Raw genomic sequence first — 57,671 nt, 5'->3', positions numbered from 1 at the left:
CAGCCAACAATTCTATTGTTTGCGGGAGATAGCCCACAAATCGTCCGAGAACGTCTGGTGCCCACTGGTCTAGCGTAGCACCGTCCAATCTTATTTCTCCAGAATCGGCAGGCCATGCACCAACCAGGAGCCGGGCCAGTGTGCTTTTTCCAGATGCTGAGGGGCCAATGATACCTAGAGCATCCCCGGGTACCAGGTCGAAGCAGATCTCCTGAATGATGGGTGGTCGCTCTGCCCGCTTCGCTTGACCCGGAGCGAATTTTGTCAAGCCACGTACAACAACTTCACCTTCTGGATCAGGCAAGTTGATCCGCTGTTTTGTCTCAGTACTGCCTTCCATGATCACCTTCAGGCGCCTGTGAGCCTCTCGTGCGCGCATTACGTTGCGCCACTGCCCAATTACCTGGTCAACTGGTGCCAAGGCACGTCCAGCTATGATCGAAGTTGCCACGATCATGCCTGGCGAAACCTCCTGTTTTAGTGCAAGGTAACCACCAAGAGCGAGTAGTGCTGACTGTAGTAACAACCTGAAGGCTTTCGAGAACGCTGTGTATGTTTCCGCCCGCTCGCTTGCAGTCTGCCCAGTGGCGAGCCCAGCTGTATGCATATCCTGCCAATAACTGCGGAGCTTGGTAGCCATACCTAGTGGAATTAAGGCAGAGCCGTTTCGATGCACTTGGTCGGTAAAATAACTTTCTGCGCTGTCCATACCCATTGCTTGAGCGAAACGGCGCTGCGTTGCAAATTGGTTTGCCAAGGCCATACTTATCACAACAATGGCTCCACCGAGTGCGAGTAACCCCAGCCAGGGATGGATTAAGAAAATGATCGCCAAGAACAGCGGGATCCAGGGCATATCGAAGAATCCGGTCATTGCCGGACTAGACAAAAAACCTCTGACAGTCGCGAGGTCATTCAGCGGGCGTGGCATTGTACCATGTGCATTCAGACCCGAATGTAACCAGACTTCAAACGCTGCTGGACCTGCAAACTGATCGAGCCGAAATGCAGCTCTTGAGAGCATCCGCGTTCTGAGCAGATCATAAAGTGCTAAGAAAAAATATGCAGCAACGACAATCACAAAAAGCCCTTGTAGTGTTGCAACTGAGCCGCTGGACAAAACCCGGTCGTAAAGTTGGAGCATGAACATCGGACCGGTTAACATCAATAGGTTTACGATCACACTAAAGAGGCCCACCACCGCGAACGCTGGGTACAGCCGCCTCAGCGCCTGTAGGTATGCATTCGAATCGCAGTCTATATTTAACTTCATTGGTTCTAGCCGATCAGCTGCAGTCTAGTAGAAGGTGAACTTGTCGTCATCGAGTGCTGCAAGGCGCGTGCCTGCTAGGAACAGTTCATCCCCATCACCAAAATCGAAAAGAACACCGCCGAGTTTATTGCGCCCATACTGCATAAGATCGGCAAAACTTTCGACGCCATTTACAGATAACGCAACCTCATCACCCGCGATGTAACTTCTTCGGAAGCTGCCAAAGAATACATCCTGACCATCGCCGGTTTCATAATAAAAGGTGTCTTCGCCGTGACCGCCAAACAGAATATCGTCGCCTGCTCCTCCATACAGACGATCACGGCCGCTGTTTCCGAAGAGTACATCATTGCCTTCGCCGCCTTTTAGGATGTCGTTACCGCGTCCACCGGACAGTAGATCATTACCGCCCGCACCATTCAGATAGTCAGCGCCTCTACCTCCAAACTGGGTATTCGTCCCGGCGTCACCGACAACAACATCGTCATAGACATCCGTGACGTCCACAGAGACAGTTGCCCTGGTTGCACTGGTTCCATCCGAGACTGTGTAGGTAAACTGGTCGGTGCCCTCAAAATCAACTCCGGGTGTATAGGTCACAATACCGTTTTCAAAACTTGTCTCGCCATTTTCCGCGCCCGAAACCGCTGTCACGGTCAATGTATCTCCATCCGGGTCACTGTCATTTGCGAGCAGAACCTCAACTGGTAATCCTATCGTTACCCCGGACGCGGCTTCAAATGCGTCGTCGCCGGCAATCGGTGCGTTATCACCCTCTTCAAAGGTCAGTGAGAAGAGATCGCTGATCTCTGTCGAACGGTCTGTTGCCTTCAGCAGAATCTCAAGTGTACCCACCGCTGATCTTGGGGCAGTGCCAGTAAAGATCGTGCCGTTGAAGGAAAGCCAGCTTGGCAACTCAGACCCGTCCGGAAGCGTTGCTGCAAAACCAAGGTCATCTCCGTCGGCGTCCGTGAAATGATTGGTCTGGGCCGTAATGACAAAAGGTGTTCCTGTAGCCAGCACATTTCCATCGTCATCCATCGTCACATCGTCAAGCGGTTCCGTAAGTTCTGGAGCATCATTGACCCCCGTGATCGTCAGCGCGAAGTCATCTGAAATCACCTCTGTCCCATCCGAAATAAACATACGAAGTTCAATCTGCCCACTGAAATTCACCGGCGGCGTTCCTGTGAGAAGCTGGAGGGCACTATTGAAAAACATCCAGTCTGGGAGTTGCGAACCGTCATTCAGGCGCACATCATAGGTAAGCGCATCTCCATCGATATCACTGGCCAGCCTTGTTTGCAAAGCAATCTCGAACGGCTCGTCTTCAACTGCGAAGCGGTCAGAATATGGCGCGGATAAGATCGGCGCGTCATTGACCGGGTCGATCACTAGATCAAAGGTTCGGCTCGCTGACAGATTGCCGTCACTAGCATTTAGCTGCAATGCAATCGTGCCATGGAAATCTTGTGGCGGTGTGCCCCTCAACGTCAGGTTTGTTGCATCGAAGTTGAGCCAAGGCGGCAGTGCGGTGCCGCCTGCACGAGTCAATGTGACCGTTAGATCGTCCCCATCTGGGTCGCTTGCGATACCAGCTGGTAGTGACAAATCCAGCACCATATCTTCATCGATATGCAGCGGGGAGACCTCTCCGATCTCAGGCGCAGCGTTCGTAGCGACCAGATCCACATTGAGATTGCCTATTTCCGTCACTGTGCCGTCACTGACGGTATAATGCAAAGTGATCCGGCCTTCGAGGGTTGCGTCTCTGTCGATGACCAGATTGCCACCATCAATTACAGCAGTGTAACCTTGACCGCTGGTGACACTAACAATGGTCAGGACATCACCGTCTACGTCCGTGTCATTGGCCAGAAGATCGGTAATTGGGATGACGATATGCGTTTCATCCGCACCCTCATAGACTTCACCAGTCACAATTGGGGCATCATTGACCGGAGCAATCATAAGCGTGATCGGACGAACTGTTTCCTGAGCTCCGTCAGAAGCGGTCAGCTCAAGCAGAACCTCGCCATTGAAGTCTTCTGGTGGTGTTCCGCCCAACGTTAGCGTTGTCAGATCAAACGCCAACCAGTCAGGTAAATCCGCCCCACCTGCACCACGCAGACCTGGGAGCACTGCATTTCCGTCCGGATCGCTGAAGAGAGATGGGTCAAAACTCACAGCAAAAGCAGTGTCTTCCGTGCCTGCCAATGTCGGTGGATCCGCAATGACAGGCGCGTCGTTGACATTGTTGAGCATGATTGTCACGCGCGCGACTGATGTCATACCATCGCTGTCGGCTACTTCATAGTCAAAGGTCGCCAGCCCGGTGCGATTGGCATCTGGAGTGATGATCAAACGACCTACACCGTCATTCGTTATAGTCACGCCGTTTGTTGCCTTGATCTGGTTGAAGGTTACGGCCTGTCGGTCGACGTCATAGTCATTTGCCAACAATTCGGAGATAAAGATCGTAAGCGGCGTGTCTTCGGTCATGAACAAGCTGTCGTCTTCGGCGACCGGTGCATCGGGAGTTGGCAGCACATTGACGAGAACCGTCGAGCTCACCTCTACCCCTGACGGATCAGTAATGACGTATGTTAGCCTGAGTTCGCCAAAGAGGTCCTGAACTGGTGAGATACGGAAGAGGCCGTTATCCAGTTCTTCGATAGACGCGAGGCCGCTGCTGAAGCGAATAAATGTGAGAGGATCGCCGTCAGGGTCGTAATCGTTCGCTAACAGCTGTGCCGGGTCAATGTCAAAGGATCCGTCCTCCAAAACCTCAAAACCGCTGTCGGAGACTGCAATCGGCAGGTCATCTGCAGGTATCACAGTCAGCGAGACATACCCCGTGCTGGAAGTTCCGTATACATCCGTTACTTCATAGGTGAAGCCAGCATTTCCGAAGTAATCCGCCCGTGGCGTAAACACGGCAGTGTTGCCTACCATTTCCACCGTGCCATTGTCGCCATCGAAGACAGACGTTACCGTGAAGCTGTCTCCTTCAACATCGACGTCGTTTGCGATTAGATCCGCTAAATCAATGGTTAGAGCGATATCCTCTTCGACCACAAAGATACCGTCATCATTGGCAATTGGCCCATCGTTGACAGCCGTAAAGTCGACCTGAACTTGCCCGGTGCTCGTGAGCCGCCCATCGCTGATCTTATAGGTAAAGGTAACGACCCCATTGAAGTTCTCATCCGGTATGAACTGAATCTCACCTTCAGGAAGCAAGAGCGCGCGGGCTCCAGCAACATCCTCTTGAATAGACACGAAAGTGAAGTCATCTCCGTCGGGATCGCTGTCGTTGGCCAGAAGATCTGCGATTGAGATCGTCAGTGGCGTGTCTTCAGGGGAAGAGAACTGATCAAGTGCTGCCACCGGGAGTTGGTTTGTGGAGATGACATTAACATCCACCTGTCCGGTTGCCGTTCCGTCTGTATTATCAGACACGATGTAGTCGAACCCGGCCAGGCCATCGAAGTCAGCGTCCGGAGTGAACACAACCTGACCGTTCTCAAATGTCACCGTGCCATTGACCGCGTTGAGTACGCCGATGACGCTTAGCGTGTCGCCATCAACATCTGTGTCATTGGATAGCAGTGTAGCAGGGTCGATTACCAGTGGTGTGTCTTCATAGCCTTCAACTTCATCGGTCTCTGCAACTGGCGGATCATTGACTGGTGCTACGTTGATCGTGACATTACCGTTCGCGGCTCCCTGAAGGTCATCAGTGATCGTATAGGTGAAGCCATCTACTCCGGAATAAGCCGGGTCCGGCTCGTAGGTGAGCGTAACACCGTCGTTGCCATCGAAGGTTTGTGCTAGTTCGGCAGAAACCGTTTCTGTCCCATTGGTTGCCGTAATTATGAACGACAACGTAGCTGCTACATTAAGCGGTACTGTGGCTGAAAGATGCCCGGTTGCCGGATTGATAGTAACCCAGTCTGGCAGATCAGAGCTATCCGCAAGTGTTGCGGAGTAAGTTGCACCCTCCAGTGTTGTAATATGTGCTGGTGCGTCGAACTCTACCGTCGACAGATTGACCGTCAGGCTGCCATGGTCCGGTGTTCCGATTTCAATTGCCCGGAAAGGATCGCCGTCGTCATCGCGGTCATTGGCCAGAAGATCAGCCAGTGCGAAGGTCAACGTTTCATCCTCTACAGCTTCAAGTTTGTCTGCTCCCGGGTCTGGAAGCTCCGGCATTGGCAGCACGTTGATGACGATTGTACCTGCCTCTTCAGACACCGCACCTTTTTCGTCAACAGTGTGATAGGAAATTGCAATTGCACCGTTGAAGTCTTCCGGTGTGGTAACTTCAAGCCGTTCCGATCCTTTTATGGCAGTAAGGCCCGACAGTTCTGAAACCTCGAAGGTCTTATCAATCACAAGATCTGTGATGATCGCCATATCCGGTAGGGAACTGATATCACTCCCAACGTCAATGCGAACGGGCAGTGCACCGATATATTCAGTCGGCGGCAACCCGTCGAAGCTGAGGTTGCCCGCTTCGAAGTTGAGCCACTCCGGCAGATCATCAAGGTTTTCCTTGGCAGCGCTCACGGTGGAGGCGTCACTGAGGTCAATCGCAAACAGGTCCTGGGCTGCAAAATAGTTATTATTGGCCAGCAGGGTGTTGATCGCCGGGTTAATTGGGGAGGTTGGGTCGATCAGGAATTCGAGCGCAAAACCGCCTTCGCTGGAGGAATAGGTGCCTTCAGGCAGTGCCTGCTGATCTGGCGTGTAGACGATACGCACACGAGCAGGGTCCTCTCCCTCTTCGGGCGAGATTGCGGTTTTGGTGAGTGTCATTGTCTCAGCATCGAAATCGAGCCAGGCAGGCAGAGCCCGACCGCTGGCTAACTCGGCAGAGAAGCTACCGCCGTTCAAATCAAAGAGGGCTATGCCGCTGTCATAACTGACACCTGAGTCTACTACTTCCTCATTCTCTGGGTCAAAAACAAGGGTGTCTTCGAAAACCGATATGATCCCATCCGCTGGATCGGTGTAGGTAAAGGTTAGCGTCAGATTGACTGGGGTGAGCACGTCAGTCGGTGGTGTGCCAGTGAATGTTAGTGTTGTGGCATCAAAATTGAGCCAGTCTGGCAAGGTGCTACCATCGGTCAGAGCTGCAGTCACATTAGTGTTTGTATCCAAGGAGGCTACAGAGAACTCGTGCCTCTCCGCAAATGGTGCGCGCTCAACGAAGCTACCATAGGTGTCGAACAGTGAGACTCCATCAGACAGCGCATTCGCATCGTCTGCTGTAAAGGTCACATCGCGACTTATTTCGGTCCCGCTCATTTCGTGTGAGAAGGTCAAGACGACCTTAACTGGTTCTGTCTGATCTGCGGGTACCTCGCCGCTGAAGGTCAGCGTTGCTGCGTCAAAGGACAGCCAGTCTGGAAGGGCTGAGTCATTCGCAAGTTTAGCAGTCACATCGGACGGGCCAGTGAGATAGTCGGTCTCAAGTACCCCGAGAACAGAGACGCTTTCGAAGAACAGGACATCCCCATCGGGCTCGACATCATTGCCAAATGCTTGAGCTGCCAGCACATAGATCGGAAGGTCTTCCAGACCGGACAGGACGTCGTCGTTGAGAATTGCCGCATCATTATCTGGCATTACTGTGATGGAAACAAAGGCCTCGTCGAAGCCACCACGACCATCGCTGATGAGATAGCTGAACCCAGCCCCACCGTTATAGTCGGTGCGTGGTGAAAAGGCGATCATGCCATCGTCAGTGAGGGTAACCGACCCGTTCAGCGGGAAACGCTCCAGACCAGTGATGGTAAGGTTATCCCCGTTTGGATCGGTGTCGTTGGCCAGAAGATCGGCTGGATCTATGATCAGAACTGTGTCTTCCAAGGTCTCGAAACCGCTATCATCACGCGCAATTGGCGGGTCATTTAGTGGAATAACATCCAGTTCCACCACAATGGTTGAGGCGGCACCCCGCTCATCGATAAGATCATAGCTGAAGTTGGCTTCACCAAGCGCGTTCGGGGTGAACGAAATCTCACCGGTGGTTTCGTTGAATGAGACCCTACCGTTGGTTGCCGAATGAATGCCCAGCAATGTGAAGGCATCGTCTTCCAAGTCGTAATCATTGGCGAGCAGACTGTCGATGGTGATGACCGTCGTTGTATCCATTCGGATCGTGCGATGATCGGACTCGCTGCGTGGAGCGTCATTCACCGGATTAATGTATAGTTCGACCGATGCCGTTGAGGTTGCACCGTCCGGATCCGCTAAGGTGTAGGTAAACCCTGCAAATCCGAAGTGGTCAGGCAGTGGTTCAAATTCCACATAACCATTGACAAGATCAGCACGGCCATTCGTTGCGAACCAGAGACTTGACGAATACAACGGATCACCGTTTTCATCGTAAAGCGGGCCGATACCCACGATGGTCAACGGGTCACCGTCAATGTCGAAATCATTTTCGAGCAGTACTGAGAACGGGATCCTGAGGATCGTGTCCTCCTGCCCCTGAATGAGATCGTCATCAACGCCTGTTGGTGCGTCATTCACCGGTGATAGGTTGACTTCAACCTGCGCTGTGGTTTCGCGACCGAATTCATCCCGGACCGTATATTCAAAGAAGGCATCTCCGTTGTGGTCTTGATCGCCCAAGAATGCAATTGTGCCATCAGGGCGCAATTCAACAGTGCCATCAATCGCATTCTGGACGGCGATGATTTGAAGCTGATCAAGACCTTCTTCCGCATCGTTGGCGAGCAGACTCGCCGGATCGATCAAGGCGACTTCATCCTCAACGCCAAGCAGAAAGATATCGTCAACGGCATTGAAACGACCGATACGTTGCAGATCATCAATGGCGTTTCTATCCCAAACCGTACCGTCTGCAAATATAATTTCCTCAAGACCAGTTTCCCGACCGAGGAAATGATCGGTGAACAGTATGGTATCTATCAGAAGACCGTCATCATGTTCTAGTTCGATCAGCAGGTTATCACCCTGGCGAACCAAAGAGACGTCCTTGGGTGCAATGGCGGAGCTTAACACCAAGCGGTCGATATCAGCGACGTCACCAGCTTCGTTAACTGTATCGTTTCCGCTGTCAAAGCCGAAGAGGTAGTTATCGGAGCCAAGACCTCCAGCGAGCGTGTCATCAGCAAAGCCGCCGTCAAAGGTATCGGTACCATCAGAACCGATGAATATGTCAACATAATTGGAGCCGACCAGTTTTTCGATACTAATCAGTATGTCCCCTAGTGCCTCCCCAGCCAGTCCCTGACCTAAGTTAAGGTTGATCGAGACACCCTCGTCAGCTTGGCTGTAATCGGCGGTATCGAACCCACCACGTCCATCAATCACATCGGCACCCCGTCCACCACGAATGATGTTGTCAGTCGCATCTCCGCGAATGTCATCATTATGGTAAGAGCCCTGTACGATCTCAATTGAGGTAAACGTGTCGCCCTGAGCATCGCCGCCACCAGCTGCTCCATTCGCCATATCAATCAAGACGCCGCTGTCGGAGAGTGTGTAATCGGCAATGTCGATGCCCGCCCCACCAGACAGGATATCTGCACCGCGCCCACCGATCAGTATATCGTTGCCGCCGCCGCCGATCAGGGTGTCGTCTTCACGGCCACCAGAGAGCACATTAGCGCGGTCGTCGCCGTCTAGCCTGTCAGCATGGTCGGAGCCGGTCAGATTCTCAATCGAGATCAACTTATCGCCAGTTGCATCGCCGCCTGTGGCTGTTCCCTCTGCGAGTGAAACGGTGACAGCTTCCGTTGATGCGGAGTAATCGGCAGTATCAATGTCTGCACCACCATCAAGAGTGTCAGCACCTGCACCACCAGTCAACAAATCGTTGCCTGCAGCTCCAATCAGGATGTCCGAACCATCCCGACCATCAAGGAGATCATCGCCGCCTCTGCCGTCAAGCGTATTTGCCTCACTGTCGCCGTACAGGCGATCAGCATATTCGGTGCCAGCAAGTGCCTCGATACCAATGTAAATATCACCCTGAGCAAAGCCGCCTTGTCCGATTCGCGAACCAAGATCGGCCCGCACACCGATGTTTGATCCGATAAAGTCGACCGTATCGAAGCCTTCATCACCAGTGATTGTATCTGCACCATCATCGCCAAAGATCAGATCATCACCACTGCCCGCGTCAATTACATCATCTCCAGCACCAGCTTCAATGGTGTCATTGCCGCCAAGAGCTCGTATAACGTCTACACCGTCAAATCCGCGAAGGGTTTCTGTAAGGTCGTTGCCTTCAATCCAGTCGAGTGCATCTGTGCCTTCCAGAATACCAAAATAGCTCGTATCAACGGTGGCACTTACATAGCCGCTATCTGTAACACCTTCCGCATCCTCAATCAGATACTCCAACGTAACATCACCGGAGAAACCATCCTGGAACCGGACGACGATAAAGGTCTCGTCACCGAGATCAACAAGTTCGAATTCCCCGTTTGAGACCGAGGCTACACCAGCAAAGATGACCGGCTCGTCATCGACGTCAAAATCGTTCTTTAACAGCTCCGAAACGCGCAGTACAAGTGGAACGTTGAGCGGTGTTACATAACCTTCGTCATTGGTAGCTGTCGGTTCATCATTGACCGGAATGATCTGGATGTCGACAAAGGCCTCCGAGGCCCCGTCCCGGTTATCGGTTACGGTATAATAGAAGCCAGAAGACGAATAGGCGTTGAGGTCCGGAGTAAATAAGAGATCACCGTCATCGGTATAGGTGATCGTCCCGTTGAGCGGGCCAAGGAACATCGTCTCTACAAGGGAGAGACCTCGCCAGCCCACGAATTCAATTGGGTCGCGATCAATGTCGGTGTCGTTACCAAGAAGAACCGAGATTGGAATGACGTATGGGACATCTTCATAAATCTGGATCACGTCATCTTGCGCATCAGGCGGGGCGTCACCAACGTTCTCAAACCACAAGGTAACCTCAGCATCGTCCACGGCACCATCCGGATCCGAAACCAGATAGCTGAAGGTGGCCTCCCCCCAAAAATCCTGATCAGGCGTAAACATCAGCGTGTTGTTATCAGTTAGTACAACATCACCATTGATTGCATCGTTGAAGCTTTCGAATGTAAGTGCCAGTCCTTCGATGTCATAATCATTCTTCAGGAGTTCACTAATCGGGATCTCGATCGGTGTGTCCTCCAGCCCGCGTAGGATGGTCAACCTGTTGCTGGAATAATGATCATCACGGACAACCGGTCGATCATTGACCGCATCGTAATGAATTGTTGCGTGCGCCTCTGACACGCCGCCATTGCCGTCGTCGACGACATAATCAAAACCAGCCTCCCCATAAAAATCGGAGGTTGGTTCAAACAGCACAGTCCCATTGTCGAGAAGCTTTACCGAACCGCCAACAACATTCTTGACTTCCGAAATCGTCAGCGTGTCACCATCCCGCTCAATATCGTTAGCAAGTAGATCTGTAACATTGATGATAACCGGGTTGTCCTCCAGAATTGGAGCACCCTGATAGGTTTCGAAGTAATCGTCCATTGGTTCTGGGTCGTTATTGACCGCCTCCACGTAGAAGTTTACGCGACCAGTTGCGGTCGCGCCCGATGCGTCGGCCACTGTGTAATCGAAATAGGCATCGCCAAAGAAATATGCGCGTGGAGTGACTAGGATGTAGCCGTCATCGGTCAACTCAACAGCAACCACTTCATTTGTCATGACGGATTGTAGATTCAACGTGTCTCCATCAATGTCGAAATCATTCGCAAGCAGTGTGCGGGCCTCAATCTGGAAGGAGACGTCCTCCAGTGTGCCTTGCACAACGTCGTTGACAACGGTAGGCGCGTCATTAACAGGCGTTACTTCGATCAAAACATGTGCCTCTGCCCTGCCGCCCTCTGGGGTGTTGGCCACATAGGTAAAGCTAGCGGTACCATGGAAGTCTTCGTCGGGCGTAAACAGAATTTCGCCATTACTCGACAAGCTTACAGAGCCATTTTCCGCGCCATAAACCTGCGAGACAATCATCCGATCGCCGTCCGTATCGTTCGACAAAAGCCGTTCTGTCTTGATCGTTAGATAACCGTCTTCCGCAACCTTGAAGCCATCATCGTTGCGTGCTTCAGCTACCGGACGCACACGCATGTCAACAAAGGCTTCGGCAATACCGTTGCGACCATCAGAGATCTTGTAGGAGAACCGTGTCGGGCCGCTGAAGTTAGCTGCCGATGTAAAAACAATATTGCCATCGGCATTCAGCTCAGCTGTCCCACTTTCGCCGCCGTCCACCGTAATGATGGTAAGATCATCCAAGTCTGCGTCGAAATCATTGCGCAAAAGTGTCGTTGCGAGGATTGTGACGCTTTCACCCGAAGTTGCAGTAAAATAGCCATCATCCACGGCCACGGGCTCATTGTTGTCTAGCAGTGTCTCTATCGTATCACGGGTCCAGCTAACGCCGTCTGAGAAAGAATATGTCTCGACCCCGCGACCATCATCCGCCAGTGCATCTACAACAGTGAGTGTGTCTTCATCAGATGTAGCGAAGCGGAAGATAATCGTTTCACTACCTTTGAACAGGCGCTCGACCGAAACTTCGGAAGACACAAAGCTAAGGAACGTAACCCTGTCAATTTCATTGCTGTCAGTTGATGCATCTTCGATTGTGTCGGTTCCGCTACCTCGCGCAAAAATATAATTATCCGAGCCACCTGCGCCAGAAAGGAAATCATCTCCGGCTTGCAAAGTAAATGTATCATCTGTGTCAAAGCCGTAAACGTTGTCATTTCCCTGAGTGTCGATATCCGAAAGCGCTCTTGCGCGCATATCATCCCGCGTCCAAATCGTGCCATCAGCAAAGTGAATTTCATCGATGCCTTGGTCGCGTTCAGAAGCAAGGGCATCCTCTAATACGATCCGATCTCGCTCACCGGTGAACCGAAGTACCAAATCAAGACTGTCCGGCCCTGCTCGAACAGCAAAAACGACATTAGCCTCTGTGTAGTCCGTTAGAACAAGGATATTGTTATCGTTGGTATTACCATTGTCGGAGATGCGGTCATCGCCATCTCCAGATCTATAGATATAGGTGTCGCTGCCCTTACCACCCGTCAGGATGTCATTGCCGCTATCACCTATCAATGTGTCGTTACCCTCTGTGCCGACAATGATGTCATCACCGGCTGTCGCAGTGTTTTCCAGAAGCTGTACGCGAATATCTTCGAGCAAGTAAGTGGTGCCATCATCGGACAACACTATGTTCTCGACCTCATCACCACTGGTAGGATCTAGACCATTGATGATCACGATTTCGTCACCAGCACCAGTCAGTCGGATAATAAGATCACGTCCCTCTGCACCGCGCCGACCGAATGTTACTTCCTCGGGAGTATATCCCGCAATTTCAAGACTATCGGAAAAGCTTCCGCCACCATCTTGCCTGCCACGATCCTGAATGGTATCGGCACCATCCCCCCTGCTGTAGAGATAAACATCATTACCAGGCCCACCACGCAGTAGGTCGTTACCTTCGAGACCAGCAAGTACGTCGTCGTCTATGGTACCATCGAGGAGGTCATTACCCTCGGTTGCCTTATTTCCCCCAATCAGTGCAGCAAAATCACCGCGTAGCCATTCCGTGCCATCGTCAAAGATGATTTTATTAATGCCACGATCACTAGAACTATTTGCACCTTCTCGAATGGTGATTCGACCTTCATCTCCAGCCCCTGGCGAAGATGGTGCAATTAAGATCTCCAAATCGCCCTCAAAACCGCCCTGTAGCAGGACGTCTGCGGGATCTATGTCATGCAGTTCTAGATAGGAGCCGCCATCATAGGCACCTTCGTTATAGATGCGATCATTGCCGTCACCACGGAAATAAATGTAGCGGTCAGCCCCTTCGCCCCCAAGTAGTATGTCATCGCCACGACCGCCTTCAAAGGTTTCACTAGCTGAAGTGCCGAGCAACCGATCGTCAAAAATCGTGGCTGCTGTTGCGAGCAGTTCGTTCGAGATGTCACCCATTGTCTTGACGGTGCCATCATCAAAAATAATCTGCTCGATGCCTTCTCCTTCGTCGGCTTCTGCAGTAAACTGACCAATCAGAAGTAGGTTGCCCCCGTCACCCGCGCCTTCCACGCTGTCTGTGACGCGTATAAGCAGCCCACGCGTTGTCTTTTGATAGCTGATGGCATCAGGTGAAACCCCGTTGAGCAATAGCGTATCTAAGTCTTCGGGGTTGGTTTCTCGCTCGAAATCACCGATCTCATCGTTGCCATCTCCGCGTGCCCACAAATAGGTGTCGCCACCGCCCTCCCCAATAATTACATCGTCGCCAGGGCCGCCAAGCAGCGTGTCAGCATCATGCGTTCCTGTGATAACATCATCACCAGCTGACGCTTGGTCAGCAACAATTGAAGTGATAACTGAGTCTACATTCAGTTCAGTACCATCATCAAAACGAATAACTTCAATGTTAAGTGAATCGATATCTGATTCAATTGATGCGGTTGAAAATGCATCGACAATGGTGATGGAACCAGCCTGAATATTGCGGTTGGTATCCTCGACTATCCTAATAACAAAATCTTTGTCAATTCTGCTGAACTGCAGATCGGATTGCTTAATACCAATAAATTCGAGAATGTCCTCCCCACCTACAGGCTCTTTTAGATCCGGGTCCCAAATCCATGCGTCGCCGTAATCCTCATAAACATCATGCCCGTCCCCATTACGATAGACATAGGTCATATTTGTAAGAGATAGGTCGACCTGATCGTCTCCCAACCCGAGCATTAGGCGGTCAACACCAAAAGTGTCCGTGACGAGATCGTCACCGTCAGTTCCGAACTGAGCACCGATTAGTTCTTTGAGTTTTCTGTAATCCCAGATGGTGCCGTCATCGAAGATGATCTGAGCAACCTGTAGCTGGTAGTTAGCCCCGCTTTCACCAAGTCCACCGCCATTGTTACCATTGAATATGCGAATGAGCCCCCCGTCACCGCTGTCCAAAGTACTCTCAGAAATTCTGATAAGGATATCAGAGCCATGAGCTAAAAACGTTACCTCTTCAGGTGCAATATCATGAAGTTGGACGGTCTGCGCAACCTCATTATAACCTGACTCGTACTTTACATATTCGTCTTCATTAGTAACCGTCTTGAGCTTTACAAGATCGTTTCCATCACCACGCGTGTAGATGTAGGTCGTGTATAGAGAATGGGACTCGATAACATCGTTGCCAAGTCCCCCTTCAAACGATACGGGGCCAAACGTTATCGACTTGAGAAAATCGTCACCCGTCGTGCCAGTAACATCCTGCGTCCCTGTATGGACGAGCTCCAGTAGGTAACTGCCGATATCTGATTCATAATATGAAGAAACATCGAGATAAAAGGTTCCTGACTGCGTGGGTGTAAACTCGATCCGCGAGTCGTCGCTTCTGCCATAATCGTCGTTCCAAGAGAGCGCAACACCTGAAGCATCTCGCAATACCAGATATGGATTGCTCATTGTGCCTGCGTCGCTCTCTTCCCCTCTAAGATTGAACCTGTAACCGGTTCCTGCTTCCAAACCGACCGCAAACCAATCGTGATCGCCGGGCAGCTCAAGGAAACCAGTTGCAGATGTAGCGCTGCCGAGAGCCTCAGCAGTATCAATTGAAGCGCCAACATCGGGTCCAGTTGGGAAGTTAGTGGAATGCTTAGTAATGTCTAATTGGAAAGTGCCAATATCCTCTCCATATGCTGAGGCATCGAGATAATAGGTTCCAGTTTGTGTCGGGGTAAACACAATCCGCGATTCCAAGCTTTCGTCATTATCGTCGTTCGACGCAAGTTCAGCGCCAAAAGCATCTCGCAGTGCTAGATAAGGATCGGACAACGTGCCGGTACCGCTGTCCTCCCCTTTAAGATCGAACTGATAGGTTTTACCTGCCTCCAGTTCGACGGAAAACCAGTCGTGATCCTCTGCCTGCTCAAGATTTCCAACTATAGAGGTTGTATCGCCGAGAGACTCCGCCGTTTCAGTTGTGTTGCCAACGTCTGGCCCAGTTGGGACACCAGTGGAAGGCTTAGTGATCTCTAATCGATAATCGCCGTGCTCATCTTCATAACCTGAGACATCGAGATAAAAGGTTCCAGATTGTGTGGGCATAAACTCGACTTGCGAATTGTAATCGTTCCCACTATTGGCACCAGAGATAAGTTCAGCGCCAGATATATCTCTTAACACTAAATAAGGATGTCGTAACGCAGCGTTACTAGCGAATACGCCACCCAAATTGAACCTATAAGCCGTGCCTGCTTCTAGTTCGATTGCAAACCAATCATGGTCGCCTTCTTGTTCAATAGACCCTGTTATCAATGTTGCTTCATCGAGACGCTCTGCCGTCTCAATTGTGCTGCCAACATCCGATCTAGTTGGGGCTCCTGAGGAAGGCTTAGTAATCTCCAACCGATAATCGCCGCGGTCATCTCCATAACCTGAGACATCGAGATAAAAGGTTCCAGATTCTGCGGGCATAAACTCGACCAGCGAATTATTATCATTCCCGCTATTGGCATCGGACACAAGTTCAGCACCAGATGCATCTCTTAACACTAGATAAGGAAGATCCAACGTGGTGCTATCACTGGATCCGCTACTCAAATTGAACCTGTAAGAGGTGTCGGCCTCCAGTTCGATTGCGAACCAATCATGGTCGCCAGCTTCTTCGAGCAATCCTACGACTGAGGTTGTATCGCCGAGAGGCTCGGCAGTCTCAATTGTGCTGCCGGTCTCTTCATTGCTGTCAGGCAGAGGGAAGTGTTGGAGGATAGCATCGATCTCAACATCTCCCCAGACCGTTCCATCGGCAAACGTAATTTCATTAAGGGTGTTTTCGCCACCAAAAATCCAAATGCCGCCTGTACCGCCGATTACCTCTAGATAGTAGTCTTGATATTCGGAATACTCACCTCTTGCAAAAGGTGACACCAACAGGCGGATGTCAGACGGATTAAGATCGGTCAATAGGAGTGAGTAGGAGTCCCACTCGGAATCTCCAATAGTATCCTGACCATCTCCTAAGCTGTAGGAGATGGAGAGATCGTCATAGGTTTGTATATAATCATCTCCGGTCAGACCGGCAAAAGTCACATCTGTCGCTAATCTTAGCAGAACATCTGATCCTGTTGTTGCACCCACCTCAGGAGCTGCTGGGATGAGGCTTGCAATGTGCGATCGTGACCAAGAGATTCCACCGTCAAAATCAATCCGATGGACCGCACCATCATCGTCGTCATAATTTCCGCGAACTTCAATCCTGTCATCCGTGTCGGCAAATGTCAGAACGTATCCATCCTTGCCTGGGATACGGCTAACGGAAATGTCCTCGGGCACGTAGCCAAAAAGCTCTAACGTATCGCGATCAGAATAATCCGAAATCAAGATTGTATCCTGGCCGTCTCCCCGTCGGAAGATGATCGTATCGTAACCGTCGCGGGTATCGATAACATCATTGCCAAGCCCGGCCTCGATAACGTCATCGTCTGTGGTTCCGAAAATAGTATCATCACCATCAGTGACCTGTTGGTCCTCCAATAAGGTCAAGATATCTTCATACTCGAGTGAGCCATCATCAAACTCAAATGTCTGAATTGTCCGCCAGTGAGTGAACTGACCGTTGCTGCTAGTCCAAGCCGCGTTATAGAAACCGTTTTCAATCAGAATCTGATCATCTCGATCAGGGAAGCGGATGATAAGACCGTTTAGGTTCTCTGCAGAGATCTCAAAATGTGCATCCGCTTTGGAATAGCCACGAATTTCCAGCGTGTTAATGGTATCGGAATGTGGGTCTGAGCGTACAGTATCTCTCCCGCCCCCGCGTTCGTATATAAAGAGATCGCTACCGTCGTTGCCGTCGAAGATATCCTCGGCAGTCGTACCAACCAATGTATCGTCACCATCCGTTCCTGACAGCAAATGAACACCTGTGGGAACGGTACTTCGTTCAGAAGCTTCCTCAATCTCCTCAGATGTCCAGACTACACCATTGCCAAACTCGATCCGACGGACCCTCGCATCCCACGTCGACAGCGCGTCTTCTAGGACAATCTCGTCGCCACTGCCAAGGCGCAGGACTACATCGTACCTGCTACCTTCTACTGGAACAACTGAAAGGTCTGCTGGGACATGATCGGGCAGAACGAGTTTATTAAGGTCGTACCTATATCCGGATTCGTTGATAACATCTCGACCGTCACCACGCCTGAAGATATAGACATCAGCACCGTCATCACCCTCAAGCAGATCATTGCCTTGACCACCCTCGATAATATCATTACCGGGGCTTCCGATGATCTCGTCATCATAGTCAGTGCCCTTACCTACAACGCTGGCAAAAAGCTGATCTTGTGTTAGCGTAGTTCCATCGCTGAAAGCGATAGAGTTGATACCGTTGAGTTCATCATCGTAACGAAGAAGAATCTCATCATCACTGCCAGCAAATGTCAGAAGTAGTTCGTTACGGTTTTCAACTGGTCGGAGTACATTTATGTCATCTGGCGTATATCCAAAGATATTGAGCACATCCGTTCCAGAAGTATCTTCGATAACGTCCTGACCATCGCCACGTGTGAATAGGTAGGTATCATCTCCGACACCACCTTTGATCTCATCGTCTCCCTTACCGCCCTCGATCTTATCAGCACCACTGCTGCCAAAAATCACATCTGCTTCATCTCCAGCTTGATCAGAAATCGACCGTGCAATCAGATCCTCTCGTGCCCAAGTCACGCCGTCTCCAAACACGATCAGCGGCAACTGGCTGTATAGCTGCGCTCCTACAAGAAGTACTTGGTCGCCGGTTTCGGGGAACGTTATCAGCAGATCTTCGCCGTTAAGGTCAGGAACGCGCACGACCGCATCCGTTGAGTAAAGGCCGACAAAGGAGATTTCGGCATCGCCCGGAGTCTCAGGTAGTTCAAACCGGTCTATATTGTCCCCTTGGCTGAAGGCGACTTTGACATCCTCTGACATTTTCACAGTGTCAAAACCTCTGCCTGGCAGGATATCAAAGGTTTTGTCCAGATCTGTAGTGTCGATGCTGTCCTGACCGGTATTGACTGTCTGAGCTCTCAGGATCGACATGACTTCGGCGTAGGATAGCATCTCGCCATCAGCAAAGACAAAGGTCTCCACTCGCTCCAATGAAGCCGCATCAGCGCCCCCACCGAGAATAACAAGTCGCTCACCAGTTTGCCTTAAGGTGATCAAGAGATCACCATCGACATTCGAGAATGCAACCTGATCAAGCGTTACACCTGTACCAAACTCAATGGTATCGGCACCACCTGTCTCTTCGACACTGTCTGATCCATCGCCAAAGCCGAATCTGTATGTATCATTTCCGGTTCCGCCTGCCATTGCGTCTGAACCGGCGCCTCCAGCTAATAGATCGTCTCGGTCATCAAAGCCAAGCAACTGATCATCGCCATCAGTTCCAATTAGCAAACGCTCAAGAAGATCGTTGAGTGAAAGAATTGTACCATCAGCAAAGTGAAACTGCTCTACCCTAGTTGTAGTCAAACCATTGACGATGGTAAGGACATCAGTCCGGTTACCTAGATCGATCTGAAGATCGTCACCATTCCGACGGATGATCAAAGCATTCAATGTAACCGTAGAGCCAAAGACCACTCGGTCAATCACACCGTCCTTGTCTACTTTTTCTTCTATCCGGTCGAAGTCATAATCTGCTCCAAAGGCGAATGTGTCTGCGGCAGTACCGCCAATCAGTGTGTCGTCGCCCTGGCGGCCATCTAGAGTATTTGGTTGATCGGACACACCTTCGATAATGTTGTCGCCGTGGTTACCACCTTCAATTTGTAGTAGTTCCTCAATATCCGAAATCAGTAAGAAATCGCCGTTTTGGAACTCAAACCGTTCAATGCCATTGGCAATGTTAAGGAATTGATTGCGAATCCGAAGCGTGTCTGTCCGTCCTGCGATAGTAACAACCAAGTCATTTCCATCTTTGGTGAAGACAATATTATCGATGGTGATGTCATCGCCAAACTCAACAGTGTCGTCGACTGGCACGAAAACGCCGTCTTTGTCTTTCCAGGAGGCTTGTAGTCGTGTGTCAACGATGATGTCATTGCCATAGCCAACGTCAAATTTGTATCGATCACCCCCATCGCCACCTATCAGCGTGTCGTCTCCTGCACGCCCATCAATTACTTCGGCAAAGTTTGATCCTACAATGGTTTCATCAGTGTCGTTACCAATGAGATCGAGATCTTCTGGGTTAAGGTCAGAGAATAGCAGTGTGCGGTCTGAGAATTCCAGATATTCGACAGCGTTGCCTTGTTCATTGGCCCGCACATACTGGTTCTCCAGTATAATCCGATCGCCAGAGTCATTAACTGTGATAATCAGGTCAAGCGCAGTACGCGCAAAAGATACATTTTCAGTTGCAATTCCTTCTAGAACCAACCTTTCTGTGCCACTTGCATCAAAGATAGTGTCTTCGCCGTAACCGCGAGAAAATAGATAGGTGTCGTTTCCTTCAAGTCCTTCAAGACGGTCGTTGCCTGCACCACCGTCCAGCACGTCAGAGACTGAGAAGCCGTAGATCGTGTCATCCTCAACAGATTTGGCAGTGTCGATGAAGTGTTGAAGTAACTTTAGATAGGACCAGACGGTGCCGTCTGCGAACTCGATCTCTTCTATTAGATTTATATAGCCGACGATTAGTCCATATTTAAGGAAATCTGTGAGCGTGATCTGGTCGTCCGTGCCTTTAATCCTGAGGGTTAGCGTATCGGACGGTCCCTCACGCAGGTAATCGAAATCGGTCCAACGCAAATCATCCTCAAAGCGTAGTCGGTCGGGTGCGCTGCCGAAGAGCTTAAAGCTGTAGTCACGGTCCTCGATAACATCGTGGCCGTAGTCTTGACCAAAGACGTAAGTATCTGCTCCTTCAAGGCCACTGAGATAATCGTTGCCACCGATACCATCAAGTATGTTGTCGTTTAGCAATCCATAAATAGCATCGTCACCATCTGTGCGGGCGTTCTCCAGTACACGTGTGACGATCTGCTCGAAGTCCAAAGACGTACCGTCCTCGAAGATAAAGCGCTCAATTAAATTTGGAGAAATGTAGTCCAGCTCTAAGCTTGGATCCATCAAACCTAGAATTTCTAAGTTAAGCCTAATGCCGCCGAACTGCCCTTCCACATAGATACTGTCGCCGGTCTCCTCACCATTTTCGTCTAACAGAAAGATCTGCAAATCATCGCTAGCACCATCGCGTACGAGTTTTAGATCATCTGCGGTAATATCACCACGGAACTGGAGGAAATCTATTCCTGCCTGCATCGGCCCAACACTGATGCCACCGCCTTCACCGATAACATCTTGGCCATCACCGCGCTCATAAATATAGATGTCACCGCCAAGACCTCCGCGCATGACATCGTTGCCCTTGCCTCCCCACAAGACATCGGTGTCACCTGACCCGACGTATACATCATTGGTATCGCGCGGATCAGCCACTTCCATGGCCATCCGAAATCTATCCCATATGACACCATCGGCAAATACGATGGAGGTTAACCCAGTCTCCAATTGCTTACCGTTGCTTAGATACGGATTTAACTCGCCAAGGAACTGGTCAGTAATTCGCAGGACATCTGAAGTGCCGTTGATAGACAGAATAAGGTCCTGCCCATCACGTACCGCAGTAACGTCTTCAGACTTTACGTGAGAGAAGCGCAAGTCATCAGCACCGCCGCGGTCCTGATCGTAGATGTAATCCGTACCGAAGTTCTTTCCAACAAAATAAACATCTGTGCCCAAGCCACCCATAAAGGTCTGATCGCCCTCAGAGATGTAGAAGAAGTCGGTTTGTGTTGTGCCGGTTACCTCTGTATCGCTGACTTCATGAGTTCTGAGGAGCTCTTCATTTACGGAGAGCGCATCCATTGCTGCCAACAGATCAACATCTATTGGAACATTCTCATACGCGCCGAGCAGCATCTGGAAGATAAACGATTGGTCGATAGCGACGGTGTTACCCATCAGGTTGGCAGTATCGTCGAGGCGGTAATCCGGATAGACCTGCCAAAGCAGTTCGTTCCAATCCTGCAAATAGGCATACGCATCTTCATAACCGGCGGGTGCCCCTTCCAGGATCGCCTCAAACATCGGGGCCAGTTCCCGATCTGTCGTCGGTCTAAATATATCGGCTTCAACATCATATTCGATGCCGCGCGCAAAATCACTCAAGCCCCCCTGCAATGCCATTCGTACAGCAAAGGCTCGGCTGACAATAGTGTACTCCTTCATAACGATATCAAGGAGATCAATCATACCGTTAATGCCAGAAATATATTCTTCATCAGAAAGACTGGCTTCGCCACTGTCATTCACCGAATAGGCAATTGTACCGTCTGCCGGATCTATTGCGGCCGTCAACATTTCTGGATGGAAATCAATACCAACGAGTTTTGTAGCGAAGTTGAATTGTCCAGGTGTAAGTAGTTCGATCCGATAGGTGCTATCGTCAGTGGACCCAACTTCATCGAGAGTTTCGAAGTCAACTTCAAAGCTGCGCAATTTGAAGTCACGCGGTGAACCATACTGAGCCTGTAACTCCAGCGCGCGGTCAAGATTACGGGCCCAGACATAGAAGGAACCGTCAGAGTCTGCTACTTCAACAGTATAATCAACTACGATACCGTCGATCAGGTAAACGCCGATCTCATCAACCGTGATGTTACCATAGGGGTTAAAGCCAAGTTCTTCTTCGCGCCATTCTTGGTTACCTATGGTTGCCTGCGCCAATATCTCTTCGTAGTTAGGTGACGCAATCACTGTGCCACTTGCATCTAGGATGTTCGCACCGCTTGCTAGTCGCCAGCTACCATCTTCATTCTGAATGCCATAGTCGAGAATAATAGCCCGGTCATCTCCTAGCTCCACCAAGTAAGGTGCTTTGACACGATGTTCCAGAGCTTCAGGACGTGAGGATGGCGAGAAGGCCTGCTCCAATTGCCAAGTCTGTCCCATATCAGCAGATTGGGCAAGAATGTCCTCAAGCTCAGGACGTTCGATAATGACGCCATCACTATCAAGCACAGGTTGACCTGATTTGAGTGTCCAGAAACCACCCTCATCATCTTCAACGTATACACCGTGATCAACGAGTTGTTGTTGTCCGTCCACTTCCTCGAGAAGTACTGGTGTCATCTCGCGGGTCAGCTCTTGAACAAATGCCCATTTTCCGAGTACGGAGCCGGATTGCTCTCGCAGGGTCTTTAACTTCGGCGTCGTCATTGTCTGCGCGACTTCATCAACCAGTTCACTGAGCTCGAAGTCTGCGGACATGGCAACAGATAGGTCAGTGACGCGGCCGAAACCCTTGGTGTCGATCCTGAGGTCTGTCAACCAAGGTGCCAGACCGGTCTCGCCCAGATATTTTGTGTCGATGTCGTTTAGTTCGAAAAGAGCATCATAAAGAGTTCCAATTTCGCCGCTCGCCCAGGTGAACTCGCCCTTTGTCAGCAGCGTTGACCCCTGTGGGGTTTCGGAATTTAATTCAGTGCCACCCAATGAAATCGAAAGGATTCCAAGGTCGTCAAGGCTGGTGAGCTCTTCCTCCTGGGAAACACCGTCCTGATTGATATCCTGCCAAACTTTCAGTTCAGGCCAGATAGTATCTGCGGCGTTGATCTTGCCATCACCATTGCTGTCATAGCTGGCAAGGTCTTCGAGACCCGACAGACCGATGCCTCCAAAGAGCTCGGCAATCTCATCAATACGGCCATTGCCGTTTTTATCTAATGCAAGAAATCCGTCGTCACCGGAAAGCCAACCAGTCTTTTCGGCAAAAAAGTCACCATCAATGTCAAAGTAAACATTTGCATCTTCAATCGAGATTGTCTCGATTCCATCACCGTCCAGATCTAGGATAAGCGGGTCGATGACCGATCCCCACTCAATAATCTTGCCGACACGCATTGCCGCTGATGACAAAGCGAGAAGTTCGTCGATCAATGCATAAGCTTGTCCCACACCTCCAAGGATTGGAGGCAAGATCGCCAGTACTGCCAAATATGGATTTGCCAGCTTGAACTGCATCCCCAGATCGCCGGTGTTGAACGGATCTTCCGCGAGTGCTGAGCCCCAATAAGAACCAACGGAGTCATAATCCCTGACCCGCATTGCCCCGCGGATTGATGTTCCGTCTCCTGTTTCGTCGAATGATACATCACTGATCAACGACAACAGGCCATCAAAGAGGTTGACCACATAAAGGTCGTCATCTTTGAAGATGTAGTTCATGAAAACCATGAAATTATCAAAGAATAACGGACTTTGATAGGTCGCGAGCCCTAACATCGGCGTCAGGAATGCAGCTGGCCCAAGCGCAAGCATTGGAATGTTATTAGTGCCACCGACCAACGGGAATCCGAAGAATCTCAATGTATCGTTTGGTCGGGCATCCATGATGGTTGTGTCGGGCCACCACCAGAAGTTGTCAGCATTTTCAGAGGCATCCAAATCTGTTCCATCCGGGCTTTGACCATCTATCGTATCACCGTAAAGCAATGCCCCAGGTGTCTTTACAAAAAGCCAGTCTCGGCCATTGCCGCCGATGAACGTGCCACCTTCACCGTCCTTGGAAATGATGTAATCATCGCCTGCGCCGCCGTCTGCAGTTACCCCATCCGTGTTGGCTGCCAGGAGCTGGTCATCTCCGGCTCCTCCAAACATTTCCCCCCAACCGTTGTGGTGGATTTCATCGTCTCCATCCCCTGCGTGGATGATCGCTCCATTTTGCCCAAAGAAAAGTTCGGCCTCGTCGGTACCGGTGATCTGGTCCGCAAACCGATCATCTTGATCATCTATCAAATAAATAAAGTTGAATTCGTCTGAACCGCTTTCAAGCAAAATAACAGGGTCAAGTTCGCCGGCACCATATGACCTCAAAATTCCATCAGCAATGCCAGAGATAAAGTCTTCAAATTCAACACTTGCAGGGATGAGCCCATCATTAACAATGATCGGTTTCAGGTCACTGGTAATTTTCCCAATTAATTCACCGCCGTTAACCGCTAGATCGTAAATCCCCCAAGCTGCGAAGCCTGCTGCAACAACAGCCGCGCCTACTGGTCCGGCTACAGCTGTTGCCGCAACCACTGATGTGGCAATGACAGCACTACTGAATGCTGCAGAAGCTGCGTATTTCGCAGAGATCCGGAAGAAGTCGTTCCAATCACCATCCCTGATGCCTTTTTTCAGTGCATCGTAACTAACATTTAGATACTCGGCGGCATCACCGACTAACCCTCCGCCAACACCTGTGAGTTTAAAGTTGATTTTATTAAGGGAGCGAAGAATATTTTCTTCGACCTCTGGCCCTGCGTCAGAAATTTGGCCAATAAGGGTATCATGCTTGCCCCGTATTTCATCAATAGCCTTGGTTACTTCAGCCAATCTTTGCGCAAAGCTGTCCCTTGAATCGATTTGTGCAGTCAGTCTTGATGTCCAGCTTTGCGCAACTGAGTCATCGGAGTTTATAAAGATACCTTCTTTGGCGGTTGCATCTGATGATAGCGTGATTATTGCGTTCTGAGTTTTATAGCGTGCTCCATCGTCCAGAGTTGCGATTACTGCATTATGCTGGTCATCTGTTATAAATCCGTCTTTCTGGTATTGATCAGCAAGGGACTTAACCGCTTCAGAGCGGGCATTTGCGTCTGAAACGGTGCTTGTATCCAGAGAACTGCTATAAGCATCCAGCCTGACTTTTTCGGCTTGAGCCCAATTGTTTGTTGGGTCATCGAAGTCTTTGACAGCAAATTCGGAGTATGTATCCGCTAAAGTCTCTGCATAAGATGTATTACCCATGACGGGAAGTGGCTTCCCGTCCGACCCAAGTATCTCTCCTTTGGCTAATTGTGTTGTCCAGTCATGTAAATGCAATAAGGCGTACTTTTTCGCATCTTCACTTGCTTCAGATGCAATTATGCTTTCGATTGCATCGCGTAAGAACGCATTCTTTCCCAGCTGACTTCCACCGGATGCGGCCCCTTCATGCCGAACGAGTCCAAAACCTCCATCAACTGTTGATTTTTGAAACTCGTCCGATGCATTTTGTAGCTTCTCGACCGCCTCTTCATTTTGGTAGAGGGCAATCTTGTTACTGCGCATTTCCTTGAGAATTCCAGCCTTATTTAAGGCCTCGGCAAAATTATCGTCATCCCAAAGGGATTTTGCAAAAATATGTTCAATTTCAAATTGATAAATAATTTTACCCATCTGGGTTACTCCCAAGTAATGCGCAGGAAATTTACAAAACGCGGCATCTCCGTAATCCGAGATTGACCTTGGCTGCCTTCAAAGCTTTTGCTAAGTCATCGCTGACGAAGAATGCGCGAGCCATGCGGGGATCGATCCACAAATCGCATCCATTAAGAGCTGTCTCTGAAACTGCAATGTCTTCGTTCTTTAAAACAAACGGAGGCTTCCAGGTTTCCGCACGGTTTCTGTCTTTTCGTGCTCTCGGTGATTCGCCTGGCAAAAATACCTCTTTGACACACCCGAAGTTTAGGCAGAAATAACGACCTGGAACGGGGGTTCTGTGATCTCTTTGAAAAATCTCTATTGGATGAAGCGCACCCCGTCCTAAATTGAACTGAGCTAAAACATCTGCGCAGGATTCCGATACTACCCAATAACCACCACAACTAAAAATATCTGGAAGTTTGTCAAATATGGGGGCATCATTTTCAGCATTTCCATAAGCCCGTTCAGGAAAATGCTCCCTAGCTAACGGCTCACCCTTAACGTTGCGAGTTTGAGCATCGATGGCTCGCTGGACATCAGATAGGCTGATATCCGACTTGATTGGGAGAAATTTTGTTTCATCCATCATGGCGTAGCTGATCCAAACAGCGTTTTGCATTTTTCTTCCTTCATCTCTTGCCCGAGCGGGTCTGTTTCTTAAGAGTGTGGCAAGGCCACAACCAACACCAAGCATAGCCTGTCGTCTGTTCATAGGGTTACCAGAGCCTCAGTTTAACTTTGAGCCCCAAGTGCTTTTGTGACCAACAGATTCTACTCAAGAAACATTCCCCCTTAGCTCTTTGAGTGACTTTTAGGCATCGCGCAGCTTTGAACAAAGCTGCGCTTAACAACGCTATGGCGAAGAAGCTGAAGACCAACTGCGCATTCAATGACGATTTGATTCGGAAGATGTGTCGTGCGCAGGCAATCGCCTTTGAGTGGCAAAGCTCTAGGAAAGCCCGGTGAAGTTATAGTGCTTCTGAGCATCAAGCCTAATACACGCCACGCTCAGAAGGTCACTCAAGCGCTTGCCTTTTCTGGCTCGGTCTTTAGCTTTTCAGCACCCATCTTCTTGAGCGTTTCCTCATCGACGAGTTTTGTGATCAAAGGATGCATGCGCAATGGACCTGTCTTGGCCACCTGCTTGAAGTTTGCGAGGACAGACGCTGTCATTTTCTGGCTTGGAGCGATGACATCAAGCAACCAGTTGATATCGCCAGAGGTCCAATCATCTGCTTTCAAACGGAGCGGGAATGTACCAGCCCGGATTTGCTCGCGGATCTTTGCGTCAACTTCAGGTGAAACGCTGGCCCAGATAGCCATACCAGCCACATCAGCCAAATCGCTTTCCTTTCCCTTCTCGGGATATGCGATTGCTACGCGGTCTCGAATGAGAGGATCGAGGACGAGATGCTGCAGGTCTCCGATTGTCTGATTACGATATCGCGGCAACATCATCATGGCCATGGTGATCTTGCCAAAGCTCTCGCGAACCTGAGAGCGGACCTGAGCGATCTTTTTGAGAACCTTCGGATCGGTTGTAACACCTTCCGGTTGCTTTCCATTTACCGCTTTCACTTCAGAATCAGCGTCTCCAGCAACTCCAATCTCGTTTACCTGATCCTCTTGAGAGTCGCTCGAACCATTCAATGACATTATTTGCACTTCCAAGTTGTATAAATCAATAATTAAATGGTGATTGAAACATACAACTTAGTCAACACATCGAAAGATGAATTCAATTTAGGTTTCTCACGAATATACCGATATAATTTTAGATATATTGAGTAATAAAATTAAGCCACTATGAATTATGGCATTTTAGCGTTCGAATCACCTGTAATCATTAGAATCTCGGCGGTGGAAACAGTAAGCTTCCTTACGTCACTCCCTTTTCATTACTTAATCAATTAAAAGTTGTGTGTTGGAGAGGTTGATTGAAAAACTTACTTGAGCGACTGCTACAGATCAGGCGGTTGTGTCGCATAGTTCATTCGGTTCCCAAGGCTTTTCTGCAACTTTGGGCCATCGACTGCATGAGCCCTACTTGATAGGGGATTTGCAATGTCAGAGTTCAAGTATCGTCGGTTTCAAGAGAGAGTTCAGAGATCGGCCGCAGAAGGGCAACACTACCGCATAGCTGGCCTCAATCTACTTGCCGCCATCATCATCTATTGGAACACAGATCACCTCGGTTGCGCTGTATCAAAGCGCAAACAAGCTGGCTTGGATTGCCCACCCGAACTTCTGGAGCACATTTCATCGCTCGGTTGGGCTCATTTCCTACTAACTGGTTAATACAGGTAGCTGAAACGATCCCCTAACTGCGTGATAGAATAGCCAGACTTCAGGTTCTCGAAGACTGTTTCAGACGGAGTACTGGTCGGCAAGACTACTAAAGAACGCAGGGCCATCAACCATACTCGGACTCGGCAGCACCCACCTTTCCCATGATCCTCTGACAAGGTGCCGTGCGCTATCTTTTCTCTCGCAGAAGCCAGATGAAGAAGATGCCGCCGAGGAGGCCGGTGATGATGCCGATTGGCATGTCCTCGGGCTTCATCAATGTACGTGCGGCCACGTCTGCGAGGAGGAGGAAGATTGCGCCAAATAATGCTGAGACCGGGATCAGGCGCCGGTAGTCGCCGCCCACAAACAAGCGCACGATATGAGGGACCATAAGCCCCACGAAGCCGATCATCCCCGAAAACGCGACCATCACTCCTGTAATCAGCGCGCCAATCACGAAGGTTTCCAGCCGGAATCTGGAGACGGATATGCCAAGTGTGGTCGCCGTCTCATCGCCAATCGTCATAGCATTGAAGTACCCTGCCCTCAGCCACAACCAGCCCCCGCACAGAACTAGCACGACCAGCGGGTACACAAGATGCCCCCACTGTGCCAGACCTAACCCGCCGAGCATCCAATAGACCACACTGTGTGTCGCCCGTGGGTCTGCCAGAAAGATGAGAATGTTGGCGCCCGCCATCAACACAAAACTCACCGCCACACCAGTCAGCACCAGCCGGTCCGCACTGGTCGCGCTGGTAAACCTTGCCACACCGATCACAAGGAAGGTCGCCCCAAGCGCACCTAAGAATGCCAGCAATGGCACCGTCAGCGTGCCCAGAAACAGTCCTGTATGCAGCAGCGCCAACACTGCCCCAAACGCTCCACCAGCTGAGATACCGATCAGGTGAGGGTCTGCCAACGGGTTGCGGGTGACCGATTGAAGGCAGGCCCCCACAATGGACAGCCCTGCCCCCACCATGATCGCCAGCAGTGCACGGGGCAGTCGGATTTGCCAGAGAATGTTCTCACGCCCTGCGGACCAGCTCGGTTCAACCAAACCCGGCACCAACTTGTTTGCAAGAACACCCCAGACCGTCTCCATGGAAATGGAAACCGCGCCCACAGAGACAGCAAGGCAAACAGAAAGAACCAGCGCAGCCAACCCCACGCAGCTGATCTGCAGTAAATGATGAGAACGGACCACCTTAGGGGCCGCAAAGACGCCGGTTCCTTCGCTCATGCTTAGTTCTCCCAGAACGCGGCTGCGAGCTTCTTGATCGCCTTAATGTTGCGGGGCCCTGGCGTTGCTTCAGCATATTCCAGCGTCACGAACCGGTCATTCTTCACCGCGTCCATATCTGCGAAAGCGGGATTGTTGAGCATGAACTCGCGCTTCTGCTGAGCAGTTACTTCGCCGTAGTTCACAATCACGATGATCTCTGGGTTTGCCTCAACAACGGCCTCCCAGTTCACCCGCGCCCAGTTCTTCTCAAAGGTATCCATCACATTGCTGCCGCCAGCAGCCTCAATCAACGCCGTTGGCATGGCATAACGCCCTGCAGTGAATGGGGAATCTTCTCCGCTATCATAAACAAAGATCCGTGGCGGAGTGCCTGAAACCTTCAAACCAGCTTTGAACTGGGCAAGCTCGTCACGGTAGCGCTGCACCAGCTTTTCCGCCCGTGCCTCAACGCCAAAGATATGGCCAAGGTTCAGCAGATCATTGTACATGTCATCCATGGAAACCTTCGGTTTCGCGCCAACATGAATGCAGCTTTCGGTCAGCTCATACACTTTGATGCCAAACGGCTCCAGCGTCTGCGGTGTTACCTCACCGCCCACACGCATACCGTAGTTCCAGCCTGCGAAAAAGAAGTCAGCATCAGCGCCAATCAGCACTTCCTTGCTCGGATATTTCGGAGAAAGCTCCGGCAATGCGGCCACCTGATCAGTCAGCTCCGCATCCAGCGTCTTCCAGCCAGAAACGCCGGTGTAGCCGACCATCTTATCCTGCAAGCCCAACGCCAGCATCATCTCTGTCAGGTTGGAGTCGTTAGAAACCGCTCGCTGCGGCACACTGGAAAATTCCACCGTGCGATTACAGCTTTGGACGGAAACCTCTGCCAGAGCAGCAGAAGAAGAAAGCAGCGCAATTGCCAGCGCCAAACCAAATTTTCTCATGGGAAGAGGCCTTATGAGTGAAGTTCAAATGTAAGGAGGGATTGTTGCCCGGACATCAGCTGGTCATGCGTGGCGCGCACTTGAAACGCCTGTGAAACCAAAGCAGGTGAAAGGACCTGCTCCGGTGCCCCAAAGCCAAGCATTTGCCCATGATCCAGCAGCAGGATCTGATCACACACCTGAGCTGCCATGTTCAGGTCATGCAAACTGGTGATGATCGTCAGATTCAGCTCTTCAATCAGCTTCAGAATTTCCAGTTGGTGGCGAATGTCCAAATGGTTGGTGGGCTCATCCAGAACGAGCAGTTTCGGCTCCTGTGCCAGCGCTCGCGCCACCATCACCCGCTGCCGCTCTCCGCCAGAAAGCGTGCCGAACAATCGCCCGGCGAGCCCTTCCAGCTGTAAAGCATGGATTGCACGGTCCACCACCTGCCGATCGCGTTCTCCGGAAGCTGCCAGCCCGCTGCGATAGGGCGTTCGCCCCAGCTCCACAATCTCGCGCACCTTCAGGGCAAAATCCATCGGCTGTTCTTGCAGCACGGCGGCCACCCGCTGCGCTGTGGCTCTGGCCGAGAGAGACCAGATGTCATCACCATCAACGCAGACTTGCCCGCTCAACGGCTTGTTGAAGCGGTAAAGCAGCCGCAGCAGGGTCGACTTCCCTGCCCCATTCGCGCCGACAACGCCAAGCGTCTGCCCTGCCGCCAACTCAAAACTCAGCGGCTTTAGGACAAGCTCAGACCTGCGCTCTGGCGCCCAGGAAACCTCACGAACTGAAACAGAAGCTGCGCTCATGCCCGCGCATCCGTGCACGGCTCAACCCAAATCGGGTCACCCAAGCTATAGAAAAGATAGGAAACAGGCCTCATAACGCCCTCCGCGTTGCAGCAGGGGCAAAGAGAAACCGGAGATGAGAGAGGCTTGCGCCAATGCAACCATTATGGCCTCCTTCCGGGACGCCCCGCCCGGGTTGAAGTGGAACATAATGGCAGGTCTCCTGACTCGCGGGTCCATGCTCAGCCAGCCTTCCCGGTTCTCACCAGTGGCACGTTGGCTTCGCTCTCCGCTTACAGTTGCGGGGGCAGTCACGGATTTGGCGCCTGTTGGCTACACCGCACCGTGTTCCCTTTTAATCCCAAGGCCTTTCGCACCTCAGAAACCATCGCTGCGGATATTGAGATTAGTGCCTCCCAATTGCAAGAGCAATCTTGCCATAGCTTGCTACAGCTGTTGAAAGGTGCGGTTGCCGGCTTAGTTTCGTCTATGCGCCGCGAAAGAGGTGGCCTCAGCTATCATCGGAGATGGTTTTCGGCTCCTGAGGTCAGTGCAGAAATTTTGGTCACTTCCCAGGGCTGAGTATGGATTTTGGTTCAATCAACATCACCTCACAAACACCACCAATAGCAACCGGGCAATGTTCCACACCATGTGGCACAACGATAAATTCGCCTTCACTTATGATCTCATCCCGATCACGAAACTTCATCATCAGTTTGCCTCTGTGAACGAAGAACATCTCGTCTTCAATGGCATGATGGTGCCAGGTTAGTTCACCTTCAAACTTGGCGAGTTTGATGTCCATGTTGTTGACCTTACCAGCGACGGTCGAATGCCATGTATCCGTGATTTTAGCAAAAGATTCCTCGAGATTTTCCGGGCCAAATGGCGAGATATGGTTGTTGACGCCTGCTACGTCCCGTTGAATGGAGCGAAGCTGCGTTTCAAGTTCTGGACTGTCTGCAGGATAGTCGCCATCCAGCGCGGCTGTGCCAATCGTGAAGCCAGCAGCTCCGGTTTTACGAACACTCTCGATCCGCTCACGAGAACCGATTGAACCGGCCATAATAACTGGCTTGTTCACGGCAGCACAAACAGCCGCCATTAATCCGGTTACGTTTTCAGATGAACGATAGGCCAACAAGTCCAACCCGTGGACGCCCTCGCGAGAGGCAAGGTCTTCTGCGCTTGCAACAATTTCGTCGATTGAGCCCATCAGTTTGCTTGGGTGCCCCTCGATTTTCCCAGGGAACGGGTAGTATTGAATGCCAGTGTCTTTGAGAAGAGGTAAGACCGCATCAACGTGCGTTCCGCCTAAAAGAATGTCGACGCCGATATCAACTGCGGCTCTGGCAGAAACCAGTTCGCTTTCTTCGTCCAGCGAAACGACTTCTAGATAACTGGTCGCTCCGCCCTCCTTAATTGCAATGTTCAAATCTCTCAGCTGATCAAACGGCAGGCCAACGTCCTTGAAGCCAATATGATGCACGCCCGCAGCTAACGCAGTCTTCAGGTGTTGCGCAGCGTCCTCGACGGTTTCGTCGTTTCGTGTGAGCATAAAAATAAAGCGTAGACCCATTATGCTACTTCCTTCTGTTTGGCTGCCACCAATCGGCTAGCATACTCAAATGTCGTTTCTAAGCTCGCGGGATGTAGAAGATCGTCTGACGGTGCGGGGCTTGTTCTTTCCTGCGAGACACTCTGGAACTGAGTAAGCAAATTTGGGCATGTCTTTGCTGGCAAAATCCGGTGGGACAGCCCAACACCCGATGATAAGTGGCACCTCGACGAATGGGTCGTCAAGATCAACGGTATTGTTCCTGATATCCTGAAGCAGTCACGGCGCAAAAATAATAGGTGGCGAGCACGCCTTCGTGTCCTAATTTAAAATCGCCTGACAGTACCGTGGGCGGGGCAGCCGGTCACCCCTATCAACGCATAAAAACCTTCTTCATCTCAAACCAACGCAATTTTCGACGCAAACGTCGGTTTTAGAAGGTCGAAATAACTATCTATTTGATTTAATTATATTTTCTTCTTAGGGGTGCACGCGTGCACCCCCTGTGGGCATGAAATTGCACGCGTTCAATTGGATTGGGCGAGGCCGAACAGGGACTTGTGCAGCGCCAATTCTCCGTCCACTGCCCGATCAATACAAGCGCGGAAGTATCCGCCCGGGCTGGAGATCAACAGAGGATCACGCAGGGCTTTTTCGGCGGTTGTTGCCAAAACTGCGGCGGCGATGTAGCGCCCTACCCTGCCCTCTGCTTGCTGCCAGGCCGAGGGAGACAGGCCGATCAAGAGCGAGATATCCCCGCTGCTGTCGATCAGGTCTGACCAGCTGGAGACCTCAAATCCCAGTGTTTCCTGCAAGTTGACAAGGGCGCCCTTCAAGAGCCCTAAGGAGATATTCTCCAGACCGTCATCATGGGTCGAGTTTTTGGCCTTGGCAGTGATTTTGCTTTTTGGCGTTTCTTCAAAAGCCTTTTTGATCCCGGCTTGGTCGGGATCTTCATGATTTGAGTGATCAGCGTGAGCTGATCGCCGTTCTATACTACTTAAATTAGGAGGTTGAGGGTTTGTATTATTATAAGGGGCGTCATGAATGTCACCCGCGCAGGACATCTCTTCAATAAAAGAAGCTTCAGTTTCCTCTTCAGCGCTCTCCCGCGAGAACAGGGCAACGGCCATCTCATAGATGCCTTGCAAAACTTCTGCCCGCTGCAGAACCATCATAGGCTTCTCGCCCAGCAACTCAAGCGCCTGATCAATCTCGGAAAAGTCGAGCTTCTCTTTTTCGGCAAGAATGGACATATCCTCGATCGCACGCAGCAAGCGGTTCACGGTGCGGCGGGCGTCCTTCTCCTGTTTCAGGCGCTGAGCAAAAGCTTCCCCAAGTTCTTTCAGCTCATGCACGCGCTGGCGGGCAGGAGAAAAGTCAAAGCCAAACCCACGCTCAATCTCACCGCGTTTGCCATTGCGGAACTCACCGCGGTGAATGTAACGCCGCCCGGTTGGGCTGTCGCGATAAGCCATAATGCCTGCTTCCACCAAGCGCTTCAGGCAACGCATAACTGTGCGTTTGGAGCGGCACACATATTCTGCCAGCTTTTCATTGGAGATCGCCACCAGCGGTTTGCGGTCTGGCTGCCAGTCATCGGCGCCGGTCAAACCAATAAGAATATCAAGGACGTGATAACAGGTACCATCAATGCCCAGGGCAGGGGCTGCCTTCTTCAACGCCATCGCCACTTCGCCCTTGGACGTGGTGACAATGTCATTAGCGAGCGCCAGATGCTGCGCCTTCATCATAGCCGGCGTGAGCTTTCGGAATGAGGCGACCCCTCCAGAATTTTGCATAGCAGAACCCCTTCACGCCACCACATTGATAGCGCGTTTAAAACGCACGAGACCACTCGTGCTCCACATTAATTCAGCAAAACGAAGGGCAGGGTGCAGAAAACCGTTCCGCCTAACGAGTCAGGCGATTGATTTTTCCAGCAAGGAGAAGTACGGTGAAGTTGATGTTACGGTACTTCAGAGTTGCCACTCTGTTTGCCTATTTGAATTCTGGCTCTGCAGATTACCGTCTGCAGGGCCGTTTTCATGTAAGCGCCTAGGTCATGCGCTTTCCTCCACCTTGTCCTGACGCTGTCTCTCTTCACGCTTGAACTCCTCGAGCAGCGTTTCCATCTTTGTGCTCAAAAACTGCGAGAATGCCGCTGCCTTTGTATCATCCGGCCAGACAATCTTGAATGTGCGCGCGCCGCGTGTTTCCACCAGCGGCTTGCCATCTTCAGTGCTCAGCACAACAGCTTTGGTATTGGTGCCCTTGGGCCGCGAGCTTACCGCACTTGCATCGGAGGGGGATAACTTTCCATCCACCACCTCAAGGGCAACAGCCGAATCGTGTAGCCAGGTGAAACGATCGACGCTTGCCATCGCATCCCACTTGCCTGAGCTTTGAAGGCCCGCCAAGCTTTTCCGCAACCGTTCCGCCGCACCATTTGTCTCACAGACTTTGGCCACAGCTTCCCACTTGACCCGGCCAATACCGGGCGCAGAGCCAACAGATTCAATAAGATCGTTGGGAACGCGGCGAATAATGCTGGTGAGTTTAGAGACGCGGGTTTTATCGCCAGCGCCAACAGCAGCGGCGACAACCTCGCGGGTAAACGTTTTGCTGAGCTGGGCCGCGAAGAAGCATTGCTGAATATAAGTCAGGTTCTTGCGTTCTTCGTTTTCCTTGCCCTGAGCGATAACAAGTTGCTCATCGCTCATCTCTTCAACAACAGCACGCACCGCAATATCAAGCTTCTGACAAGCCTTCACACGGCGATGGCCATAGGCAATCTGGTAGTAACCGTCGCGCTCCGGGTGAGGGCGCACCAGCACCGGAACCTGCTGGCCGTTCTGGCGAATGCTCTCGACCAGACTATCCAGTTCTTCATCCACCAGCTCAAACGCACGGTCCATGGCCAATGATGGCAGCAGCAGTTTGGCGTCAAGGTTTTTGATGATCAGGCTTGGATCGACCGGATCGGCGCGCTGTTCGGTCAGCGAATGCAGGGCGGCGCCCAAGCGGCCAACTGCACTTTGCTCACGTGGTTTCGGGCGAACCTCGGCAGTATCAGCCTCAGGAATACGCGCGGCACCGGCGTTGTTGCCGGTCATAATTGCACTGAGTTTGCTTTTGTTTTTCTTACGTTTATCGTTCATGAGCGGCCCCAATAGGTTTTGAGGATCTCTTCCATTTCCTGATTGACTTTATTGAGTGAATCCAACGCCCTGTCATAGGTTTTGCCGTTAAAGTTGGACCGTTCGGCCTCATAGAGCGTCTGCTGCACGTTACCGGCCTCGGCAATGGCGGAGCTGCGCAACATGGTGCTGGTGAGCACGTTTTGCAGCTGGCTGCGCAGCATGGTCACCACGTCCGTTTCAGGACGGCTGGTGTTGTCGTGACGGGTAATCAGGTACTGAAGAGTTTTAGGCGCCAGATATTCAGGCCCCAGCTGCTTGGCGACCGTGCTTTCAAAGAACTCATTATGCGCGATCGAGGTCGCCAGATACTGCGCCATGGATTCACAATCGATCCACTGCGGGTGAATGGTCACCAGCAAATGATCGGCAGCAAATGAGGCAGCGTTGGACAGATACCCCAAGCTTGGCGGGGTATCGCAGATGATCACATCGTAATCCGCTTCCACATCCTCAAACGCCAGCTGCAGACGGGTGAAGTAAAGCTTGCGCTGCAAACAATCGGAAAGAGCTGCATGCTCCCGATTTAGTTCTTCTTCCAGCTCACGAAGCCGCGTGTTGGTAATGCCCTTTTGCTTGCGCTCGTCCTCAATATCCGCAATGCGGTTGCGAATGCCCGGCTCTTCCTGGCCCGCCAACGTGGCGTAGTGCGGCGCGAAGAACTCCCATTCCGTCAGGAACGGGCTGCCGACAGCCAGATCAAGATTGGCAAAATAGGTTTTTTGAACCACATCGCTCAAGGAAGCCGGGTCATTATAGCGAATGGCTGCAAACAGGGACTCGTCTTCAGGCACCAGCTCCGGCACCACGCCCAGCATCGAGGAGGCAGAGCCCTGCGGATCCAAGTCCACCAGCAAAACGCGGTAGCCTTGCAGCGCCAGATACTGCGCCAAATGCACCGAGGTGCAGGTTTTGGCAGAGCCGCCCTTAAAGTTGGAGCAGGCGATAATCTGCAGGTCCTCATCGTCCTTGCGACGCGGATCATAAAACGTAGCTTTGGCTTTGTCCTCGCCCGCTTTTTCCGCCAGATAGGCGCGGATCTGGTTCATTTGTTCCAGCGCATAAAACCGGCGCTCGCCGCGGCCAACCTTCTCAATCTCCAGCCCCATCTCATCAGCAGACAGCGCCAGATAGCGCGGCGTGATGCCCAGATAGGCCGCCGCCTCGGACGCAGGAAACTTGCGCAGAACTTTTTCGGCTGTGGGCGGAAACTGAGACTGCGCCAAGGCCGCCAATGTGCTAGACAGCGCCTTGTGGTCCGCTTTCATCTGAGCCAGCATCACGCCGCGCTCCAGTGTCTCACTATCCATTTCCTAGTTCACCCGAATTTTTAAATTAAACAGGAATTCATTAAATTCTCTGCAGTTCTTATCGGGAAGTCAACGACTGGTTGGTTAACGAACACTTAACGTACATTTCCGCGCATCATTGTCCAATCCATCCATAGCAGTAATGCTTTGTTTTTATTGGTGTTATTGAAACGGTAGGGTCGCGCACCCAGCTCAGTAGTTCAAGAAAATTAGGAAGGGATAACGTTTCGGATGAAGTGATTCCCTCCCAATAACGGTATGACCGCAGCTTGTTGGAAAGCCCAAATTCGATTCTGACAGACCTTCGCTTTCACCCTGATCGGGACGTTTTTCACGTTGAATGCGCTCCTAAGGATCGTTTTCATCCCGTTCGGGATCTTTTACTTCCCATTCAACTTCATTGTGCTAAAATCATCCCGAAGGGGACGAAAATGGCAGATATTTCCGATACGGTTGCGCTTGGAAAGGTGATCCGGCAAGCCCGCAAGCAACAAAGTCTGACGCAGGAACAATTGGCCGCGCTCTCCGGCGTCGGCCCGCGGTTCTTGCGCGAGTTGGAGCACGGCAAGGAAACCAGCCGTATCGGTTTGGTCTTCGCCGTCCTTAATACACTCGGTCTTAGCGTTCAGATTACGGGCAGGGGAGGGGACATATGAGCCGTACTTTGGATGTCTATCTTCACGAAGCCCTGGCTGGAACTTTAGAGCAAACTCCGGAAGGGGTGCTCACGTTCGCCTATGATCTCAACTACTTGCAGGCTAAAGAGCCAACCATCTCTGTCAGCATGCCCCTTCGCGAGCAGCCCTATGAGGATGGCGTTGCCCGCCCGTTTTTCTCCGGCCTTTTGCCAGAAGAACGCGCCCGCCGCAGGTTGGCCGCCGCACTCGGCGTTTCAGAACGCAATGCCTTTGGGCTGCTCGAAATCATCGGCGGCGAATGCGCGGGTGCTCTATCTTTGGTTCCTCAAGGACAACCTTTGCCGGAGTTCTTGATTGAAGACACAGAGGCACTCAGTCCCGCGCAATTGACTAAAGTCCTGCACATTTTGCGTGACCGTCCGTTGCTCGGGGGAGAGCAGGGGGTCCGCCTATCTCTGGCCGGAGCCCAAGACAAACTGGCGGTAGCTGTTCAAGACGATCAAATCATCCTACCCCGCGATGGACGCCCGACAACCCATATCCTCAAGCCTTTCATTGAAGGACTGGACGGTACTGTCGAAAACGAGCTGTTCTGCATGACACTGGCCCGCCGACTGGGCTTCAACGCGCCAAAGGTCTCAAAGGGTGTTGCCGGTGACACGCCCTATATCCTCATTGAGCGCTACGACCGCCTCCACCAACCAGACGGAACCATTCGCAAACTCCATCAGGAGGACTTCTGTCAGGCCCTGAGTGTGGCGCCCGAGCTCAAGTACGAGCAGGAAGGTGGACCGGGTGTCGAACAAGCACAGGCACTCATACAAGCTCAGACCCGCAGACCAGCCGCAGACCGGCTCACCTTTCAACGCATGTTGACCTACCATTACCTTGTAGGCAACGCCGATGCACACGCCAAGAACTACGCACTTTTGTACAGCAACCCTACGCCTGACCTCGCCCCCCTTTACGACGTCATCTGCACAACTGCCTATCCGCGCCTTGCCAAAAAAATGGCTATGAAAATCGGAGGCCGCGATAAGGCTGATACGCTCTTGCTCAAAAACTGGCAGTCACTGGTTCCAGAAACCAAAGCGGCGCAAAGATTGCTGAACACGGAGCTGACCAAACTCGCGCAAAAGATAGTTCCCGCTGCCCAAGGGCTTTTAGAGGAGCTGGCAGAGGAGGGGATCAGCCACCCAATCCTACCCCGCGTCCAAAAAATTATAGAAACCCGCAGCCGCTTACTAATGGAGCAAGTCGTGCAAGAATGAGAGTGGTAAATCCCGCAGGGCGCTTCTTGCCTGCCTCCAGGAAGTCTTCAAACGGATGCTGTTGGTTCTTTGACTAGGCTCAGGACTCATAGCCAGAATATTACGGTTGCAGCGATGTAGATTACAGATTTGAATATACTGGCACAGCGATCGTATCGCATTGCAATGCGGCGCCAGTCCTTAAGCTTAGCGAACAGGTTTTCGACCTTATGCCGTTTTCTGGAAGTTCTGGTGCAATACGGAACTTACTTTTTACGCGTCTTGCGTAAAGGGATGTAGGCTTCAATGTCCTGATCTGTCACGGTTTTTCTGACCTTGTTGCTGTCATAGCCCCGATCTGCAATCACGACCCGGGATGCAGGTAGATCCGACAACAGCACCTCAGCTCCCTTATAATCACTGGTTTGCCCGGCTGTCAGATGAAGCCTGATCGGGCGGCCAGCGCCATCACCTACGGCGTGCAGCTTTGTGTTCATTCCCCCTTTTGTGCGTCCGATCAGGCGCGGGTCGCAACCCCCTTTTTGAGACTTGAAGCAGTGCGGTGGGCTTTGAGGTGTGTTGCATCGATCATCAGGACATCAGCCTCAGGGCCCGTAGTTCTGGCCAGTTCCCCAAAGATCTTTTCAAAAATACCTTTGTGCGACCAGCGTGCAAACCGGTCATTTAAAGTCTTGTGCGGGCCGTATTCCTGAGGCGCATCCCGCCAGCGTAATCCATTGCAAATAATAAAGATAATACCACTTAACACACGTTGATCATCAACCCGTGGCCGGCCATGTGATTTAGGAAAGAAGGGGCGCAGGCACTCCATCTGAATTTCAGTCAGCCAGAACAAATCACTCACGTCAAACCTCCGTTTTGACGGAACTGAATCAGACAAGAAACTAAAAATCAATGGGTCCTGAGCCTAGTGGTCGAAACGTTGATTTGGTCTTCAATCATTCAACCCGATACGCCGCCGACTGAAAATCCCCGTGCACTAGATTCTGTTATAGCTCCTGAAGCCGCTATGCCAAAAAGAGCTACCTCTGTAGCTGAACTCTGCAGAGAGTTAGGCGTTAAACCTGTAACGCTTTACCGTTATGTCGATCCGAAGGGAAACCTGAGAGACTACGGAAGGCGTGTCCTAAGCGCTTAGAGTGTCGTTTAACATTCAGCTGGAATCGACGTCTACTTTGCTCGAGCCAAACAGATACTGGAGAAAAGGCAGCTGATTAAACGGCAGACACTTCAAAACCGCGGCTCGCGCCACTACGCACAAGCCGCTTAAAATCAACTCGTAAAGGGGCCAAACACTTCCTTAGTCAAAAGCCAAATCGGCCCAATTTCATATGACTGCGTACAGCCTGTGGCTCTCAACTTTCCCTTAGGCCAGAGCACTTTCAGTCACTCCACAATACAACCTTTAATATATTAGTGGATAAACTTCTCGCTTTAACAATTATATTGAGCATACATATATTTGGTAATATATGCTACAAATATGCGGTAAAATACTTCAATAATTCCGCATCTCAGGGGAGTTGTGTAATTTATGGAAAATATCTTCAGATATGACTGTCAACTCTCCGAGGTGATCAAGTTGCTGGAAATATAAAGCCGTTGGTGTAGCCCAGCAAGAATATCACCGACTAATTAGATCACTAATCCATCAAGAAAGCGGAAGATCCAAAATTTGCGTTGCGCTGGATGCTGCCTAAATGCCGGATTTTGGATTGTCTGTTTTATAATTACAAAGAGAAATAAAGGGAGACAACCAGATGGCAACTTTTAACGGCAATGAGGACAGAGATGTTTTTACGATGCACCTTTCTCATCAGGGTCTTGGTATCATGTGGTCGCATCTCACGCACAAGCGGAATGGCGTTAAACTTAATGAATGGAGAGACCGTCCAATAAGTGACGAGATTGGCGATACAGTTACGATTAGGGGCAAAGGCGGTGATGATTATATCGATATCAGAACAGACGTAAGTAAGTTTGGTAACAACCTCCTGGTTTCGGATAAAGATCACAAAGGAAGGTTATATGGAGGTACAGGGCAGGATGAAATCCATGGTGGCTCAAGAAATGATTATATAGAAGGCAATGGAAACGCAGACTACCTTCATGGTCACCGGGGGAATGATGAAATCTACGGAGGTAATGGTAATGACGAGATACATGGCGGTGACGGCGAAGACTACTTAGATGGAGGAGATGGTAACGATACGATCATCGATCATGGAGATGAGGGACAGATATACGGAAGAGCAGGAGACGACACCATTATCATTGATGGTGGAATAGACGTTCATGCCGGAGACGGGGACGATGTCATCTTTGCGAATTTGCATGCAGATGGCAATGCCAGCCTGAAAGGTGGGCACGGATCCGACTTGTATATTTTGGCTCAACTTGAAAATAAATCCAATCTTGCCGACCAAGGTATTGATTGGAACGCGGTTGCCAAAGGGCTGTTGGTATCCGGAGGTAGTACCGCTGTGTCGGCCGGGCTGAGCGCCACCGGAGGCTGGGGGCCACTCGCAAGTCTCCTTTCCAGCGGTGCTGGAAACCTTATTGGACAGTTTTTTGATATTCTTACAGGTGCAAATGAAGGCGCAGATGTCGACCGTGTTTCCAGTGTATACACGATCGAGAATTTTGATCCCCGTGAAGATACTCTAATTTTCAACTTCGAGAAGAATGACGGTGTGTATCTATCTGAAGCTGTAAGTCATGGAAGTAACGTTGTCTGGGAAGTAAAGGATGAAACTGGAGAGCTTTTAGCCCGGGTAGACCTAAAAAATAGCTTCTTAGAGGAATATCACACCGAGATCGATGATATTCAAACAGTTCTTAATAACTATCTTGATTCCGCTCTGGTGGTTACTAGCAACTCAATTAAATCCAATGGTGAAAATCTAACCGGAGAGTTGGCAGATTATGGTATTTCGCTCTCCGATATTGGCGTTGACTCTCAAGATGAGATGTGGGTAATCGGCTCCTATGCTGGCCAATCGTTTGATGGCGGACTGAACGGTTCGGAATTTATAACCGGCTCTGCCTTTAGCGATGTGATAATGAATGTGAACTTCGAGCCGTCCGAAAAGAGTGTTTATGACATTGTAAACGGTGTGGATTCCATACTGCATGGCGCGGGCGGGGACGATGTCCTCTTTGGAGCGGGAAGAAACGATACTTTGTTCGGCGACCATGGTGATGATAGCCTGATTGGTGGATTAGGAGAGGACACCTATTTCGGTGGAGAGGGTGATGACACTTTCCATGTTGGCTACGGACATGACGTAATTGAAGACTTCACACTACATGAAGACACCCTCATTTTCGACTATGTAGGTGACTTCTCCAACGTGCATGATATTTTCGCTGCAAGCACCGAAATTGGTGATGACGTTCGCATTGAAATAGATGATGAAAATAGTCTGCTCGTGCGCGATGCCACAATGGATACTATTGTCAATGCAATCTTGATACACGACCTTATCATAGCGTAAACTCTCCATCCATCCAGTAATTAGGGAAGCATGGTACCCCTCTTGTCTATGCTTCCCCACTACGATTTGCTCAGGGATGTTACACGGTGGAGTGAGCATCAAAACCTTCCTTCACCGGACCCAGAATGGCAGCTCCTCATAAAGGCTGCCTTCCTATATAAAAATGCAAAGCAGATAGAGCTGGTGCCGACGATCCAATCACATCATCCATACCCATCTGCCAGGCGGGGGCGAGCGTATAGGCATTCAGCACCTGGCGCCAGTCGGGGAAGGGTTCTGAGGGCATTGCCAAATGAATTGACGGAGGTTGCAAAAACCCGCTTCAAACAAGTTTTACGCTGCCATTTCAGCGGTATAGTCTGTGACCTGCGACCCAAGTTCCCTCCAGTTTTTGTGAGGATTCCTAGGCTCAGGACTCATAGCCAGAATATCACGGTTGCAGCGATGTAGATTGCAGATTTGAATATACTGGCACAGCGATCGTATCGCATTGCAATGCGGCGCCAGTCCTTAAGCTTAGCGAACAGGTTTTCGACCTTATGCCGTTTTCTGTAAGTTCTGGTGCAATACGGAACTTTCTTTTTACGCGTCTTGCGTGAAGGGATGTAGGCTTCAATGTCCTGATCTGTCACGGTTTTTCTGATCTTGTTGCTGTCATAGCCCCGATCTGCAATCACGACCCGGGATGCAGGTAGATCCGACAACAGCAGCTCAGCTCCCTTATAATCACTGGTTTGCCCGGCTGTCAGATGAAGCCTGATTGGGCGACCAGCGTGCAAACCGGTTATATAAAGTCTTGTGCGGGCCGTATTCCTGAGGCGCATCCCGCCAGCGTAATCCATTGCAAATAATAAAGATAATACCACTTAACACACGTCGATCATCAACCCGTGGCCGACCATGTGATTTAGGAAAGAAGGGGCGCAGGCACTCCATCTAAATTTCAGTCAGCCAGAACAAATCACTCACGTCAAACCTCCGTTTTGACGGAACTGAATCAGACAAGAAACTAAAAATCAATGGGTCCTGAGCCTAGGATCCCGCAAGAATAACTACGTTGAAATACGTAATCGCTAGATGTTCGCAGTGGCATAACCCGAGATCCCGATGTTATATTAATTCCATGAGACACGAGCAATTCATTACTGCTTCGCATGATGAGTGGGCGATGCCGACCAATAAGGTGGCGCATATTCTTCATGAGATGGAAAAGTTTGGCTTAAGCGCGAACGAGCTGCTGAAGGGTACTGATATTGCTTATGAAGCACTGTCCGTTCCACACTCATCTGTTTCACTTTCTCAATCCTACCAACTCATTAGCAACCTTCTGAGGATTACTGATCAGCCAGGTCTGGGCTTGTATTTGGGGAGTAGAGAAAACACAGCCACCTGTGGGTTAATGGGCTATGCCATGAGCTGTGCTCCCAACATCGGCCGAGCGCTAGAGCTGTGTGTCACATATCTGAAAGCCTCGCCAACTCTGACCGACATTTCACTGACAGTGGAAGAGGGGGAGGTGATCTTTTCGGTGTCTCCGATTGCACCGGCAAACGATATCCTGCCTTTTGTCATTGAAGAAGTATTGAGCGCATCCGTGCGCATCTTCCACTTGATCAGCGGTACTGAGCTCACACCCACCAGAGTTACGTTGTCCTATGACGACCCTGGCTACGCCAAGGTTTATCAGAGTACTTTTCGATGCCCCGTAGTGTTTGGCGCAACAAGAAATTCAATTATTTATAAGAAGTCCATATTGGATCTGCCTACACAACAAGGTAACCCTGTTGCAGAAGCAGTAGCCACTAAATTATGCGACCAATATTTACGCGAACATGCATCGCTGGATGATGTGGTGCAAAGAGTGCGCAGAGAATTGCTGGTCACGCCGGGCAACTTCCCAAGCGAGGACGTTGTCGCCGATCGGCTCAATATGCATCCACGCAGTCTTCGCCGCCTGCTTAAACATCAAGACGCAAGTTTTCAAAAACTCCTCGACTCTGCACGCAAGCAGCTTGCACTGGAGTATCTCCAGCATACACACATGCCGATTGAAAACATTGCGGAACTGGTTGGGTTTTCAGATGCAAGCAATTTTCGCAGGGCGTTTAAGCGTTGGACGGGCAAGACACCCAGCTCGATCCGATCAAAATTCTAGATTTTATAGCGGGTTACGATCCTAGGCGTATTGGATCGATTGTTGGTTCTTGATCCAAAGGCTGTAGCAAATAAAGAGCACCGCCATAACACCATCAAAAACGCCGGTGCCAAGCACGAGCCAATGAGCGCCATATTGGAGCGTGAGAATTGGGAAGAGGATTGCCGGTGCCAGTTTTTCGAGACCGATAAGCAGCAGAACCACAGGATGGCGGGATGGATCCCGCCAGATGAGCAATCCGCCTATACCCAAGACAAGCAGATACCAAGACATAATTCTGGCCAGCTCCAGGTTGACCGGATCGATATTCAGGAAAGTCCAGAACTGCAATGGCAGGGCAACACCGCCCAGTGCAAAAAGTACAATCCCGATTGAATTGAGCAGGACGAAGAGGGGGCCCCACTTCGCAATATGAGTATTCACCGATGTTCTCCTCCGTTCTGTATGGCAAAGCCTGCGCTAGGCACGGCGTTTTTTGAAAGCAAATACACCCAGCAACCAGAAGACCTGAAACGCCGCCTTCCACTCACTCAGGTTGACATCTGGTCGCTTCCCACGGCCCAACCGTGCCAGCTGTGCCTCGTACCAGCTCATATTCAGAAGGATCATTTTGTCCAGTTTCCTAAAACCAGTGGTCAGCTCCCTAAGGGAAACCCGATAGTCTTCATCACTGATTGCTTTGTTGGGAAGGTCTGGCTCAATCGCTAGTGGACGTGCCACGCCAATCAAGTCGGTCGCACCCGACACGAGTGCTGCATTCATGCCTTTGGTCGAACGGAAACCCCCAGTAACCACGAGGGGTACATCGGTCAACTTTCTGGCGTTCTCAGCGTATTCAAGGAAGTATGCTTCACGCTTGATCGTGCTGTCCTTTTGCTCGATGCCATCCGCCATCGCAGTTTGCTCATAGGTCCCGCCAGATATTTCGATCAAATCAATCCCAATCTCACCCAGTTTCTGAACGACGCGCAGGGAGTCTTCTTCGCTGAAGCCGCCCTTAGAGAAATCTGCTGAATTCAATTTTATGCCGATTGGGAACTTGGGGCCGAGCTCCTTTCGGATAGCCTCATAGATACTCACGACAAACCGCATACGGTTTTCGAGCGAGCCGCCCCATTTATCCTGGCGCTGATTGTGCCGTGGCGACAAAAACTGACTAATCAGGTAGCCATGAGCACCGTGTAACTGCACGCCGTTAAAACCGGCCTTTTTCGCCAGAACTGCAGCTTTTACAAACTTCCCGATCACTTCAATGATTTCTCGCTCCGCAAGGGCACGCGGTTTGTTGAAGTTCTTTTCCAATCCCCCTTCTAAAGCGATCGGGGAGGGGGCTACCGGCTCCTTATGAATAAAGTTCGGGACTTGCTTTCCTGGGTGGTTCAACTGCATCCACACCTGTGCGCCATTGGCTGAGGCAGCCTGCGCCCATCTTCTGAACATTTCAAGATCACTGGCGTCATCAAGGACTACATTTCTCGGTTCACCCAGCTGTTCGCGGTCAACCATGACGTTGCCGGTGACGATCAGCCCAGTCCCGCCCTTCGCCCATATTTCATAGAGCCGAAGTAGGCTTCTGGTCGGGTTGTGGACCTGATCTGCCAGTTGCTCGCTCATGGCCGATTTGAAAAAGCGGTTCTTAAGTACCTCGCCATTGCGAAGTGTGAAGGGCGAAGCAACACTCACGTCATTCATTCATCTGGTTCTTTCACTCGTTTCCAGGATTGTTCTGGGCAGAGGGCACTACGCCTAGCCCGAAGGTGCGATCAGCTTGGGATTTGTGCAAGTTGCGGGCCTCACTCCGGCAACTGCAAGGCAGGCATTGCAGTGCAGGCAAACAGGGCCTTGCCGATCCTCTTTCATATGCTTGTAAAGATGGGGGTCCGCAATGAGACCACGAGCAACCGAAATCATATCGCAATCACCATCCAAAAGCGCTTTTTCCATAGCACTTTTATGAACAAAGCCACCGACGCAAATAACTGGAATATTTAGTTTTTTTGTAAATTCGCTGGCGTAATTGAGATTGAAACCTTCCTGATAGCCACCTAGGAAATTGAAAAAGGTATCAACCAGTGGCGCAAAGATTCTCATCGCGTTTCTGCGCAGGAAACTCATGTTTTTTCCGGCACCTTCCGTCGCCATTGTCTTCGTGAACCCCTTCCAGCGTGCGCGTGAGAAGGTTGTTCCCGATTCATAGTGGCCAGCACTAATCTCGACCGCATCCAAGCCTTCCTCTTCCATCATCTTCGCGACAGTAACCAGCTCCGAGGTCGACATCCCCCGGCGAAACGGTAACTCATCCGATCCGTTCAGCTTCATGATAACCGGGAAATCTGGTCCCACCCGACGGCGCACAGCGCGATAGGTCTCAAGCAGCAAGCGCATACGATTGGAGAGGTTGCCGCCATACTTATCTTTGCGTCTGTTGGTGTGCGGCGTCAAAAAAGCACTGATAAGATATCCGTGGGCAGCATGTATCTGAATGCCATCGAAACCGGCTTTCTGACAGCGCTCCGCTGCTGCTGCAAAATCTTCGATGGTCTGTTCAATTTCTGTGAGTGTCATTGGGCGCGGCATAACACCCAGTGTTGGTTCCCAAACCTTTGAGGGGGCTTGCGCCTCGGTGCGTCCAACCCCTGCGGGGATCGCTTGCCGTGATGTGTGGTAGATCTGGATGAACATACGGGAGCCGTGCCGGTGTACCGCATCCGCAAGCTTCTTCAGCCCCTCAATATTGTCATCGTGATCAACACTGATTTGGTGCGCGACACCGCGTGAATAGCTGTTGTAGCTGGCAGCACCAGAAATAATGAGAGGCGTACCTCCGCGCGCTATCTCCTCGTAGAAATCAATAAGTTCATTTGTAACGTATCCATCGACAGTGCAGCGCGTTTCTACTGTAGCCGATTTTGCGAAGCGGCCACTCAGTTGAAGTTGGCCTATGCGTATCGGGTCGAAAAGGCCGCTATCTGTCTGCGCACTCGTAGTTGCCATGAAGTAACCTCCCGGATCTGTCCTGAAATTGGAATGACTTCGGCTCAGGGGTTTAGATACCCTTGCCCATTGGGTTGAGCTTCTTCCTTTCAAGAACAAGCGGCCTTAGTTCTTGAGCAACGCCTCTGATTTCGGAGGCTGTTTTCTTTCGGTAACCAAGGTGAAAAAGTATGTCCAGAATGGAATACATCGGCAATAGCGTGAAGTAGATCGGATTGAAAGTATCGTATACTTCCCCGATGTTTTCGTCTTCATCACCAATGCCTTCCTCAAAAAATTTATGCCCGATACCGACCTGTATCCAAAGCGCAGCAAAGAAGAGGGATGCTCCAATGACAACCATAAGAACCGCAGAATTTCCGACTAGTTCGTATATCCAGAAGCACAAAGGATAGAGAAGAACAACGGGGGCAAGGGTCAAGACAGCTGCTAACACATCAAGCAGCGCGTAAACCAGAAACGTACCGAGAAGAGCAATAAGAGCCATATTCATATCTACCCCGCCAATAGAGATAGCAGGCACTCCTATCGGAAATAAGCACAACAGCACGCCTAATGTATTAAAGGGGGGCATCACGATATGAAGGAGATTGTTGACAGGATTGGTATGAAACGCCAGATGTATCCCCATGCGATGCTTCCAACCGAATACCCCTGCCGGACTCTGTTGAAGTCTGGTTAACTGGAACTCATCAGCTATATTTCGATACCCGCGCATCAAACCCTCCCTCAGTGTTTAACTTGCCTTCCAATTCGTACTTGTGGAAAGAACAACAGACGAGGTCCGAAAGCTGCAAAAACAGGTCATTTTTGACCAACGGCGATATCCGCTTACATCCTGCTGAACCGCTGCGGTGGATCAGAAAATCGAATTAATGAAAGCCCGTGAGATGCGCAAATGTTAGCTGGCTGCGCTCTGCTTACACAGTCTCCCCCAGCGCTGCCCAACTTCTATGAGAGCTTTCTCTGAAGCTCTATGTATGCCTACAAGATTCGCAAAACCGTGGCCGAGGTGCTCAAAGCACATGTAATCCACGCAAACGCCAGCGCGAACCAACTTGTTTGCGTAGGCCTCGCCTTCATCATGAAGGACATCAAAACCAGCCGTTACAATCAAAGCTGGAGCGATGTGTTCGGAAACCTCACCTAGATGAGGCGAAACCCGGGGATCCTGGCTGGCATCCTGCCTGCTTTGCAAATAGTGCTGCCGGAAGACCGTACGATCATTGTTATCGAGAAAGAAACCTTCACCAAAAGCAAAGTGAGAAGGCCTTTTTGTTATCTGGTCTGTGCCAGGGTACAAGAGAAGTTGAGCGACAGGGGCATCTTCTGACGATGTTGTCTGTGCCAAGACCGCTGCCAGGTTTCCGCCTGCGCTATCCCCGCCAACAGCCAATTCTGAAGGCTTTACTCCAAAGTCATGCGCATGTTTTTGGACCCAGCGAAATGCGTCAATCGCATCCGTAAGACCAGCGGGGAAGGGGTGTTCAGGCGCAAGTCTGTAGTCTACCGATATGATCTGTGTATTGGCTTCGCGGCATAGCAACCGGCAAACATCGTCGTGTGTATCAAGGTCACCGAAGATATAGCCTCCACCATGAAGATAGACGGTCAGTCCCTGAGTGGGTTCTTTTCCTGATGGGACATAATGCCGTGCCTTCAAAGACCTGTCCTCCAGATCAATAGAAAGATCGCGCACTTGGCCGACTTGGTAACCCGCTCGGAGTGGAAGCAGCTGGCTGCGCATCTCGCGTCGCAGCTGCTCGGGTTCAACGTTCCCCATGTCTACCTTGTTGCGTGCCTGAGCTTTCAAGATCACACGCAGCAGAGGAGAAAGATGATAGCCCTTAAGGTTTTTCGGCCCCCCAAGCAATGATTGAGGTACCAGCGAAATCACCGCATCAAGGGCACGTACTATAGTTCTCAAAGACATCTCGGTACTCACCGTGTTACAATGAGGCTTACATCACCAGGAACATCTCGAAGATCGTACTCGTTCCTTCGGATTTTGGAAGCTCTCATGCGGTAGCTGAAAGAAAAACTGGGCCACAGGCTGGAGTTTTGGCCCGAGTTATCAAGATACCAGCTTTCACAGCCTCCCGATGTCCATACAGTTCCTTTAGACCGGCGTTTAATCCAACGGGTAAAACGATCCTGTGCTTTTTGCCTAGGCTCAATAATCGGTTTTTTCTTACGGGCGGCATACAGAATACCGCTGATTGCGTGCTCTGCCTGCGCTTCCAGAATATACACACCAGAGGTATGCCCAAGAGCCGTGTTGGGGCCATGCAACAGAAAGAAGTTTGGAAAGCCAACGATGGATGTACCAACAAGAGACTTTGGATTGTCCCCCCATACTTCGGAAAGTGATTGACCATCCTTGCCATAGATGAACTTAGCAAAAGGCAGGTCCTTCGCTTTAAAGCCCGTACCGAAGATAATTGCATCAACCTCACGGCGATGCCCGTTACTGTCAACGACTGCATTTTTTTCGATTGAAGCAACGCCAGTGGTGACAACCTCAACATTGTCCTGAGTAATAGCGGGATACCAGACATTGGATAGGAGAACACGCTTGCAGCCAATCCGATAGTCGGGCGTGAGCTTTGCACGCAAAGCAGTATCCCGAACACTCGCCTCCAAATGCTTGCGGGCCTGGCGCTCTGCCCGTCCCATCAATTTTGGGAAAAGGAAGCCAAGTACGTTTACCTCTCTGGTGAGGTACAAGCGCAGGCGTTCTGCCTGCATTCTCCATATGTTTGATGCGTAACGGCTACGCTGTTTTTGCGGAATTGGGTTGTCATCTCGCGGCAGTATCCATGGCGGTGTTCTTTGAAACACAGACATCTGTTTAACATCCGGCTGAATCTCCGGAACAAACTGAATGACAGATGCACCTGTACCAATAACAGCAACCCGCTTCTCTTTATGGCAAAAATCTTGAGACCAACTTGCAGAGTGAACGACCTCACCCTCAAAGGTATCCAAACCAGGTATGTTTGGGATTGCCGGATCACTCAGGTTACCGAATGCGCCAACCACGAACTTTGCGAAGTAGACATTCCTAGCAGTGGTTACTTCCCACTCTCCATCCTGTTCTAACCAACGGAGTTTTCGGACATCTTCCTTCATCCGAATTTTGGGTAGCAGGCCCCATTTCTTAGCACTGGCTCGCAGATACTCAAGTATTTCTCCCTGACGAGAGTAATCGCGGGTCCAATGTGGGTTGAGGTCATACGAAAAGGAGTACAAATGCGATTGCACGTCACAACCTGCGCCGGGATAGACATTCTCTCGCCATACCCCACCGACATCTTCTGCCCGTTCCAGAATTTGAAAGTCCGTTTCACCTTCATCCAGAAGCTTCTTTGCGGTTGCCAAGCCGCCAAACCCAGATCCGATAATGATGATTTTCGCTTTCATACCGTCATTCCCTGCAACCCAAAACTCACCACTCGCAACCTTCAGCCTGTTCAAATCATGGCTGTCCGGCGAGTACTAATACGGATGATTAGAGCCTGAATTCGAGCTGGGCGAGGTTCGAGAAATACCTTTTGAGGTCAATTTAGGACTGTGAGAACAGCAGAAGAAGTTTCGTTTGAAGAACCTGGGTGAGTGGCTATGCACGCACCGATAGACACTTTTAGGCCAGATGGAAGAGCAGGCCAGTCACCAGTCTCAGCAATTGAGTGTTTTCAAGACTTCTTCATGCAACTCAGGGGTCGCGGCGGATATAATTGCGCCATGGGAGGAAAGGCCGAGATCATTGCCATTCCAGTCTGTCACAATACCTCCCGCAGCTCTTACAACTGCGGACACCGCAAGGAAGTCGTAGGGCTTTAAGTCATAGTCAATGACAACGTCCACATGACCTGAAGCCAGGAGCGCATGAGAGTAGCAATCATAGCCAAACCTGCGGGTCTTTCCCGATTTCAACAAGCGTTCCGCCTGCTCAGGTTTGTCTACCAGGAGTTTGTCGCCCTCGTTGATATAGATAATCGCGTCGTCCAGACTGGTCTGGGTAGAAACGCTGATTTCTTTCCCGTTGCATTTGGCTGGAGTACCTGCCCCACCAGTATAGATCTCATTTAGTATGGGCATTGAAATCGCTCCTGCCATGGTCTCACCATTTCGCAGATACGCGAGCAGCAGACCAAACAGTGGATTGCCGGAGATGAAGGAACGTGTGCCATCAATGGGATCGATGACCATGAGGTCCCCATCCAAAGAGCCATCGACACCACTTTCCTCGCCAAAGATCCCAAAGTCCGGGTATTTTCCGAGGATGCCTGCCTTTAACTCTTTCTCGATCTGCCGGTCTGCAATTGTTACTGGGCTATCATCCTCTTTAAAGGACAACTGATTGTCTTTTCGAAAGAAACTGCGTGCCAAAACCGCTGCGGACTTGGCCCAGGCCTCACAATCATCAAGGATCTCCGAAACAGAAACGTCTGTCTTGTTTTGCACTTTTGAGGTCTCTCCGAAAGAGTGTAAATTATTCTAGACGACCAGTTTGATGCTGTTGTCTGAGAAGGCTTCAATCTGCTGCTCCGTTGCGGACCTATCCGTCACAACCGCGCCGATATCATTTGCTTCACACAACAAGATGCGATTGACGGCTCCGAGTTTTGTGTGATCAGCCAGAAAGATTGTGTCCGTTGACTGTCCTATCATCGCACTGGAAATTTCCGCTTCGTACATGTCGAAAGAAAACGCTCCCTTGCACGCGTCGATGGCCACAGGCCCAATAAAAGCCAAGTCCAGATTGAACCGCCTGATCTCAGAGAGGGTCAAATCGCCCTGGGTTGAAGGAACATCGGTTGCAATTCGTCCGCCAAGCAACAACAGATCAATATCGTTCCCGCCTGCCTTGATTGTCATGGCGACATCAATGGAATTGGTAACAACCATGATGCCTGAAAGCTTAGCCAGCTCATGGCCGAACTTCTCTGTGGTTGTGCCTGCATCGACAAAGAGCGAAGCACCGGGAGGGACAAGGCTTACGGCTTTGCGAGCAATCTCGCTTTTGGCACGCAGCTGTTCAAGTTTGCGTTTCTCGAACGGTGCTTCTGCCTGCTGCCGAGGAAGAACCGCGCCGCCGTGCACGCGTTTTACATGACCAGCATCTTCCAAATCATGCAGATCCCTACGAATGGTCTCTCTCGAAACGCCAAGCAGTTCGGACAGGTCAGCTGCACTCACTTGCATGTTCGTTTCCAGAACATTGAGTATGCGTTGATGTCGCTCTTGCACCCACATCAATTAGCTTCCTGACTTCCTAGAGTTTCTTTTGGCAAGAAGGGACACGGCCCCTTTCATGCCAAGCAGCGCCAGACCCACAACCGCCATAACAGCCGTCGAAAAGGCGGCTGCCTGGGAGGTCAATCCCGCATCGTCGAGACGCATGATCGTTACTGCTGCGACGGTCAGCTGCGGGGTCGTCAAAAAGACAACAGCTGAAAGAGTGACCATGGATCGCATAAACAGAAAGAAGAAGACGGAAACCAGCATAGGAGCAACAAAGGGTGCAATGATCGTGGTTGAGATACGCCCGATGCCCGCCCCCAAAGCACTGCCTGCTTCGGCAAGCTCAGAGGGAAACTGGCGGAAGCCGGTCATGACCGTGAGATAAGCCTGCGTGTGGTAGTGGTAGAAGTTGATGACTGCAATCAGGGTCGCAGTTCCGTACAGCAGATAGAGCGGCGTTGCAGTCGAGTTGAAGGTCAGGATGTAGGCCAGACCAAGTACCATACCCGGAACGGCAGCTGGCATAGCAGCGAGAATACGCACAGGCTGCGCGATCATCTCAGGTGTATGCCGCAGCCCGATAGCCAGAGTGAACACCGCAAGCGTACCGGCAACGGCTGCACCAATTGAGATCCAGATGGTCATCCATAGTGAGGAGTATCCACCTGCCAGCGTGATGTTGTAGTGCTTCAGCGTAAAGTCGAAATTATACGGCCACAACTTCACAAAGCTGGCGTAGATCACGATGCCGATAACACTAAGGATCAGAGCTGCGATCAAGAAATTCAATATACCCATGGGCACATCACGGATTGCCTGAAACCGGGGCACATACGAATGAATATTGGTCGCCTTCTGCGTCTTCTGACGCTTCATCGCCTGTCGTTCGATGTAGTAGGACAAGATCGTTGGAATAAGTAACATGATGCCAACGACGGCACCCATGTTGAAGTTTCTCTGGCCGATGACCTGAGAATAGATTTCAGTTGCAAGTACTGAATAGTCGCCCCCGATCACCGCAGCATTCCCGAAGTCAGTGATCGTAATTGTGAAGACAACAAAGCTTGCGCTCAGGAGGGCAAAAGTGACCGCTGGGAGTGTGAGATCGCGAAACTGTCGCAACGGTGAAGAACCCAGAACGTCAGCCGCTTCGTAGATCCGGGCATCAAGCAAAACCAGCGCAGCACTGATGATCATGACAGCCTGTGGCAGCCCATACAGTGTGTTGGCAATGACAAGTCCCCAGAAACCGTAGATCTCCATCTCAACTCCGGAGAACTGACTGATCAGGCCGTTCCGTCCCAAAATGAAGATCAGGCCGAGTGCCTGCACAAGTGAGGGCGCGATAAGCGGCAGCACAATCGCAACCCGAATGAGTGTCTTTCCCGGAAAGGCGCAGCGATGCAAGCCAAGTGCAATGATGAAACCTAAGAAGACACTGAGAATCGTCGTCGTGCCGCCCATAACCAAAGAGTGCTGGGTCGCACGCCAGAACCCTTTCGAGGCCAGAATCTCCGCATAGTTTGCAAGTCCATAGGTCCCATCAGCCGTGGTGATTGACCGGATGAACACGATGATCATCGGATAGATGAAAAAGAGGAACAGCCCGATCAGCGGCACAATCACGCAAATTGCTGCGAGCGCCTTGTCACTGTCGATCCATTTTCGGAAGGTGGGCGCAGCTTGAGCGCCGACAGTCTCGACGCTCATGTCACGGCCTCAGTCTCGTCATTCAGGACCCAAGTGCAGGCTTCAGGTTTCACATCAACCGATACCTTCTGGCCTGTCTTGAAGCTGCAAGGACCATGCGTCTCGACAAGAAGGTGGCCAAACGGGCCGTCCAGATCAATTCGGTTGAGATTGCCAAGAAAGCTTGTAGATGTGACGGTCGCAACACCGCTTTCATCTTCCACCAGTGAGATTTCTTCAGGGCGAATGCAGGCATCAAATGCCTCGTCTGGTCCCTCGGGCCGGGTAGACATCAAATTTGGGAGTGTCTCGCGGATCAGTTTGGTCGTGATTAGATTGCTGGAGCCCATAAAGTCAGCAACAAACCGCGTAGCTGGCTTGTGATAGAGCTCTTCCGGTGTACCTACCTGCACGACAACACCGTGGTTCATGCAGATAATCCGATCCGACATCGCCATGGCTTCTTCCTGATCATGAGTCACCATGAGCGTCGGAATCTTCAGTTCTCTCTGAAGCTGGCGAATTTCGTGGCGTAATGACGCGCGCACATTCGCATCCAGCGCGGACAAAGGCTCGTCAAGGAGAAGCACTTTTGGATCAACCGCGATGGCACGCGCAAGCGCAACACGCTGCTGCTGTCCACCTGAGAGCTGACCTGGATATTTATCAATAATGTCAGGGAGTTTGATGATTTCAAGGAGTTCTTTAACACGGGCGCGAATCTGCTCACTTGGCGCTTTGCGAACCTTTAAACCGTAGGCGATATTTTCGGCGACGGACATGTTTGGGAACAACGAATAAGACTGGAATACGATCCCAAAGCCGCGTTTACGGGCTGGCATATCGGACATCGCAACATCTTCGATGCGAACGTCGCCTCCATCAATATCAGTCAGGCCAGCGATGATCCGCAGAAGAGTTGTCTTACCACACCCACTGGGGCCTAAGAGAGAGACAAACTCGCCTTTTTTCAACGAAACGGAAACGTCGTCCAAAGCGACGAAAGCTCCATAACGTTTGGTTGCGTTGCTAACGGTCAGATACATATACCGCGCCTCCCTACCCAGTATTGCAGGATGCCCCGCCTGGCATCCGTATAGATTTTTCTTGCTTATGGTATTGGGGCTGGGGGCAACCTATAGGTCGCCCACCAGCTTGGAGTTAACGACCGAAGCGGTCTTTCCATTCGGCTTTGACTTTGGATTGGCGATTTGCCGATTTAACGAAATCAACCGGAAACAGAATCCTGCGAATATCTGAAGGTAGCCCTGCTTCGGCTGCAGCTGCGGAAGTCTCAACACCTGGTACAGTGATAAGAGCTTTATACTGGCCGTAAAGTTCAAGAGCCTCGGCGGAGAGCGTCCAGTCCAGGAAGCGCTGAGCGTCAGCTTTGTTGTCGCTGCTCGCCATCAGGCCAGAAGCTTCAAGCTCATAGCCGACGCCACCTTTTGGGAAAACCATCGCAAGCGGATAGCCGTCTTCAATGGACTTCATTGCGGTGAAGGCCAGCGATATTCCGACAGTGTATTCACCAGCACGCGCAGCTTTACAGGGTTTGGAACCGGAAGACGTGTATTGCGCCATGTTAGGGTCAACAGATTTCAAGAGCTCCCAACCGGCATTTTCACCCTTGGTCTGGAGCACTGCATTCACATGCAGATAACCCGTTCCCGAAGAATTCGGGTCAGGCATCAAGACTTCGCCCTTGAAGGCCGGGTTCTGAAGGTCAGCCCAACTCGTGGGCATTGGCAAGCCTTTTTTCTCCAGTCTCGCAGTGTTTACGCAAAACGCACCCAAGTAGCCGGTCGCTGCAAACCAGCGATCATTCGCATCGCGAAATTGATTTGCAAGAGCTTCCGAACCAGCTGCTTTATAAGGCTCAAGCAAATCCAGAACCTGCGGGTCCATCATAGCGGTGACCGCCCAGCCCCAAATCAGGTCGTGCTGCGGATTATCCGCTTCAGCCAGAATACGTGCCCCCAGTTTCCCGGTGGATAGGCGCAGGACGTTGATTTCGACATCAGGCATTGCTGCCTCAGCTGCCGCAACGTAGGCTGCAATTTCTTCCTCTTCCAGCGCGCTGTAGACAGTAATTTCGCCTGCAGCCAGCGGTGATGCAACGCCAACGGCCATTGCCAGAGCCATGGCTGACTTAGTCCAGTAATTCATATTCCCCCCTTATTTCCTCACTTTAAGGCACCTTCCCCAGAGTGGCATACGAACATTTCAAGACATTACGTTGTACTAATCCCGTAAAAGTGTTCGTGGGTTATTATGTTGATGTGGATTTTTATGCATTTCAAGAAAAAACACATCTAGGAAGGTAAAGGCTTGTAATAATTGCTAAGTTTTGGGTGTTTTATGCGCGTTGCAGGGCAATATTTCCTGCTGAAGGTGTCCAAAATTACACTTACACAATTAGAATCAACTGGACTGGATATGATCAACCGAAAGGTTTGAGACGTCACCCGAACCTGCTCAGTCTATTGCAAAGCGCGCTGCACGCCTCCTGCATTGGCACACTGAAAACCTACCAACGCGAAGCCGTCACAGTCAGTTAAAGTACTCTCACACGTTCCTGACGTGATGGGCCACAAGCGGGCGTTCGGGCTATTCCATCGGAGCCCAATATGGCAATCCTTAGAACAAGACGGAGAACCCTGCGTTGATGCTGCCGAAGACTGCATCGATTGTGTCGTATGCACCTTCTACACCGAAGTCCAGTGTGGCTCGGTCGGTGACCTGGTAGTCAACGTCTGCACCGATGAACGGACGCACACCAGCATCATTCAGGTTCTCATCGTAGCCCACGTTGAAGCCCATGACACGTGCGTCAATGTCATCGCCAAAGTTTGCGTAGATATCCAGACCAGCCCGCAGTGTGGTGTTCCAGTAGTTGGAATCCTGGTTAAGAGCGTTGAAACCAACACCTGCCAGCTGCAGACGAACGTTGATCTGCTGATGGGTCCGGTTATCAAGGCTTAGGCCATTGACCCCGCCTTCGCTATAGCTGTCCTGATGGAACAAGGAGTAGCGAACACCGACGGATGGGACAACGAGGTACTGCCTCCAGGGCTGCTCGTAGCCGACGGTCAGCTCTGGAGAGATCAGGAAGCCAACACCGTTGTCATCGCCATTGACAACCCCGCTTGCAACCGTGTTATCGAGATACGTACGTGAGACGTCATCCCAGTTGATACCACCCAGCAGGTTGATGCCGGTCAGGATACGGTCAAAGGCGCGGTCATAGTAGATACCGG

General features: G+C 51.0%; 28 protein-coding genes, 3 pseudogenes and 1 riboswitch (1 of these 32 running past the window's edge). Of the genes and pseudogenes, 6 read left to right on the top strand and 25 right to left on the bottom strand.

The window, feature by feature from the left end:
* From IE076_RS22140 to IE076_RS22125, 4 genes are all read right to left on the bottom strand, one after another.
* On the bottom strand, nucleotides 1-1,273 hold the 5' portion of the coding sequence (locus IE076_RS22140; RefSeq protein ID WP_189438973.1) for a type I secretion system permease/ATPase. It extends 455 nt beyond the left edge of the window; 1,273 of the gene's 1,728 nt are visible here — the first part of the coding sequence; it begins with the start codon at nucleotides 1,271-1,273; its stop codon lies off the left edge, out of view.
* 24 nt (nucleotides 1,274-1,297) lie between these two features.
* Nucleotides 1,298-25,576, bottom strand: coding sequence for a tandem-95 repeat protein (locus tag IE076_RS22135; protein ID WP_189438972.1), 24,279 nt, complete (start codon nucleotides 25,574-25,576; stop codon nucleotides 1,298-1,300).
* Between the two features lie 31 nt (nucleotides 25,577-25,607).
* Nucleotides 25,608-26,222 carry an imm11 family protein gene (locus IE076_RS22130; protein WP_189438971.1) on the bottom strand — a complete coding sequence of 205 codons (615 nt, stop codon included), beginning with the start codon at nucleotides 26,220-26,222 and terminating at the stop codon, nucleotides 25,608-25,610.
* A 401-nt stretch (nucleotides 26,223-26,623) separates the two neighbouring features.
* Nucleotides 26,624-27,259, bottom strand: a complete 636-nt coding sequence (locus IE076_RS22125; RefSeq protein WP_189438970.1) for a toxin-activating lysine-acyltransferase — start codon at nucleotides 27,257-27,259, stop codon at nucleotides 26,624-26,626.
* A gap of 408 nt (nucleotides 27,260-27,667) precedes the next feature.
* On the opposite strand from IE076_RS22125, the gene IE076_RS22120 reads away from it, so the two are divergent.
* Nucleotides 27,668-27,901: a Tn3 family transposase gene (locus tag IE076_RS22120; protein WP_280514310.1), complete on the top strand. Its 234-nt coding sequence runs from the start codon at nucleotides 27,668-27,670 to the stop codon at nucleotides 27,899-27,901.
* Between the two features lie 178 nt (nucleotides 27,902-28,079).
* Here IE076_RS22120 and IE076_RS22115 read toward each other — a convergent pair whose 3' ends face one another.
* The 7 genes from IE076_RS22115 to IE076_RS22085 all read right to left on the bottom strand — a co-directional run bounded on the left by IE076_RS22115 (nucleotide 28,080) and on the right by IE076_RS22085 (nucleotide 36,920).
* Nucleotides 28,080-29,135: a FecCD family ABC transporter permease gene (locus tag IE076_RS22115; RefSeq protein WP_209009407.1), complete on the bottom strand. Its 1,056-nt coding sequence runs from the start codon at nucleotides 29,133-29,135 to the stop codon at nucleotides 28,080-28,082.
* Between the two features lie 2 nt (nucleotides 29,136-29,137).
* Complete coding sequence (locus IE076_RS22110) at nucleotides 29,138-30,076, bottom strand: ABC transporter substrate-binding protein (RefSeq protein WP_189438969.1); 939 nt, start codon at nucleotides 30,074-30,076, stop codon at nucleotides 29,138-29,140.
* Between the two features lie 11 nt (nucleotides 30,077-30,087).
* On the bottom strand, nucleotides 30,088-30,870 hold the full coding sequence (locus tag IE076_RS22105; protein WP_189438968.1) for an ABC transporter ATP-binding protein: 783 nt from the start codon (nucleotides 30,868-30,870) through the stop codon (nucleotides 30,088-30,090).
* 175 nt (nucleotides 30,871-31,045) lie between these two features.
* Nucleotides 31,046-31,254: riboswitch (cobalamin riboswitch) on the bottom strand.
* A 160-nt stretch (nucleotides 31,255-31,414) separates the two neighbouring features.
* Entirely contained in the window at nucleotides 31,415-32,431 is a 1,017-nt protein-coding gene (locus IE076_RS23045; protein WP_189438967.1) for a cupin domain-containing protein, read from the bottom strand.
* Between the two features lie 506 nt (nucleotides 32,432-32,937).
* Entirely contained in the window at nucleotides 32,938-34,212 is a 1,275-nt protein-coding gene (gene repC / locus IE076_RS22095; RefSeq protein ID WP_189438966.1) for a plasmid replication protein RepC, read from the bottom strand.
* Between the two features lie 261 nt (nucleotides 34,213-34,473).
* Nucleotides 34,474-35,571 carry a plasmid partitioning protein RepB gene (gene repB, locus IE076_RS22090; protein ID WP_189438965.1) on the bottom strand — a complete coding sequence of 366 codons (1,098 nt, stop codon included), beginning with the start codon at nucleotides 35,569-35,571 and terminating at the stop codon, nucleotides 34,474-34,476.
* Nucleotides 35,568-36,920, bottom strand: coding sequence for an AAA family ATPase (locus tag IE076_RS22085; RefSeq protein WP_189438964.1), 1,353 nt, complete (start codon nucleotides 36,918-36,920; stop codon nucleotides 35,568-35,570). The genes repB and IE076_RS22085 overlap by 4 nt, the downstream gene beginning before the upstream one ends.
* Before the next feature lie 431 nt (nucleotides 36,921-37,351).
* Between IE076_RS22085 and IE076_RS22080 the strand changes: the two genes are divergently transcribed.
* Both IE076_RS22080 and IE076_RS22075 read left to right on the top strand, forming a co-directional pair.
* Nucleotides 37,352-37,576, top strand: a complete 225-nt coding sequence (locus IE076_RS22080; protein WP_189438963.1) for a helix-turn-helix domain-containing protein — start codon at nucleotides 37,352-37,354, stop codon at nucleotides 37,574-37,576.
* A complete protein-coding gene (locus tag IE076_RS22075) occupies nucleotides 37,573-38,829 on the top strand; it encodes a type II toxin-antitoxin system HipA family toxin (RefSeq protein ID WP_189438962.1) in 1,257 nt (418 codons plus the stop codon). The genes IE076_RS22080 and IE076_RS22075 overlap by 4 nt, the downstream gene beginning before the upstream one ends.
* Before the next feature lie 86 nt (nucleotides 38,830-38,915).
* Here IE076_RS22075 and IE076_RS22070 read toward each other — a convergent pair.
* A pseudogene (locus IE076_RS22070) lies at nucleotides 38,916-39,673 on the bottom strand (IS5 family transposase).
* A 156-nt stretch (nucleotides 39,674-39,829) separates the two neighbouring features.
* Here IE076_RS22070 and IE076_RS22910 point away from each other — a divergent pair.
* Both IE076_RS22910 and IE076_RS22065 read left to right on the top strand, forming a co-directional pair.
* Nucleotides 39,830-39,967: pseudogene (locus IE076_RS22910) on the top strand (recombinase family protein); the annotation flags it as partial.
* A 622-nt stretch (nucleotides 39,968-40,589) separates the two neighbouring features.
* Nucleotides 40,590-42,326 (top strand): calcium-binding protein, encoded by a 1,737-nt coding sequence (locus IE076_RS22065; RefSeq protein ID WP_189438961.1) that lies wholly within the window; start codon nucleotides 40,590-40,592, stop codon nucleotides 42,324-42,326.
* Nucleotides 42,327-42,742: 416 nt separating this feature from the next.
* Here the strand turns inward: IE076_RS22065 and IE076_RS22060 are convergent.
* Nucleotides 42,743-43,262, bottom strand: a pseudogene (locus IE076_RS22060) (IS5 family transposase).
* A 232-nt stretch (nucleotides 43,263-43,494) separates the two neighbouring features.
* On the opposite strand from IE076_RS22060, the gene IE076_RS22055 reads away from it, so the two are divergent.
* Nucleotides 43,495-44,481, top strand: a complete 987-nt coding sequence (locus IE076_RS22055; protein ID WP_189438960.1) for an AraC family transcriptional regulator — start codon at nucleotides 43,495-43,497, stop codon at nucleotides 44,479-44,481.
* 21 nt (nucleotides 44,482-44,502) lie between these two features.
* On the opposite strand, the gene IE076_RS22050 is transcribed toward IE076_RS22055, so the two are convergent.
* The 12 genes from IE076_RS22050 to IE076_RS21995 form a co-directional block, all read right to left on the bottom strand.
* On the bottom strand, nucleotides 44,503-44,904 hold the full coding sequence (locus IE076_RS22050; protein ID WP_189438959.1) for a hypothetical protein: 402 nt from the start codon (nucleotides 44,902-44,904) through the stop codon (nucleotides 44,503-44,505).
* 36 nt (nucleotides 44,905-44,940) lie between these two features.
* The gene (locus tag IE076_RS22045; protein WP_189438958.1) at nucleotides 44,941-46,173 is read right to left on the bottom strand and encodes an NADH:flavin oxidoreductase/NADH oxidase family protein; all 1,233 of its coding nucleotides are present in this window, start codon (nucleotides 46,171-46,173) and stop codon (nucleotides 44,941-44,943) included.
* Between the two features lie 54 nt (nucleotides 46,174-46,227).
* Entirely contained in the window at nucleotides 46,228-47,475 is a 1,248-nt protein-coding gene (locus IE076_RS22040; protein WP_189438957.1) for an oxidoreductase, read from the bottom strand.
* A gap of 52 nt (nucleotides 47,476-47,527) precedes the next feature.
* Entirely contained in the window at nucleotides 47,528-48,193 is a 666-nt protein-coding gene (locus IE076_RS22035) for a hypothetical protein (protein WP_189438956.1), read from the bottom strand.
* Nucleotides 48,194-48,376: 183 nt separating this feature from the next.
* Complete coding sequence (locus IE076_RS22030) at nucleotides 48,377-49,408, bottom strand: alpha/beta hydrolase (RefSeq protein WP_189438955.1); 1,032 nt, start codon at nucleotides 49,406-49,408, stop codon at nucleotides 48,377-48,379.
* Between the two features lie 8 nt (nucleotides 49,409-49,416).
* Nucleotides 49,417-50,898 (bottom strand): flavin-containing monooxygenase, encoded by a 1,482-nt coding sequence (locus IE076_RS22025; RefSeq protein ID WP_189438954.1) that lies wholly within the window; start codon nucleotides 50,896-50,898, stop codon nucleotides 49,417-49,419.
* A gap of 255 nt (nucleotides 50,899-51,153) precedes the next feature.
* Nucleotides 51,154-51,942, bottom strand: a complete 789-nt coding sequence (locus tag IE076_RS22020; RefSeq protein ID WP_189438953.1) for an inositol monophosphatase family protein — start codon at nucleotides 51,940-51,942, stop codon at nucleotides 51,154-51,156.
* A 33-nt stretch (nucleotides 51,943-51,975) separates the two neighbouring features.
* Entirely contained in the window at nucleotides 51,976-52,734 is a 759-nt protein-coding gene (locus tag IE076_RS22015) for a DeoR/GlpR family DNA-binding transcription regulator (protein WP_189438952.1), read from the bottom strand.
* A 3-nt stretch (nucleotides 52,735-52,737) separates the two neighbouring features.
* A complete protein-coding gene (locus IE076_RS22010; RefSeq protein ID WP_189438951.1) occupies nucleotides 52,738-54,432 on the bottom strand; it encodes an ABC transporter permease subunit in 1,695 nt (564 codons plus the stop codon).
* On the bottom strand, nucleotides 54,429-55,457 hold the full coding sequence (locus IE076_RS22005; protein ID WP_189438950.1) for an ABC transporter ATP-binding protein: 1,029 nt from the start codon (nucleotides 55,455-55,457) through the stop codon (nucleotides 54,429-54,431). The genes IE076_RS22010 and IE076_RS22005 overlap by 4 nt, the downstream gene beginning before the upstream one ends.
* A gap of 115 nt (nucleotides 55,458-55,572) precedes the next feature.
* Complete coding sequence (locus IE076_RS22000; RefSeq protein ID WP_189438949.1) at nucleotides 55,573-56,580, bottom strand: ABC transporter substrate-binding protein; 1,008 nt, start codon at nucleotides 56,578-56,580, stop codon at nucleotides 55,573-55,575.
* 471 nt (nucleotides 56,581-57,051) lie between these two features.
* Nucleotides 57,052-57,671 (bottom strand): autotransporter domain-containing protein (locus tag IE076_RS21995; protein ID WP_189438948.1); only part of this gene is annotated, 620 nt, incomplete at its 5' end.

Origin of the sequence: Pseudovibrio japonicus, assembly GCF_014651595.1 — a bacterium.
Classification (GTDB): Bacteria; Pseudomonadota; Alphaproteobacteria; order Rhizobiales; family Stappiaceae; genus Pseudovibrio; species Pseudovibrio japonicus.
Note: the sequence above shows the minus strand (reverse complement) of the source record. Positions and strands in the feature narration are given on the sequence as shown.

What these genes read in the sequence shown, in the direction of transcription:
- repC (WP_189438966.1), bottom strand. Translation starts at nt 34,212, where the DNA reads ATGCAAAATTCTGGAGGGGTCGCCTCATTCCGAAAGCTCACGCCGGCT.
- IE076_RS22045 (WP_189438958.1), bottom strand. Translation starts at nt 46,173, where the DNA reads ATGAATGACGTGAGTGTTGCTTCGCCCTTCACACTTCGCAATGGCGAG.
- IE076_RS22005 (WP_189438950.1), bottom strand. Translation starts at nt 55,457, where the DNA reads ATGTATCTGACCGTTAGCAACGCAACCAAACGTTATGGAGCTTTCGTC.
- IE076_RS22010 (WP_189438951.1), bottom strand. Translation starts at nt 54,432, where the DNA reads ATGAGCGTCGAGACTGTCGGCGCTCAAGCTGCGCCCACCTTCCGAAAA.
- IE076_RS22110 (WP_189438969.1), bottom strand. Translation starts at nt 30,076, where the DNA reads ATGAGAAAATTTGGTTTGGCGCTGGCAATTGCGCTGCTTTCTTCTTCT.
- IE076_RS22065 (WP_189438961.1), top strand. Translation starts at nt 40,590, where the DNA reads ATGGCAACTTTTAACGGCAATGAGGACAGAGATGTTTTTACGATGCAC.
- IE076_RS22125 (WP_189438970.1), bottom strand. Translation starts at nt 27,259, where the DNA reads ATGTCATTGAATGGTTCGAGCGACTCTCAAGAGGATCAGGTAAACGAG.
- IE076_RS22080 (WP_189438963.1), top strand. Translation starts at nt 37,352, where the DNA reads ATGGCAGATATTTCCGATACGGTTGCGCTTGGAAAGGTGATCCGGCAA.
- IE076_RS22000 (WP_189438949.1), bottom strand. Translation starts at nt 56,580, where the DNA reads ATGAATTACTGGACTAAGTCAGCCATGGCTCTGGCAATGGCCGTTGGC.
- IE076_RS22025 (WP_189438954.1), bottom strand. Translation starts at nt 50,898, where the DNA reads ATGAAAGCGAAAATCATCATTATCGGATCTGGGTTTGGCGGCTTGGCA.
- IE076_RS22115 (WP_209009407.1), bottom strand. Translation starts at nt 29,135, where the DNA reads ATGAGCGAAGGAACCGGCGTCTTTGCGGCCCCTAAGGTGGTCCGTTCT.
- repB (WP_189438965.1), bottom strand. Translation starts at nt 35,571, where the DNA reads ATGAACGATAAACGTAAGAAAAACAAAAGCAAACTCAGTGCAATTATG.
- IE076_RS22130 (WP_189438971.1), bottom strand. Translation starts at nt 26,222, where the DNA reads ATGCAAAACGCTGTTTGGATCAGCTACGCCATGATGGATGAAACAAAA.
- IE076_RS22085 (WP_189438964.1), bottom strand. Translation starts at nt 36,920, where the DNA reads ATGGATAGTGAGACACTGGAGCGCGGCGTGATGCTGGCTCAGATGAAA.
- IE076_RS22015 (WP_189438952.1), bottom strand. Translation starts at nt 52,734, where the DNA reads ATGTGGGTGCAAGAGCGACATCAACGCATACTCAATGTTCTGGAAACG.
- IE076_RS23045 (WP_189438967.1), bottom strand. Translation starts at nt 32,431, where the DNA reads ATGGGTCTACGCTTTATTTTTATGCTCACACGAAACGACGAAACCGTC.
- IE076_RS22105 (WP_189438968.1), bottom strand. Translation starts at nt 30,870, where the DNA reads ATGAGCGCAGCTTCTGTTTCAGTTCGTGAGGTTTCCTGGGCGCCAGAG.
- IE076_RS22030 (WP_189438955.1), bottom strand. Translation starts at nt 49,408, where the DNA reads ATGTCTTTGAGAACTATAGTACGTGCCCTTGATGCGGTGATTTCGCTG.
- IE076_RS22055 (WP_189438960.1), top strand. Translation starts at nt 43,495, where the DNA reads ATGCCGACCAATAAGGTGGCGCATATTCTTCATGAGATGGAAAAGTTT.
- IE076_RS22040 (WP_189438957.1), bottom strand. Translation starts at nt 47,475, where the DNA reads ATGGCAACTACGAGTGCGCAGACAGATAGCGGCCTTTTCGACCCGATA.
- IE076_RS22120 (WP_280514310.1), top strand. Translation starts at nt 27,668, where the DNA reads ATGTCAGAGTTCAAGTATCGTCGGTTTCAAGAGAGAGTTCAGAGATCG.
- IE076_RS22135 (WP_189438972.1), bottom strand. Translation starts at nt 25,576, where the DNA reads ATGGGTAAAATTATTTATCAATTTGAAATTGAACATATTTTTGCAAAA.
- IE076_RS22075 (WP_189438962.1), top strand. Translation starts at nt 37,573, where the DNA reads ATGAGCCGTACTTTGGATGTCTATCTTCACGAAGCCCTGGCTGGAACT.
- IE076_RS22035 (WP_189438956.1), bottom strand. Translation starts at nt 48,193, where the DNA reads ATGCGCGGGTATCGAAATATAGCTGATGAGTTCCAGTTAACCAGACTT.